The 53,607-nt window shown below is 68.7% G+C and carries 61 protein-coding genes (2 of these 61 only partly in view); 33 read left to right on the top strand and 28 right to left on the bottom strand.

Features of this window, described 5'->3' with window-relative positions:
- The 3 genes from ACMGFH_RS18185 to ACMGFH_RS18195 all read right to left on the bottom strand — a co-directional run.
- Positions 1-83, bottom strand: partial view of a cupin domain-containing protein gene (locus tag ACMGFH_RS18185; protein WP_415379897.1) — the beginning only. The gene continues 304 nt to the left of window position 1, outside the view; the window shows 83 of its 387 coding nt (coding positions 1-83); it begins with the start codon at positions 81-83; its stop codon lies off the left edge, out of view.
- A 59-nt stretch (positions 84-142) separates the two neighbouring features.
- Complete coding sequence (locus ACMGFH_RS18190; protein ID WP_415379898.1) at positions 143-1,051, bottom strand: AEC family transporter; 909 nt, start codon at positions 1,049-1,051, stop codon at positions 143-145.
- A 96-nt stretch (positions 1,052-1,147) separates the two neighbouring features.
- Positions 1,148-2,143 carry a hypothetical protein gene (locus ACMGFH_RS18195; RefSeq protein ID WP_415379899.1) on the bottom strand — a complete coding sequence of 332 codons (996 nt, stop codon included), beginning with the start codon at positions 2,141-2,143 and terminating at the stop codon, positions 1,148-1,150.
- Positions 2,144-2,279: 136 nt separating this feature from the next.
- Between ACMGFH_RS18195 and ACMGFH_RS18200 the strand changes: the two genes are divergently transcribed.
- From ACMGFH_RS18200 to ACMGFH_RS18215, 4 genes are all read left to right on the top strand, one after another.
- Positions 2,280-2,990, top strand: a complete 711-nt coding sequence (locus tag ACMGFH_RS18200) for a hypothetical protein (RefSeq protein ID WP_415379900.1) — start codon at positions 2,280-2,282, stop codon at positions 2,988-2,990.
- A 185-nt stretch (positions 2,991-3,175) separates the two neighbouring features.
- Positions 3,176-5,005: a spermidine synthase gene (locus ACMGFH_RS18205; protein WP_415383279.1), complete on the top strand. Its 1,830-nt coding sequence runs from the start codon at positions 3,176-3,178 to the stop codon at positions 5,003-5,005.
- Complete coding sequence (locus tag ACMGFH_RS18210) at positions 5,002-5,589, top strand: hypothetical protein (protein WP_415379901.1); 588 nt, start codon at positions 5,002-5,004, stop codon at positions 5,587-5,589. The genes ACMGFH_RS18205 and ACMGFH_RS18210 overlap by 4 nt, the downstream gene beginning before the upstream one ends.
- Before the next feature lie 73 nt (positions 5,590-5,662).
- Complete coding sequence (locus ACMGFH_RS18215) at positions 5,663-7,885, top strand: pentapeptide repeat-containing protein (protein WP_415379902.1); 2,223 nt, start codon at positions 5,663-5,665, stop codon at positions 7,883-7,885.
- 33 nt (positions 7,886-7,918) lie between these two features.
- Here the strand turns inward: ACMGFH_RS18215 and ACMGFH_RS18220 are convergent, their stop codons facing one another.
- From ACMGFH_RS18220 to ACMGFH_RS18230, 3 genes are all read right to left on the bottom strand, one after another.
- The gene (locus ACMGFH_RS18220; protein ID WP_415379903.1) at positions 7,919-8,986 is read right to left on the bottom strand and encodes a phosphotransferase family protein; all 1,068 of its coding nucleotides are present in this window, start codon (positions 8,984-8,986) and stop codon (positions 7,919-7,921) included.
- Positions 8,987-9,053: 67 nt separating this feature from the next.
- The gene (locus ACMGFH_RS18225) at positions 9,054-10,733 is read right to left on the bottom strand and encodes a Coenzyme F420 hydrogenase/dehydrogenase, beta subunit C-terminal domain (RefSeq protein WP_415379904.1); all 1,680 of its coding nucleotides are present in this window, start codon (positions 10,731-10,733) and stop codon (positions 9,054-9,056) included.
- Complete coding sequence (locus ACMGFH_RS18230; RefSeq protein ID WP_415379905.1) at positions 10,723-12,429, bottom strand: nitrite/sulfite reductase; 1,707 nt, start codon at positions 12,427-12,429, stop codon at positions 10,723-10,725. The genes ACMGFH_RS18225 and ACMGFH_RS18230 overlap by 11 nt, the downstream gene beginning before the upstream one ends.
- A gap of 430 nt (positions 12,430-12,859) precedes the next feature.
- Between ACMGFH_RS18230 and ACMGFH_RS18235 the strand changes: the two genes are divergently transcribed.
- From ACMGFH_RS18235 to ACMGFH_RS18245, 3 genes are all read left to right on the top strand, one after another.
- The gene (locus ACMGFH_RS18235) at positions 12,860-13,015 is read left to right on the top strand and encodes a hypothetical protein (protein ID WP_415379907.1); all 156 of its coding nucleotides are present in this window, start codon (positions 12,860-12,862) and stop codon (positions 13,013-13,015) included.
- Between the two features lie 46 nt (positions 13,016-13,061).
- Positions 13,062-13,727, top strand: a complete 666-nt coding sequence (locus tag ACMGFH_RS18240) for a bacterio-opsin activator domain-containing protein (RefSeq protein ID WP_415379908.1) — start codon at positions 13,062-13,064, stop codon at positions 13,725-13,727.
- 155 nt (positions 13,728-13,882) lie between these two features.
- Positions 13,883-14,155 carry a HalOD1 output domain-containing protein gene (locus tag ACMGFH_RS18245; protein WP_415379909.1) on the top strand — a complete coding sequence of 91 codons (273 nt, stop codon included), beginning with the start codon at positions 13,883-13,885 and terminating at the stop codon, positions 14,153-14,155.
- 39 nt (positions 14,156-14,194) lie between these two features.
- On the opposite strand, the gene ftsY is transcribed toward ACMGFH_RS18245, so the two are convergent.
- From ftsY to rpl18a, 3 genes are read right to left on the bottom strand one after another with little or no spacing between them, the layout of a single operon-like run.
- Positions 14,195-15,454, bottom strand: coding sequence for a signal recognition particle-docking protein FtsY (gene ftsY, locus ACMGFH_RS18250; protein WP_415379910.1), 1,260 nt, complete (start codon positions 15,452-15,454; stop codon positions 14,195-14,197).
- 6 nt (positions 15,455-15,460) lie between these two features.
- Positions 15,461-15,925, bottom strand: coding sequence for a prefoldin subunit alpha (pfdA, locus tag ACMGFH_RS18255; RefSeq protein ID WP_415379911.1), 465 nt, complete (start codon positions 15,923-15,925; stop codon positions 15,461-15,463).
- Positions 15,922-16,095 carry a 50S ribosomal protein L18Ae gene (gene rpl18a, locus ACMGFH_RS18260; RefSeq protein WP_415379912.1) on the bottom strand — a complete coding sequence of 58 codons (174 nt, stop codon included), beginning with the start codon at positions 16,093-16,095 and terminating at the stop codon, positions 15,922-15,924. Before rpl18a ends, pfdA begins: the two co-directional genes overlap by 4 nt.
- A gap of 179 nt (positions 16,096-16,274) precedes the next feature.
- On the opposite strand from rpl18a, the gene ACMGFH_RS18265 reads away from it, so the two are divergent.
- Positions 16,275-16,625: a hypothetical protein gene (locus tag ACMGFH_RS18265; protein WP_415379913.1), complete on the top strand. Its 351-nt coding sequence runs from the start codon at positions 16,275-16,277 to the stop codon at positions 16,623-16,625.
- Between the two features lie 16 nt (positions 16,626-16,641).
- Here the strand turns inward: ACMGFH_RS18265 and ACMGFH_RS18270 are convergent, their stop codons facing one another.
- The 3 genes from ACMGFH_RS18270 to ACMGFH_RS18280 are packed head-to-tail and all read right to left on the bottom strand — an operon-like array spanning position 16,642 to position 17,737.
- Positions 16,642-17,307 (bottom strand): translation initiation factor IF-6, encoded by a 666-nt coding sequence (locus tag ACMGFH_RS18270; RefSeq protein ID WP_415379914.1) that lies wholly within the window; start codon positions 17,305-17,307, stop codon positions 16,642-16,644.
- 2 nt (positions 17,308-17,309) lie between these two features.
- Positions 17,310-17,588: a 50S ribosomal protein L31e gene (locus ACMGFH_RS18275; RefSeq protein ID WP_415379915.1), complete on the bottom strand. Its 279-nt coding sequence runs from the start codon at positions 17,586-17,588 to the stop codon at positions 17,310-17,312.
- The gene (locus ACMGFH_RS18280; protein WP_274325978.1) at positions 17,585-17,737 is read right to left on the bottom strand and encodes a 50S ribosomal protein L39e; all 153 of its coding nucleotides are present in this window, start codon (positions 17,735-17,737) and stop codon (positions 17,585-17,587) included. The genes ACMGFH_RS18275 and ACMGFH_RS18280 overlap by 4 nt, the downstream gene beginning before the upstream one ends.
- Positions 17,738-17,947: 210 nt before the next feature.
- On the opposite strand from ACMGFH_RS18280, the gene ACMGFH_RS18285 reads away from it, so the two are divergent.
- Entirely contained in the window at positions 17,948-18,454 is a 507-nt protein-coding gene (locus ACMGFH_RS18285; RefSeq protein ID WP_415379916.1) for a hypothetical protein, read from the top strand.
- 36 nt (positions 18,455-18,490) lie between these two features.
- On the opposite strand, the gene ACMGFH_RS18290 is transcribed toward ACMGFH_RS18285, so the two are convergent.
- Positions 18,491-19,318: a ZIP family metal transporter gene (locus tag ACMGFH_RS18290; RefSeq protein WP_415379917.1), complete on the bottom strand. Its 828-nt coding sequence runs from the start codon at positions 19,316-19,318 to the stop codon at positions 18,491-18,493.
- Between the two features lie 211 nt (positions 19,319-19,529).
- Between ACMGFH_RS18290 and ACMGFH_RS18295 the strand changes: the two genes are divergently transcribed.
- Positions 19,530-19,805 carry a hypothetical protein gene (locus tag ACMGFH_RS18295; protein ID WP_415379918.1) on the top strand — a complete coding sequence of 92 codons (276 nt, stop codon included), beginning with the start codon at positions 19,530-19,532 and terminating at the stop codon, positions 19,803-19,805.
- A 53-nt stretch (positions 19,806-19,858) separates the two neighbouring features.
- Here the strand turns inward: ACMGFH_RS18295 and thpR are convergent, their stop codons facing one another.
- Positions 19,859-20,416 (bottom strand): RNA 2',3'-cyclic phosphodiesterase, encoded by a 558-nt coding sequence (gene thpR / locus ACMGFH_RS18300; protein WP_415379920.1) that lies wholly within the window; start codon positions 20,414-20,416, stop codon positions 19,859-19,861.
- An 80-nt stretch (positions 20,417-20,496) separates the two neighbouring features.
- Between thpR and ACMGFH_RS18305 the strand changes: the two genes are divergently transcribed.
- The 10 genes from ACMGFH_RS18305 to ACMGFH_RS18350 all read left to right on the top strand — a co-directional run bounded on the left by ACMGFH_RS18305 (position 20,497) and on the right by ACMGFH_RS18350 (position 26,796).
- Entirely contained in the window at positions 20,497-20,745 is a 249-nt protein-coding gene (locus ACMGFH_RS18305; RefSeq protein ID WP_415379921.1) for a hypothetical protein, read from the top strand.
- A 68-nt stretch (positions 20,746-20,813) separates the two neighbouring features.
- Positions 20,814-21,107 (top strand): hypothetical protein, encoded by a 294-nt coding sequence (locus tag ACMGFH_RS18310; protein ID WP_415379922.1) that lies wholly within the window; start codon positions 20,814-20,816, stop codon positions 21,105-21,107.
- A gap of 37 nt (positions 21,108-21,144) precedes the next feature.
- Positions 21,145-21,873, top strand: coding sequence for a tetratricopeptide repeat protein (locus tag ACMGFH_RS18315; RefSeq protein ID WP_415379923.1), 729 nt, complete (start codon positions 21,145-21,147; stop codon positions 21,871-21,873).
- Between the two features lie 3 nt (positions 21,874-21,876).
- The gene (locus ACMGFH_RS18320; RefSeq protein WP_415379924.1) at positions 21,877-22,167 is read left to right on the top strand and encodes a DUF424 domain-containing protein; all 291 of its coding nucleotides are present in this window, start codon (positions 21,877-21,879) and stop codon (positions 22,165-22,167) included.
- Positions 22,168-22,218: 51 nt separating this feature from the next.
- Complete coding sequence (locus ACMGFH_RS18325) at positions 22,219-22,524, top strand: hypothetical protein (RefSeq protein WP_415379925.1); 306 nt, start codon at positions 22,219-22,221, stop codon at positions 22,522-22,524.
- Between the two features lie 97 nt (positions 22,525-22,621).
- Positions 22,622-23,857: an aminotransferase class V-fold PLP-dependent enzyme gene (locus tag ACMGFH_RS18330; protein WP_415383281.1), complete on the top strand. Its 1,236-nt coding sequence runs from the start codon at positions 22,622-22,624 to the stop codon at positions 23,855-23,857.
- A 133-nt stretch (positions 23,858-23,990) separates the two neighbouring features.
- Entirely contained in the window at positions 23,991-24,341 is a 351-nt protein-coding gene (locus ACMGFH_RS18335; protein ID WP_415379926.1) for a helix-turn-helix domain-containing protein, read from the top strand.
- Positions 24,338-24,670 (top strand): hypothetical protein, encoded by a 333-nt coding sequence (locus ACMGFH_RS18340; protein ID WP_415379927.1) that lies wholly within the window; start codon positions 24,338-24,340, stop codon positions 24,668-24,670. Before ACMGFH_RS18335 ends, ACMGFH_RS18340 begins: the two co-directional genes overlap by 4 nt.
- 607 nt (positions 24,671-25,277) lie before the next feature.
- On the top strand, positions 25,278-25,967 hold the full coding sequence (fer, locus tag ACMGFH_RS18345) for a ferredoxin Fer (RefSeq protein WP_415379928.1): 690 nt from the start codon (positions 25,278-25,280) through the stop codon (positions 25,965-25,967).
- A gap of 61 nt (positions 25,968-26,028) precedes the next feature.
- Positions 26,029-26,796, top strand: coding sequence for a class I SAM-dependent methyltransferase (locus tag ACMGFH_RS18350; protein WP_415379929.1), 768 nt, complete (start codon positions 26,029-26,031; stop codon positions 26,794-26,796).
- A 58-nt stretch (positions 26,797-26,854) separates the two neighbouring features.
- Here the strand turns inward: ACMGFH_RS18350 and ACMGFH_RS18355 are convergent, their stop codons facing one another.
- Entirely contained in the window at positions 26,855-28,030 is a 1,176-nt protein-coding gene (locus ACMGFH_RS18355) for a hypothetical protein (protein WP_415379930.1), read from the bottom strand.
- A gap of 250 nt (positions 28,031-28,280) precedes the next feature.
- Here ACMGFH_RS18355 and sufU point away from each other — a divergent pair, with 250 nt between their 5' ends.
- On the top strand, positions 28,281-28,712 hold the full coding sequence (gene sufU, locus ACMGFH_RS18360) for a Fe-S cluster assembly sulfur transfer protein SufU (RefSeq protein WP_415379931.1): 432 nt from the start codon (positions 28,281-28,283) through the stop codon (positions 28,710-28,712).
- A 48-nt stretch (positions 28,713-28,760) separates the two neighbouring features.
- Here sufU and ACMGFH_RS18365 read toward each other — a convergent pair whose 3' ends face one another.
- A complete protein-coding gene (locus tag ACMGFH_RS18365) occupies positions 28,761-29,147 on the bottom strand; it encodes a hypothetical protein (protein ID WP_415379932.1) in 387 nt (128 codons plus the stop codon).
- 217 nt (positions 29,148-29,364) lie between these two features.
- Between ACMGFH_RS18365 and ACMGFH_RS18370 the strand changes: the two genes are divergently transcribed.
- The gene (locus tag ACMGFH_RS18370; protein ID WP_415379933.1) at positions 29,365-30,606 is read left to right on the top strand and encodes an MFS transporter; all 1,242 of its coding nucleotides are present in this window, start codon (positions 29,365-29,367) and stop codon (positions 30,604-30,606) included.
- Positions 30,607-30,609: 3 nt separating this feature from the next.
- On the opposite strand, the gene ACMGFH_RS18375 is transcribed toward ACMGFH_RS18370, so the two are convergent.
- From ACMGFH_RS18375 to pyrH, 6 genes are all read right to left on the bottom strand, one after another.
- A complete protein-coding gene (locus tag ACMGFH_RS18375; protein ID WP_415379934.1) occupies positions 30,610-31,431 on the bottom strand; it encodes an SDR family NAD(P)-dependent oxidoreductase in 822 nt (273 codons plus the stop codon).
- A gap of 42 nt (positions 31,432-31,473) precedes the next feature.
- Positions 31,474-31,830 (bottom strand): VOC family protein, encoded by a 357-nt coding sequence (locus tag ACMGFH_RS18380; protein ID WP_415379935.1) that lies wholly within the window; start codon positions 31,828-31,830, stop codon positions 31,474-31,476.
- Positions 31,831-31,941: 111 nt separating this feature from the next.
- Positions 31,942-33,945, bottom strand: coding sequence for a heme-binding protein (locus tag ACMGFH_RS18385; RefSeq protein WP_415379936.1), 2,004 nt, complete (start codon positions 33,943-33,945; stop codon positions 31,942-31,944).
- Positions 33,946-34,013: 68 nt separating this feature from the next.
- Positions 34,014-35,795 carry a site-2 protease family protein gene (locus ACMGFH_RS18390; RefSeq protein WP_415379938.1) on the bottom strand — a complete coding sequence of 594 codons (1,782 nt, stop codon included), beginning with the start codon at positions 35,793-35,795 and terminating at the stop codon, positions 34,014-34,016.
- 394 nt (positions 35,796-36,189) lie between these two features.
- The gene (gene lysS, locus ACMGFH_RS18395) at positions 36,190-38,061 is read right to left on the bottom strand and encodes a lysine--tRNA ligase (protein ID WP_415379939.1); all 1,872 of its coding nucleotides are present in this window, start codon (positions 38,059-38,061) and stop codon (positions 36,190-36,192) included.
- A gap of 22 nt (positions 38,062-38,083) precedes the next feature.
- Positions 38,084-38,803, bottom strand: a complete 720-nt coding sequence (gene pyrH, locus ACMGFH_RS18400) for a UMP kinase (RefSeq protein ID WP_415379940.1) — start codon at positions 38,801-38,803, stop codon at positions 38,084-38,086.
- A gap of 395 nt (positions 38,804-39,198) precedes the next feature.
- On the opposite strand from pyrH, the gene ACMGFH_RS18405 reads away from it, so the two are divergent.
- Positions 39,199-39,447, top strand: coding sequence for a hypothetical protein (locus tag ACMGFH_RS18405; protein ID WP_274325954.1), 249 nt, complete (start codon positions 39,199-39,201; stop codon positions 39,445-39,447).
- A gap of 416 nt (positions 39,448-39,863) precedes the next feature.
- Positions 39,864-41,042, top strand: a complete 1,179-nt coding sequence (locus ACMGFH_RS18410; protein ID WP_415379941.1) for a site-2 protease family protein — start codon at positions 39,864-39,866, stop codon at positions 41,040-41,042.
- Between the two features lie 61 nt (positions 41,043-41,103).
- On the opposite strand, the gene hepT is transcribed toward ACMGFH_RS18410, so the two are convergent.
- From hepT to thiL, 3 genes are all read right to left on the bottom strand, one after another.
- Positions 41,104-41,532 (bottom strand): type VII toxin-antitoxin system HepT family RNase toxin, encoded by a 429-nt coding sequence (hepT, locus tag ACMGFH_RS18415; RefSeq protein WP_415379942.1) that lies wholly within the window; start codon positions 41,530-41,532, stop codon positions 41,104-41,106.
- On the bottom strand, positions 41,533-41,967 hold the full coding sequence (gene mntA, locus ACMGFH_RS18420) for a type VII toxin-antitoxin system MntA family adenylyltransferase antitoxin (RefSeq protein ID WP_415379943.1): 435 nt from the start codon (positions 41,965-41,967) through the stop codon (positions 41,533-41,535).
- A 136-nt stretch (positions 41,968-42,103) separates the two neighbouring features.
- The gene (gene thiL / locus ACMGFH_RS18425; protein ID WP_415379944.1) at positions 42,104-43,015 is read right to left on the bottom strand and encodes a thiamine-phosphate kinase; all 912 of its coding nucleotides are present in this window, start codon (positions 43,013-43,015) and stop codon (positions 42,104-42,106) included.
- A gap of 147 nt (positions 43,016-43,162) precedes the next feature.
- Here thiL and ACMGFH_RS18430 point away from each other — a divergent pair, with 147 nt between their 5' ends.
- From ACMGFH_RS18430 to ACMGFH_RS18445, 4 genes are all read left to right on the top strand, one after another.
- Complete coding sequence (locus tag ACMGFH_RS18430) at positions 43,163-44,179, top strand: lysylphosphatidylglycerol synthase transmembrane domain-containing protein (protein ID WP_415379945.1); 1,017 nt, start codon at positions 43,163-43,165, stop codon at positions 44,177-44,179.
- Positions 44,180-44,296: 117 nt separating this feature from the next.
- A complete protein-coding gene (locus ACMGFH_RS18435; RefSeq protein ID WP_415379946.1) occupies positions 44,297-44,758 on the top strand; it encodes a 30S ribosomal protein S19e in 462 nt (153 codons plus the stop codon).
- Between the two features lie 222 nt (positions 44,759-44,980).
- On the top strand, positions 44,981-45,340 hold the full coding sequence (locus tag ACMGFH_RS18440; protein ID WP_415379947.1) for a DNA-binding protein: 360 nt from the start codon (positions 44,981-44,983) through the stop codon (positions 45,338-45,340).
- On the top strand, positions 45,340-45,969 hold the full coding sequence (locus ACMGFH_RS18445) for an alpha hydrolase (protein ID WP_415379949.1): 630 nt from the start codon (positions 45,340-45,342) through the stop codon (positions 45,967-45,969). The genes ACMGFH_RS18440 and ACMGFH_RS18445 overlap by 1 nt, the downstream gene beginning before the upstream one ends.
- Positions 45,970-46,014: 45 nt before the next feature.
- Here the strand turns inward: ACMGFH_RS18445 and galT are convergent, their stop codons facing one another.
- The 3 genes from galT to galK form a co-directional block, all read right to left on the bottom strand.
- The gene (gene galT, locus ACMGFH_RS18450) at positions 46,015-46,998 is read right to left on the bottom strand and encodes a galactose-1-phosphate uridylyltransferase (protein WP_415379950.1); all 984 of its coding nucleotides are present in this window, start codon (positions 46,996-46,998) and stop codon (positions 46,015-46,017) included.
- A complete protein-coding gene (locus ACMGFH_RS18455) occupies positions 46,991-47,143 on the bottom strand; it encodes a hypothetical protein (RefSeq protein WP_415379951.1) in 153 nt (50 codons plus the stop codon). The genes galT and ACMGFH_RS18455 overlap by 8 nt, the downstream gene beginning before the upstream one ends.
- 70 nt (positions 47,144-47,213) lie before the next feature.
- Positions 47,214-48,389: a galactokinase gene (gene galK / locus ACMGFH_RS18460; RefSeq protein WP_415379953.1), complete on the bottom strand. Its 1,176-nt coding sequence runs from the start codon at positions 48,387-48,389 to the stop codon at positions 47,214-47,216.
- Between the two features lie 335 nt (positions 48,390-48,724).
- Between galK and ACMGFH_RS18465 the strand changes: the two genes are divergently transcribed.
- The 5 genes from ACMGFH_RS18465 to truA form a co-directional block, all read left to right on the top strand.
- A complete protein-coding gene (locus ACMGFH_RS18465) occupies positions 48,725-49,489 on the top strand; it encodes an ABC transporter ATP-binding protein (RefSeq protein WP_415379955.1) in 765 nt (254 codons plus the stop codon).
- A complete protein-coding gene (locus ACMGFH_RS18470; RefSeq protein ID WP_415379956.1) occupies positions 49,486-51,153 on the top strand; it encodes a hypothetical protein in 1,668 nt (555 codons plus the stop codon). Before ACMGFH_RS18465 ends, ACMGFH_RS18470 begins: the two co-directional genes overlap by 4 nt.
- 93 nt (positions 51,154-51,246) lie before the next feature.
- Positions 51,247-52,557 (top strand): histidine--tRNA ligase, encoded by a 1,311-nt coding sequence (gene hisS / locus ACMGFH_RS18475; RefSeq protein WP_415379957.1) that lies wholly within the window; start codon positions 51,247-51,249, stop codon positions 52,555-52,557.
- Between the two features lie 40 nt (positions 52,558-52,597).
- Positions 52,598-53,005 carry an SHOCT domain-containing protein gene (locus tag ACMGFH_RS18480; RefSeq protein WP_415379958.1) on the top strand — a complete coding sequence of 136 codons (408 nt, stop codon included), beginning with the start codon at positions 52,598-52,600 and terminating at the stop codon, positions 53,003-53,005.
- A gap of 94 nt (positions 53,006-53,099) precedes the next feature.
- Positions 53,100-53,607, top strand: the 5' portion of a protein-coding gene (gene truA / locus ACMGFH_RS18485) for a tRNA pseudouridine(38-40) synthase TruA (protein WP_415379959.1). Its footprint extends 323 nt past the window's final position; the window shows 508 of its 831 coding nt (coding positions 1-508); it begins with the start codon at positions 53,100-53,102; its stop codon lies beyond the right edge, outside the window.

The following is a 53,607-nucleotide window of genomic DNA, read 5'->3' on the forward strand; positions in this document are numbered from 1 at the left end:
GCCGCGTCGGAGATACCGCGGCGGTCGCAGGGGTAGTCCGGCGTCGCGTCGAGGTCGTCGGGGTCGATCTGGTGGTAGCCCATGCCCGTGCGTGCGTGGTCGTGGCTGATAAAATCGGACGAGTCCAGCGAAGGGCGTCGGCCTACCCCATCACTTCGAGGATGAGCGCGACCGTCCCGAGGGAGGCGAGTGTCGTGGCGAAGACGTTGAGCGAGGCCAGTTGCGAGTCGCCACCGAGTTCGGTCGCGTAGACGTACGTCGAGACGGCCGAGGGCATCCCGAGCATGACGACGACGGCCGCGGCGGCGGTCGCGTCGACGGCAAGCAGCGTGAAGATGACCCACGCGAGCGCGGGCATCAACCCGATCTTCATCGCGACGACAGAGCCAGTCAGCCCGTAGTCCACGTCGGCGTCGACCACCTGGAGCGAGGCGCCGACGCAGAGCAGGGCGATCGGGAGGGCGAACTCCGAGACCCAGCCGAGCCCGGTCGCCACGGTGCCGGGGACGCCCAGCCCCGCGGTCGAGAACGAGAGCCCGGTGACGAGCGCGATCAGGACCGGGTTCGTGACGACGCCGCGCAGTTCCTGGGTGGCGTCGGCGTCGACGTCGTTGATCGCGATGAGTGCGAGGACGGTCAGCGGCGTCTGGACGAGCACGCCGATGCCGAGGACGACGGCGGCGGTCCCGCTGGCGGCGCCGCCGAGCGTCGCCTCGACCAGCGGCAGGCCGAGGAAGCCGAGGTTCGAGTGGTACGACTGGACCATCGCGACGCTGCGGCGTCCCCGCGAGGCGCGCCGGCGGTGGACCAGCCACGCGAGCCCGATGACCGTCGCGAACACGAGGAGCACGCCGCCGACAAGTGCCGGCGAGACGAGTTCGCCCAGCGCCCGGTCGTACGTCGAGGAGAACACGAGCGCCGGGAGCGCGACGTAGAACGCGGCGTCGTTGAGCCAGCCCGTGCGCCGCTCGTTGAGGACGTCGGCCCGCCGGGCGGCGACGCCGACGCCCAGCAGCACGAGCAGATAGCCCAGCCGCACGAACACCTCCATGTCCTGTCCGAACCGATCTGTCCCTTTGAGCGTTCGGGTTCGAGCGCGTTTCGCCGGCAGCGGTCGCGTGCTATGCGGTATCGTCCACCGGCCAGTTCACCGGAGGGCGTCTTTGCGCTCCTGCTCGGAGAGGTCGACCCCGCCGGCGACGTGGCGGCTGCACCGCTCGCACTCGTAGGAGACGCCACCGCTGTCGTAGGTCCGGATCGCAGACCCGAACAGGAAGAAGGCGTCTTTCTGCCGGCGGGTGATGACGGCGTCGGCGCCCTCGCCGCAGTTGGGACACCAGTCCTTGTCAGGCGCGGGCTCCTGCCAGGTGATCCGGTGGCGTCCGAAGGTGGTCCCGCTGTGGGCCTCCTCCTTCGAGGTCTGGATCACCGCCTCGGGCGGGAGCGGGTCGGCGTCGAGGGCGTTGTCGAAGCCGCTCTCGGACGCGGTCGTCGCGGAGACGTACGGGCCGACGCTGACGCGGTTGTCCCGGCCGACGAAGAAGACCGTGACGTCGAGCCCGCGGCCCTCGATGCGGACCTCGTTCTCCCAGCCGACGACGTACACCGTCAGGTCGTGTTTCGCGTCGGTGACGGTGACCTCGTTTTTCGCGCCGCGGACTGCCACGCCGTCTCGTGGGTCGACGGCGTCGCGCGAGTGGTTCCAGCCCGTCACCGTCGCGTCGTAGCCGTCGGGCGAACCGGTCGGCGCGGCGGCGTCGTCGTGGAAGACCTGCTCGGCGCCCGCCGGGTCGAGCGTCTCCGCGGCGTCGTGGGCCACGAACACGTCGTCGACGCCGCTGACGACGACGTCGCCGTCGACGTCCTCGACGTACCCGTCCTCCAGGTCGCCGGTCACCTCGGTTGCCACGCGGGCCTTCTCGCTCACGCCGTCGCCATCTCCCTGGCTCGCGCCGTCGCTGTCGCCGTCCGGGACGTCGGTGAATACGTACTCGACGTCGGCCAGCCGGAGGGTCCCCGCGACCGCGTCCGGGCCGACGAAGACGTCCTCGGCGCCCCGGAGGCCGACCGGTGTCGCGTGACTCCCGGCGAGTCGCACGTCGCCGGAGTACTCCTCGGTCCGCGCGTCCCATGTGTCGCTCACGTGTGATGAACTCCGTTACCCCGCCCCTACCGGGGGTCGGTACTTGAAAGCCTCCCAACGCGACCGCCGCGAACGAGCCACTCGGCTGAAACGATAATATAAAGATACTTGTCGAGGGCGATCCGCGCTACAGGGTATGCAGCGCCGACGCTTCGTACAGGGGAGTGCGGGATTGCTGGCCGGACTGGGACTCGCCGGATGTCTCGGGGGGAACAACTCGCCGCCGCCCCGACGAGCCGACGTCTTCGAAGACGTCTCTCTCCAGGAGACGACGTTGCAGATCCAGCTGCTCCCCGACGTGGAAGTCGAGTCGCGCCAGGAGAACCAGGGAAACCTCGACGCGGGCGGCGCGGCCGCGTCGCTCGCGCCGATCGGCGTCGCCAGCGCGGCCAAGGGCGCGGGCGGCCGCGGGACCGGCGGCTACTCGTCGGCGCCCAAGCACTCGCGCCACGGCTGGGCGATCTGGCACGGCGGCTCCTACTCGGACGACTGGCGCGACGACCACCGCGACGAGATCCGAATGTACGACGCCACCGTCGCCACGCTCGGCGTCTCGTACCTGGGCAGCGACGACAGCTACGAGAACGACGCACCTGGCCCGGGCCCGGGGGACGTTTCGTGGGACAAGACGTGGGAGAACCCGGAGAACGGGGCGGAGACGACCGTCGACATCGGTTCGATCTCGCCCGGGAGCAGTCCCAGAGAGGGGTGGTACCGCGTCGGGACGGAACTCGTCTCCCGGGACGGGTCCACGGACTTCGGGTGGCAGGCCGTCGACTTCGAGATCGACAACGACCTCGGCGGCTGGCGGACCGACAAGGCCTGGTACGTCAAGCCCCGAGTGTGAGGGTCTGACCGCCGATGGCCCGTGACAGCGACGACGCCCGCGGTGACGGCGCGACGCCGGAGGCGAGCCCGGACGGTTCGTCCGGCCGCGCTCCAGGGACGTGCCGCCCGCAGACCCGAGACTCGGCCGCGGAGCCGTCGCTGTCGTCGTCCGGGAGCGGCGGAACGCCGTCAGGGCCAGTGGCGATGGCCGACGGGGGATCCGCCTCCGCCGCCCCGGCCTCCGCGACGGCGGTCGTCACCGACCGGCGCGTGCTGCTCGGGCTGACCTTCGTCGTCGCCTTTTGCTCGATCGCCTACGAACTCGTCTACTCGGAGCTGCTGACGGTCTTCTACGGCGGGACCGTCCTCCGCTACTCGATCACCATCGGCCTCTACCTCTTCTCCATGGGCGTCGGCGCGTTCCTGTCGGCGCACCTCGACGACCCCGACGCGAACTTCCTGCGGACGGAGGTGTACCTCGCGTTCGCGGGGCCGGCGGGCGCGGCCTTCGTGATAGCCCTGAACTCGTTCCCGGACGTCGCCTTCCCGCTGAAGGGACCGGTCACGCTCGCGCTCTCGCACGGGCCGATCCTGCTCGTCGGGCTGCTCTCGGGGTTCGAGATCCCGCTGCTCAACGACCTCGTCGAGCACCGCGAGGAGACGCTGTTCGCCACGCTCGGCGGCGTCTACCCGAGAAAAGTCGTCCGGGGCGTGCTCAGCGCGTTCTTCTCGGTCTCGGAGGCCGAGGGGCGGTCGTTCTCGGAGGTGCTGGGCGTCGACTACCTCGGCAGCCTCGCGGGGACGGTCGTCTACGCGCTCGTCCTCTACCCGCGCTACGGGCTCGTCGTGACCGTGCTCGTCCTCGGTCTGCTGAACGCGCTCGCGGCGCTCGCGTTCGCGGTGTGGTCGGCTCGCGCACCGATCTCCCGCGGCGCCGACCGGTCGCTCTCGCTCGCTCGCTGGCGCGGCGTCGTCCTCGCCGGCCTGTTGCTGACGGGCACCTACGGCGGGCTGGTCGCCAACGCCGGCGCCGTGGACCAGGCGGTCACCGGGGCCTACATGGGCGACCGCATCGAGAGCGAGTACCAGCCCGGGAAGGCCGAGGTCACGGTTACCGGGTTCGAGCGGACCGCCTACCAGCGGATCACCACCTACCAGCGCGACGTGGCGGGCAACGCCGGCACCGAGACCTGTCTCCGCCTCGACCAGGCGATCCAGCTCTGCGACGGCTGGGTCGACTCCTACCACAGCGGCCTCGTCGACGTGCCGATGTCGGCGTATCTGGACGGGTCGGGCGCCGTCTCGGGCGGTGACGAGTCGAGTATCGCGCCGGCGGGTACCGAGTCGAGCGCCGCACCGGCCGGCAACGCCTCGTTCGACGTGCTGCTCGTCGGCGGCGGCGACTACATCGCCGTCGACCGGCTGCGCGACTACAACGTGAGCGTCGACCAGGTCGACATCGACGGGGAGTTCCTCGATTACTCGAAAAACGAGTCGGCGTTCGCCCGGTACCACGACGACGCCTACGAGTACGACCGCCTGAACACGACCGTCGGCGACGCCTACCGGTACCTGCGCCACACCGACGAGCGCTACGACCTGATCCTGCTCGACGTGCCGGGCGCCCGCAGCGACGACTCGCTGGCGCTGTACTCGACGGAGTTCTACCAGCTCCTGCGCCAGCGCCTGAGCGACCGGGGCGTCGTGGCGACGTGGGTGTACTCGCGGTACTACCACTCCCAGCACCGCGCGGTGTACGTCAACACCCTCCGCGAGGCGGGTTTCGACCGCTATCTCCCCTACTCTGTGTACGAGGACCCCGACGGCGACGACGAGCTGGAGCGCGGCGAGCGTTTCTGGCTCCTCTCTGACGGCCCGCAGCCGGTCCCGAACGTCTCGCGAGCGCGCAGCGACTACCTCGGCGCCGTGGCCGAGCGCTACGAGCGCTGGGAGTGGCGGGCGCTGCCCTCCTATCGCAACGTCGAGCCGAACAGCGTCTTCGACCCCAACTACGGCGTGATCGTCGACCCATGACCGAGAACACCCTCCACTTCGTCCACAGTACCGGCCCGCCGACCAGCGACGTCCGCGTCTTCGACTCGCTCACGCGCCGCTTCCTCGGCACCGAGTTCACCTTCCGCGTGATCGGGAGCTCGCACTACGTCAGCGCGCCCGCTTACGACTTCCACGAGCTGTCCTCGTGCGAACCCGTCGACTGCGACGGCACGACGACCCTCCGACTCGACGGCGCGACGACCGCCGACGAGCGCGCGGACGCGGCGTCGGCCGCCGACACGGGGCCGCGGCGGCGGATCGAGTACGCGACCGACGGACTGGCCTGCGCGACGGTGGTCGAGCGCCGACCGCTCGCGGCCTTCCCGGCGGAGGCGACGTTCGATCTGGTCTACTGGTTCGGCGACGACGCCGTCACGACCGTCGACGTCCGAGCGGACGGCTACGAGACCTACCACACCTACCCCGAGTTCGACCTCGCGCTGTACACGCGGACCGTCTTCGAGACCGTCCCCGGTGGCGCCGTCGCCGGTGACGGCGTCGATCACGGGGCCGACGGCCGGACCGACGACGGCGCCGATCGGCCGGGACAACCGACAGACTGACCGATTTCCGGCGACGGGCCCGCCCCGTCGCACAGCAGTACCTTTTTACTCGGGGGTTCCCCTGTGAGGAGATATGACAGAGAGGCGGCATGGGGGTGCCGACGAGACGAGCGGCGGCGATGCGGGTCCCGACGATGCGGACGCCGGAAGTGCGAGCACCGCGGCCGAGGTGATACGGGCCGATCGGGCGGCAACGGAGGGCGTCGACGCGTCCGTCCTGCACCTCTCGCCGGCGGAGCGCGAGGAGCGGGGGATCACCGACGACGAGGTTCGCGACGCGTTCCTCGCCGTCGCCCGCAACGGGGACGCCGACCAGAAGGACCTGCGCGGCGTGACGTTGCCGGCGCTCGACCTCGACCGGCAGACCGTCGAGGGGACCGACCGGCATCCGATCGACCTGCGCGACGCCACGATCGAGTCGCTCTCGGCGACGTTCGCGACGATCCGGCTCCCGATCCGGCTGGAGGGCGCGACCGTCGGCGACCTGACCTTCGACGAGTCCCACGTCGAGGAAGCGCTGCTCGCCGACGGGGCGACCGTGACGGGTGACGTCTCGGCGTTCGAGACGGAGTTCGCAGGCGACGTGGAGTTCGCGGACGCGACCTTCGAGGGGCGTTTCGACGTCGACGAGTCGACGTTCGCGAACGACGTGAGCTTCGACGGCGCGACGTTCGCGGGCGAGGTGGAGGCGCGGGCCGCCGAGTTCTACGGCGACTCGAACCTGCTCGACGACAACACGAGCTTCACGGGCGCCGCCTTCGAGGCGCGAGCGGACTTCCGGCAGGCCGAGTTCGGTTTCACCCACTTCGAGCGGGCGACCTTCGCCGCCGAGGCGGACTTCCAGGAGGCGGCGTTCGACGGCGACGCCGAGTTCGACGAGGTCGTCTTCGAGGGGTTCGCGGACTTCGACGAGGCCCGGTTCGACGGCGACACCGGCTTCGCCGACGTGGACTTCCGCGGCGACGCCGACTTCCGGGGCGCCTCCTTCTCGGGCCGCGAACGCGCGCTCGACGAGGACGCGACCTTCGCCCGGTCGACCTTCGCTGGCGAGGCCGACTTCCAGCACGCCCGGTTCCGGTACGTCACCTTCGAGGCGGTGATGTTCTCGGGGCAGGTCCACTTCGAGGAAGCGCGGTTCACCGCCGACGCGGACTTCCCCGACACTCGATTCGCGGGCGAGGCCGACTTCGACGAGTCCCGGTTCCACGAGGACGCGGACTTCTCGGCCGCCGAGTTCGCGGACCGCTGCGTCTTCCGCGGGGCCGAGTTCACCGGCGGCGCCAACTTCCTGGAGGACGACCTGTCCTTCGAGGGCGCGCACTTCGGCGACGACGCGGACTTCCACAACGCCGAGATCACGTCGGCGAACTTCGAGGACACCTCCTTCGGCGGGCAGATCGACTTCAGCGGCGCCGTCTTCACCGACCGCATCGACTTCGAGGCGACGCAGGTCGCCGAGGACGCCTTCGTCGACTTCACCCGCGCGAAGATCAAGAGCGGCCGCATCGCCCAGCCGGCGGAGAAGTGGGTGCGCTACGATCTGACCCTCGCCAGCCTCGGCGACGTCGAACTGGTCGCGGCGGCCGACGGGGACTACCGGCGGCTGCTCGATTTCTTCCGCTTCTGCCGGACGGAGTTCACGGAGTTCGACGGCCACGAGTTCGACTTCAGCGGCCACCGCCAGTACCTCGACCGCAACGCCTGGGCCATCCACGAGTTCCACGAACCGCCCGGCGCCGACCCCGACTACGCCCTGGAGATGACGCCCGAGGTGATCGAGACGACCTATCTCAAGGCCAAACAGAGCGCCGCGGCCGTCGGCGACATGAAGGTCGCCGGCGAGTTCCGCGTCAAGCGCCAGCAGTTCAGCCGGAAGGAGAACCTCTCGGTCGTCCGGGACTCGTCGGCGCCGCTGTGGACCCGTGTGAAGAACCTCGGCCGGGCGACCGAGAACTACTTCCTCGGGATCACCTGCGGCCACGGGATGCGCCCCATCCGGATCGGGTTCGCGTTCGTCCTCGCGCCGCTGCTGTACGTTCCCTTCTACGCCTTCGGCGGCGGTCCCTTCCGGACGGCCGCCGGCCAGCTCTCCGTCGGAGCGGCGCTCACCCCGGAAGGGCTGGCGACGCTCTTCGACGTGGCCCGCTTCAGCTACGTCTCCTACACGACCATCGGCTACGGCTTCCTCGGGCCGGAGGGCCGCGCGGCCGAGGTGTTCGCCGCCAGCGAGGCGTACCTCAGCGTCGTCCTCTCGGCGCTGCTCGTCTACGCCCTCGTCAAGCGTTCGGAGATGTAACGCCGCCCGCTCGTCGACGGTGTCGTCCCGCCGTCACAGCAGTTCGGCGACGAACTCCCGGTAGTCCCGCTCGACCTTGTCCTCGATATTCGGCGTGACCCAGCGGGACACCCAGGTCATGTTCGACGCGAGGAACACCAGCCGATGGAGCCGGCGCCGCTCCGCGAAGCCGTCGGCGGACGGGAGTTCGGCGGTCTCGTCGTACCCCTCGTACAGCGCGGTCCGGATGCGCTCGCGCCGCTCCGAGTCGAACGAGTCCGTCCCGCAGAAGCCCTGCTCGGCGCAGACGAGTTCGTACTCGGGATGGGTCGTCCGGGCGAGCCCCCAGTCGAGCAGTCCCGTTACCGTCCGCGACTCGCGGTCGACCGCCAGGTTCCCCGGATGGTGGTCGATGCGAGCGATCACCGGCGTCCCCGAGAGGTCGAGACCAGGGCGCCGTCGGTCGATCGCCTCCCGGAGTTCCGGCACGAGGTCGCCGAACCGGGTGGATTCGAGTCGATCCAGCATCCACTCCGCGGTCGCCGGGAGCCGGGACGCCCAGGTGTCGTGCGGGTCGTCGAGCGCCAGCCCGTACTCGCGGGCGAGTAGTCGCGCCCCGCCCACGTCGGCCGGGTCGACCCGCTCGGCGTCGACGACCGGACCGTAGCCGTCGAAGGCGTCGAGTCCGTGGACCTCGCCGAGCGAGCGGCCGACCTGTCGGACGTACGCGACCATCTCCTCGTCCGGGACCGCCGACGCGTCCGTCGGCAGCGCTTTCCCGTCGATCCGCTCCATCAGGAACAGCGGCGTCGGTAGGTCCGGGTGGTCGTCGACGACGCCGTACACCTCGGGGACTGGCACGGACGTCTCGGCGCCGAGCAGTCGGAGGAGCTTCGCCTCGGCGGCGAGGTTCCCGCCACCGTCCTCCTCGTCGGTCGCCTTGAGGACGCACTCGCGGACGCCGTTGTCCGTCTCGACCGTCACCGCGACCGTCTCGTTGCCGCCGTCGTCGATCGCGATCGCTTCCCCGACTCGCCAGCCCTCGTCGACGGCGGCGACCATCCGCTCGACCGCGGCGTCGCCGGTCTCGTCCCCCTTCGAAACCTGTTCGTCTGCAGTCACATCTCCGTGGACTCAGTCCCGCCGGATAGGTCTTCGGACGGGACCAGCCCGTCCGTGACCTCGCGTCTCAGTGCCCGCGGTCGTGGGGGTTCAGCTCGGTCCCGTAGTTCTCGGCGTGGTCGGTGTAGTCGATGAACCGCGGCGCGTCGGGGTCGAACGGCCGTTTTAGCGAGTCGAAGGCCTTCTTCTTGTCCCAGGACTGCAGGCCGCCGATGGCCGACCGGTCCTCCAGGTCGTGGTAGTCCAGGTCGTCCTTCGTCAGGTTCCAGGCGTCCAGGCCCTGCTCGGTCCGGACGATCACTGAGGAGTACTCGTCGCTGGAGCCCACGGAACCGACGGTCAGGTCGGCGCAGTAGCCGGTGAAGTCGGCACACTCGTCACAGCCCTTGAGCGCGGCGTCGTGGAACTCCTCGACGTCCTCGTCGACGATGAGTTCGCCCTCGTGGTCGTAGGCCATCATCCGGCCGTCGAGGACGTCCATCTTGCCCACGTCGGCGAGGTCGATGTCGCGCTCTTCCTCCAGTTTCTCGCCCATGAGCTTCTGGTAGTTGAAGTTCTTCGTGCACATCAGGGCGATGGCGTAGTCGATGGCGCGGACGCCGTCTTCCTGGCTGGCGTAGTCCCACTCGAAGTCCTGCAGGGCGCGGATGCCCTCGATCTCGCAGGGCGTCCCGACGAGGGCCAGCGAGGCCTCATCGACGGGCACGTCGAGTTTGTGCTCCCACTGGCCCAGGTCGAGATTGCCGAGCGCCATCGTCTGGTTGTAGAAGCTCCCGGCGTTCTCGATGCACTCCTCGGGGGTGGTGGCGAGGAACGACTCGGCCTTCCAGGGCTCGTCGTCGCTCTCGGTGGCGATGAGCGCGCCGTCGATCTCGCCCTCCTCGAGGAGTTTGCAGAGGACGGCGGTGACGAGGCCGCCGTCCTGGGCGTTCTCGCGCCAGTCCTCGTCGACCTTCGCGGAGAACTCGGTGATGGGGTCGCCGGCGCCGGAGACGTTGTCGTCGCCGCCGGTGATCTTCCACTGGCGCTCGTAGCGCAGGCCGCCGCGGGGGCAGAAGTCCCAGCACATCGAACAGCCGGTGCACATCTTGACGAGTTCCGGCAGGCCGTCGTCGCCGATGCCGATGGAGTCCGAGGGGCAAGAAGCGACGCAGGTGCCACACTGGATGCAGCGGTCTGCGTCGATGACGCCCTCGTCGAGCTCCATGAACCACGTCTTGTCGTCCGGCGTCTCGATGTCGTTCATCCGCGAGCGGATCTCGTACGAGGGCGTGTCGAGGGCCAGCTCCTCCTCGCCGGGCCGCTGGACGCGTCGGTCGGCCGGAGTGTCGTAGACGTCCTGGCTCTTGCCCTCCGCGGGCTTGGTGAACTCGACGTTCCGGAGCTTGCCGTTCTCGTCGACGTTCGCCGGCGTGGCTCCGCCGTCCGGTACCGCCGTCGATCGACCGGTGGCGTCGCCGTGCGAGTGACCGCGCTCGGCGTGGCCGCCGCAGCCGCAGGAACTCCCGCAGCCGCAGTCGTCCGCGTCGTCGCTGCGACCAACGTCGGGGACGCCGGGCATCGGCTGGTCCCGCCCGCCGTCGGTGAGCAGGCGGTCCGAGTCCAGTTCGACGTCGTCGCTGCCGTCTCCCCGGTTGCGCCCTCCTTCCGCCAGTTCCGGTGCCACGTCCGCCGGCACGACTTGACTGCACTCGTTGTCGCGTCGCCTCTCGTCCTGAGGGCGCTCCCACGGGCGCTCAGTCGCCATGCGCGACACCTCCCGAGACGTTGGCGTCGGCCCGCTGCATGATCTTCCGCAGGCGGTTGTTGCCGACCCTGCGGCTCCACTCGTAGAACCGCTCGCCCTCCTCGCGCTCGTCGACGTAGGCCTCGAACAGCTCTTCGATGGCGGGGATGACCGCTTGGGCGGGCACGGCGTTCTCGACCCAGTCGAGGAACTCGTTGTCCGCCCCCAGCGAGCCGCCGAGGCCGAAGTCCATGCCCTCGACGATGTTGTCGCCCTCCTCGTTGGTCGTCGTCTCCGGGTCGTCGACGTTGACCGTCTCGCCGCGGAAGCCGATGTCGGCGATCTGCGGCTGGGCACAGGAGGCCGAGCAGCCGGACATGTGCATTCGGACGACGTCGAGGTCCTCCGGCGTGTCGATGCGCCGGTCGAGCGCCTTCGCCCAGCGGTACACCCGATTTTTCGTCTCGATGATGCCGTAGTTGCAGAACTCGGAGCCCGTGCAGCCGACGGCGCCCCGCGAGAACGGCCCGGGGTCGTGTTCGTACTTGCGGGCGAACGGCTCGTTCAGCAGATCGCCGAGGTTCTCCTCCGGGATGTGGGTGATGAGGAAGTTCTGGTCGGTCGCGAGGCGGATGGATGCATCTTCGGTGCCGTACTGCTTCGCCGCGCGGGCGGCCTCGGCGAACTCGTCGCCGCCCATGCGACCGGTGATGACGTTGAAGCCGACGTACTTCAGCCCCTCGCCCTTCTGGTCGTGGACGCCGACGTGGTCGCCGGTGTACCCCTCGGTGAGGTCGACGCCCGCGTCGGGCAGGTCGACCTCGCAGCGCCGGCGGACGGCCTGTTCGAACTCCTCGGTGCCCAGCTGTTCGACGAGGTAGCGCATCCGGCAGACGCCGCGGTTGTTGCGGTCGCCCAGTTCCTTGAACGTCTGGGCGATGGCGCGGCAGAACTCCACGGCGTCGCCCGGCGGGACGAACACGTCCATCTGGGTGGCCATCCGCGGGCCGTCCGAGAGACCGCCGCCGACCTTGCAGTGGAAGCCGTAGATCTCCTCGCCGTCCACTTCCCTCCGGGCGGGCGTCATGCCCACGTCGTTGATCTGCGACTGGCCGCAGTCGTGTTTGCAGCCGGTGATGGTCATCTTGAACTTCCGGGGCAGGTTGGCGTACTCGCGGTTGCCCGTGAAGTAGTCGGAGACGGCGTCGATGACCGGTTGCGCGTCGAAGCACTCGTGGCCGTCCAGCCCGGCGGCGGGGCAGCCGAGGACGTTCCGGGCGCCGTCGCCGCAGCCCTGGATCGTCGTGAGCCCGACCTCGTCGTAGGTGTCCCATATCTCGGGCACGTCCTCGACCCGGATCCAGTGTTTCTGGATGTCCTGGCGGGTCGTGATGTCCATGAACGCGTCGCCCCAGATGTCGTTTTGCTCCTCGCCGCCGTACTCCTCGGGGGCGACGGCGTACTCCTCGGCGACCTCGCCGATGACCTCGGCCTGCTCGGGCGACAGATAGCCGCCCGGCACCTTGGTCCGCATCATGAAGTAGCCCTGCTTGCGGCCGTGGGAGTACATCCCGGCCCACTTGAGCCGCTCCCACTCGCCGCTGCCGGCCCGCTCCTCGATCTCCTCGAACGAGAGACCCTCTTCGGCGTACTCCTTGACGTCCTCGACGACATCCAGCGGGTGTTTCTCCTGTTTGTGCTGCTCGACCGTGTTCACAGCGGATCCCCCCGAGTTACCGAGGCGCGTGTGTCTGTCCCGTTCATGAGTGAAAGTTCACGCGACGATCGCGTGGGTGTGTATCACACTGTCCCCCATTTCCCTGTAACTCCCCGTCACGGACAGGTCTGCCACGACTGCGGGAAAGCCCCCATCGGTTGCCGCTATCTGTGATGATCGGCCCGGGCGACTGTCGCTCCTGCTTCACCTGCAACGGCCCGGCGGCTCCGGTTCCCGAGGGGGCTCCCGCGGATGCGGCGTCATTTGCCGACGATCGCGCGAATCCCCCTCGTTTCGGCCTTCCGTTCCGGATCTGACGGTTTGGCGGGATCCGTGATCCGGAGATATTTGTCGCCTTCCGGCAGTGACGGCGAGGGGTGCGTGCATGGGGGCCTTTATACCGAGTCGGGCCTTGGAACTGAACAACCAAATGACCGACACGGCAAACGTGCAGGCAGGAGAGACGGCGCAGGTCGAATCGGACGACGAAGAGCGCGAGGTCGACACCTCGCACCTGGACGACGTCGAGGACGGATGCGGCTGCGCCGAGGTGTGGGAGCACCTCTCCGACGAACGCGACGAGTGACGCACGCCAGGCGGGGCTTTATTCTCCGGCGAACCAAAGCGACGGTATGACCGTCATCGGCGAGTTCACCGTTCCAGCGACGGCGTTTCTGCTCGGCGACGCGCTCGGTGCTGTCGGCGGAACCGTCACCCTCGAACGGATGGTCGTCGACGGCGAGCAGGCGGTGACCCCGTACGTCTGGGTCGCGTCGGCCGACTTCGAGGCGTTCGAGACGGCGCTCCGCAGTGATGCCTCGGTCAGCGAGTTCGCCGTCGTGGAGGACCACGACGACGAGCGCCTCTACCGGGTGGAGTGGGAAAGCGACGGGACCGACCTGCTCGCCGCCCTCGACGACGTGGCCGCGACGGTGTTGCACGCCGAGGGCGGGGACGGCGTCTGGACCCTCCGCGCCCTGTTCTCCGACCAGGCGTCGGTCTCGTCGTTCGACGACCGATTTTGCGCCGCGCGCGAGGGCGTCGAACTCGACCGACTATACCGCAGCGACGACCCCTCGTCGTACGGGAAGTACGAGGTGACCGAGAAGCAGCGCGCGGCGCTGACGGCGGCCCGCGAGGCCGGCTACTTCTCGGTCCCGCGGGAGTGTTCGCTCCAGGACGTCGCCGACGAACTCGGCGTCTCGCGCAACGCGGCGTCGGCGCGTCTCCGCCGCGGACAGGAGGCGCTCGTCGGGCACACGCTGGATCACGATCATCGCGACCGGCCTCCCTCCTGACGGGGCTCGACCGCGTTCCCGCTCGACCCGGCACTTAATACCCGTTACCTGTCACACCGAGGGATGACGGTCGTCCCGGCCCTACGCGGTATCGGTGGAACTCTTCGTGCAGCGACCGCGTCCGGCGCGACGGTCGCACCAGTGGAGGAGTGAGTATGAATCGTGAACAGCAGTCCAGCGACGGGGGCGCACGCGGACCGCCCGGCGGGACGGACGCCGTCTCCGTCGCCGTCGTCGAGCGACTCGCGACGGCGAATGAGTGCGAGCCAGACGCGATACCGCCGCTGTATCGCTCTGTCGACCCCGACGCGCTCGAACGGCTCGTCGGTGACACGGGCGGTGGCGGCGGACTCGCCCGCATCTCGTTTTCGCACGCCGGTTACGACGTGACGGTCTCCGGCGATGGCCGCGTGACGGTCACCGAGTGAACAGCCGCTGACGGCGCGAACCCAGCGGACAGGACCGACTCACTCCTCGCCGAGGAGTCGGTCGACGATCTCCTCGGGGTCGAACCGTTCGAGGTCGCCGTAGTCCTGCCCGGTGCCGAGAAAGAGGATCGGCTTGCCGGTGACGTGCGCGATCGAGATGGCCGCGCCGCCCTGCGGATCGGCGTCGGCTTTCGTCAGCACCGCGCCGTCGATCGCCGCCGCGTCGTCGAACTCGCGCGCGCGGTTGACGGCGTCCTGTCCGGCGACCGCCTCGTCGACGAACAGCGTCAGGTCCGGATCCGTCACGCGGTCGATCTTCGAGAGCTGGTCCATCAGCCCGTCGGAGGTGTGGAGCCGACCGGCGGTGTCGCCCAGCACCACGTCCACGTCGTGGGCGTCCGCGTACTCGATGGCGTCGTAGATGACCGCCGCCGGGTCCGAGCCCTGCTCGTGGGAGATGACCTCCCTGTCGAGGGCGTCGGCGTGTTGCTGCAGTTGCTCGTTGGCGCCCGCGCGGTAGGTGTCGCCGTTGGCGAGCACCGACGAGAGCCCCCGTTCCTCGAAGTACCGCGAGAGCTTCGCGATGGTCGTCGTCTTCCCGACGCCGTTGACGCCGGTGAAGACGATCACGACGGGCTTGTCGGCCTCGGCGACCCGCTCGTCGAAGTCGAACTGCCCGACGCTGATGACGTCGTACAGCGCCTCGCGGAGCGCGTCGCGGACGAGATTGCCTGTCGAGGACAGCCGCCGGCGGGTCTCGCCGACGAGGTTCTCCTCGACGCCGTCGAGAATCTCCTGGGCGACGCCCATCTCCACGTCGCTCTGGAGCAGGGCGATCTCCAGGTCGTCGAGGTGGTTCTCCAGGTCGTCCTCGTCGATGACGGTCTTCCCGGTCGCGAGGAGCTTCGCCCGCTCACCGAGACTCCGACCGTCGTCGTCGGAGTCAGGCTCGTCGTCGTCGGAGTCGGAGTCAGGCTCGTCGTCATCCGCGGACTCGTTGCCGTCCGCGGACTCCTCGTCCGTCGCTTCGCCGCCTTCGGCGTCGTCGGCCGTCGGCTCGGCTTCGGCCTCGTCTTCTTCGACCGCGGGTTCGTCAGTGTCCGGGGCGGTGTCGGCGTCTGGCTCGGCGGACGCGTCGCTCGCTTCGGCGTCGACCGGTTCGGCCCCGGCGTCAGCTGTTTCTGCCTCCGCGTCGGCCGCCTCGGTGTCTTCCGGCGCTTCCTCGACCGCTTCCTCGTCGACGTCCTCCTCGACGTCGTCGCTGAAGCGGCCGAGTTTCTCTTTCAGTCCGTCGAACATTGGGCCTTACTCGTCGTCCTGCTGCTGTTGCATCTGCTGCATCTGCTGCATCTGCTGCTGTTGCATCTGCTGGGCCTGCTGTTCGAGCTCCTGGCTCTCGGTCTCCAGCTCGGCGATGTCCGAGCGGATCTCCTCGATGCGCTCGTCGAGCGTGTCCTGCTTGTTCTCGAGGATGTCGATGGCGTCGTTCTGCTCCTGCTCGGCCGCGTAGCCGGCGCCGAACTCGACGATGACCTCGTCGATGTCCTGGACCTCGGCGCGGACGTACGCGTCGCCGCCCAGCGGGACCTGAACCGTCGAACCGGATTCGAGCGCTTCGATGGCCTCGATGGCCTCGTTCATCTCCTGTTTCTCTTCCTGCAGTCCGCTGATCTCGCCTTCGAGGGCCTCGATCTGCTCCTCGATCTGCTCGATCTCCTGTGCGAGCTGCTGCATCTGCTGCTGGGCGCCGCCGCCGCCACCGAGGCTCATGCGTCGACCCCCTCAATCTCGACCTGCGTGCGCTTGAGCCCGTGCTTCGAGCCGAACTCGGCGAGGACGTGCTCGCGCGCGACGTTCTCGTTCTCGGCCTCGATCTCCTTCTCGAAGGGCTGCCAGCCGTCGCGGGCGCTCCACTGCCCGGTGACTGTGAATTCACTCATGTGTCCCGCTGGGAGAGCGAGCGGGAAGTACCTTCCGCAACGGAGTCTCCGCCCACCGCGACCCGGCCGCTCCCGGCGTCTCCCGACCGGCACACCGCCCCGTTCGAGCGCGCTGTCCGGTCGGTCCCCGATCTGATGCCGAGATAACAGTTATGTGCGGGCCGCGTGAACACGTGGGTATGATCGGGGCCTCGACGATATTCGGATTGCTGGCGAACGACGCCCGGCGGCGACTGCTGTTGCTGCTGCGCGAACACGAGACGGTACAGGTGCCCGACGCGGTACTGGAGCGCAACCGGGAGTCGCCGGAGGCCGAGTCGGGTACCGGCGGGCCCGGAGGGCCGGACTCGCGGCGTCTCACGGAGGTCCGGCTGCATCACGTCCACCTCCCGAAACTCGCGGAGGCCGACGTCGTGGAGTGGCACCGCGACCGCGACGTCGTCACGCGCGGCGCGCGGTTCGACGACGTCGAACCGACGCTGGCCGTGCTCGCCGAGAACGCGTCGAGACTGCCGCAGAACGTGTTCTGACGCCGGCCGGCCGACGTCAGTCGATGTACCCGAGGGCGGACTCGATGCGCCCCAGTTCCGGGCCGGTGGTGTCCTGGCCGACGACGTAGCCGTAGTCGTTGGCGACGAGGCCGGAGCCGACCAGCGGCGCGCCGTAGTTCACGGTGCCGATGTCGGCGGGCACGTCCAGCAGGTCCTCGAGGAAGTCCAGTTCCGCATCGGTGGCGTCCGGGTGGCAGAGGACGCCCGCGTTCGTGGCGACCGCGGCCGTTCCGACGGTTCGCGAGCCCGCGAGCACGCCCTGCTCGACGGGGACGCCGAGGGCGTCCTCGACGGCGCGGACCGCCTCCGCGGAGAGGTCCGGGTGGACGTAGGCGCCGTTGTCGTTCGCGAGGACGACGTTCCCGGCGGCGTTGATCCGGCCGGGGAGTTCCCCGATGGAACTACCGGTCGCCTCGGCGATCCGGTCGCGCTCGCGCTCGCGGACGCGGCTGCTCACGAGGAGGCCGTTGCCGTTGCCGGTCGCGAGGGCGCCGACGGTCCCCGACCCGCCGACGGTCGTGGGGACGACGGGGACGTCGAGCTCCTCGCCGAGGTCCTCCAGGAGGTCCTCGTCGACGTCGGGTCGCACGAGGAGACAGTCGTCTGTCGCCCGTGCGAAGACACCGACGTACGCCGAACCGGAGAAAGCCGCGCGGAGCAAGTCTACTCTGCCGTCTCGGCTTCGACGATGCTCTCGCCGTCTTCCTCGAAGCGGGCGGCGCGAACCCGGAGCTTGCGCGGCGGGTTCTGCCGACCGTTCGCCCAGACCGCCTCGTTGATCGAGGGGTCGAGCCTGATGGCGTCCGCGTCGACGGCGAAGTGCTTGGCGAGGTGCTCGCGGACGATGGACATGGCCTTGTCGGCCTCCTCCTGTTTCGGCGCGGCCTTCGTGTCGCGGAGCGGGACGGTGACGACCCGTTCCTCGAAGTCGCCGGCGCTCATTCGTCCGTGTCGCTACGGCGCCAGTGGCGCCGCTTCGGGTTGCGTTCGACGTTGCGGTCGGTCTTGAGCATGACCCACGGCGGGACGCGCGTGTTCTGGCGCTCGAGTTTCCCCAGGCGCTTCTTCTTGGCTTTCGATTTCTTACCCATAGTGTCACCCCCTTCCGCGCCGGCGCTTAAATTCCTGTTCCTTTCGCCCGGGGTCGGTTTCGCCCCGGTTCCCGCCCGTCTGAACTCGTTCGTCGCGCGATACGGATCAGTCGCGCGACACGGGCCACCATCGTCGCGGGAGCGACGGGTGCTATCAGGATTGATTCTCCGGTAGGTGCCTCTATATAGGAAAATTCGCCATCTACCGCTATGGAGCGGCGAGCGCTACTGTCGGCGGCCGCACTGGGAGTCGCGGGCGGAGTCGCCGGCTGTATCGGCGGCGGTGGCGAGGTCGTGACGACCGTCCAGCGAACGGTGTCGGTCCAGCCCGGCCAGGGCTGGATCAAGGAGATCCCGGACGTGTCCGACCCTGGCGGCGCGATCAGGTATCGCGCGAAGGCCGACCGTCCCTTCGACGTCTACCTCTTCTCCTCCGAGGAGTCGTTCATGTTCTACGACACCTACACGGACGGCGACGAGCCGGCGCTGACGCCCGCCGGCAACACCGACGTGAGCGCGACTGCGGAGAAGGTCGCGAAGGACGCCTACGAGGCCGAGACGCAGAAGGGCGGCGCCCGACAGCCCATCGACGACTCCGGCCCGTACTACTTCGTCGTCGACCACTCCGACTACCGCGACGAGGCCGGGCCCGGCGACGAGCCGTCACCGCTCGACGTGTTCGTCGACCTCACCGTGACCCAGCGGAAGTTACTCTAAGCGGACGGCGAACCCGCGCGGCGGACGGCCGGCCGCTCACGCGAACGCGAGCGGAACCATCACGAGCACGCCGGTCGCGACGCCGCCGACGAGTTCGCGCCGGCCGCCACCGGGCAGGTCTTCCCCGCGGTCGAGCGCCTCGGGGACGAACTCGGTCGCGACGAGGTACACCATCGCGCCGGCGGCGAAGCCGAAGCCGAAGGGGAGGAACCGCTCGGCCAGCGTGACGAAGTAGTAGGCGATCACCGCGCCGACGGGCTGGGGGAGGCTGGAGAACACCGCCCACCAGACCATCCGCCACTCGCTGACGCCCATCGCGCGCAGGGGGATGGAGATGGCGACGCCCTCGGGGACGTTGTGTATGGAGATGGCGACGGTCATGAACACCGCCAGCACCGGGAGGGTCAGGCCCGCCAGCGAGACGGTCGCGAGGCTCGGCTGGTCGATGCCCAGCTCGGCGAAGGAGACGCCGACGGCGACCCCCTCCGGGAAGCTGTGGACGGTCAGGATGCCGAGGATGAGGACGAGCTTCCGGAAGTCGGCCTCCTCGTATTCCTTCGCGTCGAACTCGGCGTCTTCGAGCACCTCGTGACCGACGACGACGAGAGCGACGCCGACGAGGACGCCCGGCCCGATGGCGAGCGCCGCGTCGACCGCGCCACCGTCGACCACTGCAAGTCCCTCGCGGACCAGTCCGAAAAGCGACGCGGCGACCATGATCCCCGACGCGAGCCCCCACAGCACCACGTTCCAGCGGTCGGAGATGTCCTCGACCAGGAAGAAGGGGACCGCGCCCAGGCCGGTCGCCAGCGCCGTCACCAGCCCGGCGACGAACACCAGCGTCAGGTTCGTGACTGCGACCATGTCCGTGCTAGTGGACGCTCTGGTCTCCTAAGTATTATCACGAATCTGATTGTTTTTGGCAGCCCTAAAGGCCGCGGAGCGCGCTGGTCGGCTGGCGCGCACCGGAACGGCCGCACCGTGCCAACGCGTGGTTAATGAACCTTATATGCATTATGAATGTTCCCTCTCCTATGCGGTGAAATATAAATACTCGTCTGCTGAATAAAACAGTATGTCAACCACGACGCGCACGACCGAGGCGGATGCGGCGGAGACCGGGGCGCTCCCGCACAGGATTGTCGACCCGCTGGACGGGTCGGGCCGGATGACCGTCGAGACGGCCGACGGCGAGAAACGGACGGTCGTCGACTGTCTGGACGGGCTCGTCGCGGAACGGCTCGCCGACCGCGCAGCCGGTTCGACGGTCCGCATGGAGCTCTCGCCGACGCCCGCCGGCGACGGCTACGTCGCCGCGCGGGTCCTGCCCGGCGGCCTGCCCGCGCTGTAAGCCGACCGAGAGGGGGGACGCAGCCCGACTGTGTGAGGGGGGACGCGGCGCCGTTACAGCGGGAACCGCTCGACGGTCTCGTAGCTCGGTCCGTCGGGCCCGAGCGCGCTCTCTTTCAGTCTGATCTCTTCGACCGCGAGCGTCCCGACGTCCGGGTCGCGCTCGCGGACCGTCTCCTGGACCTGTTCCTTCCCGCCGGCGTGTTCCATCCGCGCGAGCGTGACGTGGGGCGTGAACTCGTGGTCTTCCGCGTCGAAGCCCATCGCCGTCGTCCGCTCCTCGACGGTCTCGTGGATCCTCGTCAGTTCCTCGCCGCCCGTGCGCGTGCCGATCCAGACGACACTGATGTAGTCGAGGCTCGGAAAGACACCGAGCCCGCCGAATTCGACCTCGAACGGGTCGACGCCCGCGTCGGCCTCCGCCGCGTCGAGTTCGTCGACGAGGTCGTCGAGTCTGTCGGGGTCGGTATCGCCGAGGAACTTCACGGTGACGTGGGCCTGCTCGGGATCGACGAAGTTGAGACCCGACGCGCCCGCGAACCGCTCCTGCGCGGCCGCGACCTCCTCGGCCAGCCCGTCGAGGTCGACGCTGACGAACAGTCGCTTGCCCATACCCGCCAGTCGGACCGCCTCGCTCTTCTGTGCTGTGTTCGTCCAGCAGACATACACCGCGCGGACGCGGACGGTGCGATATGTCGTTCGACGCCCTCCAGCGGACGGTTCGGCGGTGTACGGCCGTCGTGGTCGCTATCCTCGGGATCGGATTCGGCGAAGTCGCCTCCGGCTTCGGCGGGACGCCGCTCGTCGTCGCTGCGCTGATCTACCTCGTCGCGAGCGCGCTCTTCGGCGTCGCGCGACTGTACAACAAGCGCGCGGGCGTCGTCGACGTCGCGCCGCCGGGCGAGGGCGAGACCGAGGCGAACGACCCGCCGTCGTCTTGACGGGTCTGATCGGAGCGCGCTCGACGGACCGTCACCGTTAGTGTCCCGCCGGGATTCAGCAGACACACATGGACGACGGCCCAGCCCTCCGCCGGACCCTCCGCCGCTGTACGGCCGCCCTCATCGTGACGCTGACTCCGGCCCTCCGACCGATCAGCGACTACCAGTACGACGGAACGCTCGCCTTCGCTATCGCACTCGGCTATCTCGTCGTCAGTGCGACCGCCCAGTTCGACGTGCTCACCGGCAGATCAGAGGCGGGCGGGGGTCCGACGACCGACGACGCGTCCGACGCCGGGAAGGACGGGGAGACGGACGCCGACTCGGACACCGCGCCGGAGGCGGACGGGGAACGACTGTGACGTAGCCCTTAACCATCTTCCTCGCATATCAGGTGGTATGACCGACGACCGGGACGACCACGAGTTCTCCTCCGGACAGGGATTCGGCGACCCGTACGAGGGGTTCGACATCGATCCGCCGGAGTTCGAGGTCGACCCAGACCAGATCGACCCCGTCGACTCGCGCGTCCTCGCGGACGAACTCGACGAGCGAAACATCGCCGCCAGCGAGGTCGACGCCGAGGAACTCCTCGACGTGGGCCTGAGCTACATCGGCATCAACCGCTACGAGCAGGCCACCGACGCCCTCGAACGGGCCGCTCGCTTCGCCGACGACGACCGGATCGAACAGGAGGCCTGGACGAACAAGGGCGCCGCCCACGCCGAACTGGAGGAGTGGGACGCCGCTATCGGCGCCTACCGCGAGGCGCTTTCTATCGACGACGACTCCGAGCACGCCGCGACGGCCGAGACCAACCTCGCCTTCGCGTTCTGGAACTCCGGCCGGACCGAACAGGCGCTCGAACACGCCGAGCGCGCCGTCGAGATCGACTCCCGGTTCGCCGAGGGCTGGTACAACCGCGGCTTCTTCCTGCTCGAACGCGGCCTCGCCGAGGACGCCCGCAACGCCTTCGACAACGCCATCCGCCTCGGCTTCCGCAACGCCGAGATCATCGAGGAGAAGGCCCGCGCCCTCGAAGAACTCGGCGAGGACGAGCGCGCCGAGGAACTGGCCGAAGAGGCCGACGAACTCCGCCAGCAGGCCGAAGCGGAGATGATGGAGTAGGCGATGCTCCTCAACGAACGCGACACCGACGAGGGGTTGCTCGTCTCGGTCTGTGACCCGGAGGACCTGGGCGAGACATACGAGAACGGCACCGTCTCGCTGACCGTCGAGCCGGACTTTTACGACGGCGACGAGGCGACCGAGGAAGAGGTCGTCGACAGCCTCTCGCGCTGCTCCACGGCGAACATCGTTGGCGAGGAGTCCGTCGCGCTGGCCATCGAACACGGGTTCGTCGACGAGGAGAACGTCCTCGACCTCGACGGCACCCGCCACGCGCAACTGCTCTGGATGTAGGTCGCCCGAGCTACCAGAACGCTTCTGTCCGTTCGGTTGGTTGACGAAACTATGACTGATCGCGACACACCGAACGAGTCCGACGAGCGGGCTTCGGACGGTGGGATAGCCACCGGTATCGACGAGGAACGGCTCTACGAGATCGTCTACGACGCCGTCGAGGACGCGATCCTCGGCGCGGTCGGGACGCTACTGCTGACCGGGATCGGGGTCCTTTTTCTCGTGGCCGGCGTGACCGCGCTGGGCCGAGCGGAGGGTAGCGCGGCGATCGCGATCGGACTGGGGGTAGCGCTGCTCGGTGGCGGTCTCGTAGTCACGACACTGACGGACGTATTGCCGGCCGATCGGTGGTTCTGAGAACACGGTTCGCCGGAGGGATTCTCCGAGTGCGAACTGAGTTTTGGGGAAACCGAAGGAATGTTAGCCGTCGAGTGCGTCCGTTTCCCTAATGGGACTGTCAGAATCGGAGCCGCTCGACGTCGAGCGCATACGGGAGGACTTTCCGATCCTCGAACGGGAGTTCAGGGGCGAGCAGCTGGTCTACCTCGACAACGCCGCGACGAGCCAGACGCCCGACCAGGTCGTCGACGCCATCTCGCACTACTACCGCAACACGAACGCCAACGTTCACCGCGGCCTGCACCATCTCAGCCAGGAGGCCTCCATCGCCTACGAGGAGGCCCACGACCGCGTCGCCGAGTTCATCGGCGCCGAGGGGCGCGAGGAGGTCGTCTTCACCAAGAACACGACGGAGGCGGTCAACACCGTCGCCTACGCGTGGGGCCTGGCCGAACTCGGCCCCGGCGACGAGGTCGTCCTCACCGAGATGGACCACCACGCGACGCTGGTCACCTGGCAGCAACTCGCCAAGAAGACCGGCGCCGACGTGAAGTTCATCCGGGTGGACGAGGAGGGCTACCTCGACGTGGACCACGCCCGCGAGCTGATCACCGACGACACCGCGATGGTCAGCATGATCCACGTCTCGAACACGCTCGGCACGATCAATCCGGTCGAAGAGATCGGCGAGATCGCCCACGACCACGACGCGCTGTACTTCGTCGACGGCGCCCAGTCGGTCCCGCACATGCCCGTCGACGTCCAGACGATGGACGCCGACTTTTTCGCGTTCTCGGGGCACAAGATGTGCGGTCCGACGGGTATCGGCGTCCTCTACGGGAAAGAGCACCTCCTCGAAGCGATGCAGCCGTACCTCTACGGCGGGATGATGATCGAGAAGGTGACTTACGAGGACTCGACGTGGCACGACCTCCCCTGGAAGTTCGAGGCCGGGACGCCCGTCATCGCGCAGGGCATCGCCCTCGCGGAGGCCTGCGACTACCTCGACGACATCGGGATGGAGAACGTCCAGCGCCACGGCGAGGAACTCGCCGAGTACGCCTACGAACGCCTCTCGGAGTTCGAGGACATCCAGATCCTCGGCCCGCCGGGCGACGACCGCGCCGCGCTCGTCTCGTTCAACCTCGACGGCGTCCACGCCCACGACGCCTCGGAGATCCTCAACGAGTACGCCGTCGCGGTGCGGGCGGGCGACCACTGCACCCAGCCGCTCCACGACAAGCTCGGTATCCCCTCCTCGACTCGCGCCAGCTTCTACATCTACAATACGAAGGAGGAAGTGGACAAGCTGGTCGAAGCGCTGGACGAGGCGCGCCAACTGTTCGCCTAGCGTTCGAGCGTTCGGTGCCGACGGCACCGATTCACCGGAGCCAAATGGACCGAACGGAGTGATCGAGGGCGGGGTAATTTGCGAGCCGCGAACTGCGGTGAGGGCTTATTTATCAGGGGGAGAAACGGCCGGTGTGAGCGACGCGCCGCCACCGGAGGAGACGTTCGCGCTGTTGGGCGACGCCTACGCCCGAGCGATCCTCGTCGCCACACGGAGTGACCCCATGACAGCAGACGCGCTCACGGAGGCGCTCGACGCCGCGCCCTCCACAGTCTACGACCGCATCGACGACCTGACCGACGCGGGCTTTCTCTCGGAGGTGACCCGCACCGACGACCGCGGCAACCACTACGCGGAGTACCGCGCCCGCCTCGACCGCCTCGGGGTCGACCTGACCGACGAGGGGTTCGAACTCGCGGTGAGCCACAGGGACCGCGACGAGACCGCCGCGCGCCTGCACGCCCTCTGGAGTGACCTGCGATGATCGGGACGCTCGCGATGCTCACGTCGCTGGTCCAGGGGCTCGTCGTCGTCGGGACGCTCGTCGTCGTCGCCAAGGCCGCGATCGCCTACCGCCAGCACGACAGCCGCCCGATGGCCCTGCTTTCGGTCGGTCTGTTCCTGTTGCTGGTCGCGCCGCCGGCGTTCGAACTGCTGGTCGGCGCACTGCTCGACGGGACGCCGATGACCGGTCCCGTCGGTGGCGGTCGGCAGCCGACGACGGCGACGCTGTGGGCGCTGTTCCTCACCGAGGAACTCATCCGCCTCGTTGGCGTCGCCGCCCTGCTCGGATCGCTGTACGTCCGAGAGTGACTGCAAGTGAGATCGCATCGCGGGATTTCGGACTCCTGTTTCGTTCGTGTCGCCTGTTGAGCAGTGGTTTCAGATGCCATGTCGCGAAGAGAAGCCGGGCCGAAATGACCGCAGTCGACGGTGAGCGCTGAAAGCCCTCGGCGCGCTCGCGGTCGCTGAGTCGGATATCCTCGCTTCGCTCACGGGTCGCTTCGCTCCCCGTTCGCATTCGAGGTCTCCCTACGGTCGACCTCGCACCGCTCGGATAGTGCCCGCTCAGGCGACTACATGAACGCGAGCCCGACTCGCCCTTTCAGTCCACCAGGGACCGCACAGCACCGCGCCTCACGCCTCCCCAGCCGATTCGCTCAGTCGCTCCGCTCCTTCGCTCATCCCTCGCACGGTGCTGTCGCGCGATGAAACGCGCGACAGCGCGCGCCACCGCAATTGTTCACGCTGCGGGCTGTACTGAGCGTACGCCGAGCGAAGCGAGGCGTTTCCCCGAATCCGAGCGGAGCGAGGATTCGGCCTTTTTCACCCATGTTTTTGGCTGGGGGGTCGCGCGTAGCGCGACCCCCCAGCGAAAAAGATGGTGGGGTTTAAGCAGCCCTTGCCGCTAGACAGGCGCGTGGAATCGCCGTTCGACGTTCTCTCGGTGGCCCCCGACGCCGACGAGGAGGAGATAAAGGAGGCCTACCGGGAGCGGATCAAGGAGGCCCACCCCGACCACGGCGGGTCGGCGCGCGAGTTCCAGCTCGTGAGGGCCGCCTACGAGGAGATCAAGAACGGCGACGCCGCGGTGGAGGGGGAAGCGAGCGGCGGTGACGAGGGGAGCACCGCCGAAGCCGTGGCCGGAGATACCCCCGAACCGGAGCGAGAGGAGCCGCAACGGACGCAACGCTGCCGGGTCGAGTATCTGAACTACGAGGTGCTGGACGACCACGGGTGGGACGTCGACGACGAGGACCTCTTCGAGGTGGCGGCGGACGGAGGGCTGGACCGGGAAGACTACGGCCAGTTCTGGGTGCGGCCGCGCGAGTCGCTGCTCGAAGCGGCCGAGCGCCACGGCTTCGCGTGGCCGTTCGCCTGCCGCGGGGGCGCCTGCGCCAACTGCGCCATCATCATCCTCGAAGGGGAGATGCGGACCCGCGTCGACCACGTGCTCCCGCCGGAGATGCTCGAAAAAGGCTTCCAGCTCTCGTGCAACGGGATGCCGGTCTCCGACGAGCTGCAGGTCCTCTACAACGTCAAGTCGATGCCGGAACTGGAGGAGCTGTTGCTCCCGCCGCGTCCCTGGGAGCAGGCCCACGACGACTGACCGTGGCACCGCCACCCACGCCACCACGGAATTTTTGTGCCGGTGCGGCGACGCGCCGAACGTGACTCACTGGGCAGACCGGCTCTTTCGGGAGCAAGCGGACCTGTTCGCGGAGAGCTTCGAGGGCATGTTCGAAGCGGCCGACGAAGAGATCGGCACGCTGATCGACCTGCTGGACGAGGAGTTCGACTGCCGGCCCGAGCGCTCGCTGGATATCGCCTGCGGCGTCGGTCGGCACGTCCTCGCGCTCGCCGACCGCGGCGTCGACGCGGAGGGACTCGACTTCTCTGCAGAGTTCGTCGGGCGAGCGCGCGACCGGGCGAGCGACCGCGGGCTGGACGACCGGACCGTGTTCCACGAGGCCGACATGCGCGACCTGGGCGAGCGCTCGGGCTCGTACGACCTGATAACCGTCTTCTGGAACTCGTTGGGGTACTACGACCGGGAGACGGACGTGCAGGTCCTGGCCGACGCTCGCGAGCTGCTCGCCGAGGAGGGGGTGCTCGTCGTCGAGCAGTCGAACCGGGACTTCTTCCTGCGGAACTTCGACGCGGCGACCGTCAGCGAGGACGACGGCCGCTTCTCGGTGTACCGCCAGACGTTCGACGTCGAGACAGGCCGGTTCTCGACGCGCATCGACGTCTTCGACGCGACCGGCGAGGGGTACGACTACGTCGACCGGATGGAGTGGGAGAACAGGCTCTACGCGCCGCCGGTGCTTCGAGAGCTCTGCGAGGACGCGGGCTTCGAGGACGTGTCGCTGTTCGGCGGGTTCGACGGGGACGACCTGACGCTGGAGTCGGAGACCGTCGCGACGATAGCGCGGTGAACGGTCGCGGTGGCGCAGCGGCTGGTTCCGCCGGGTTTGAGCGACGAAATCCGCCTGTTCACCCGCCGAACTCCCAGCCGGCGCTCTCGAGGCGCTTCTCCTCGACGCGGTCGCGCGCCTGTTCGTACTGGTCGGCCTCGTGGTGCGGGCGGTCGGCGGCGAGGTCGCGGGCGCGCTCGAACCAGGCTTCGGCGTCCTCGTAGCGGTCGCCGGCCTCGTCGTCGTCGGCGCTGTCGTCGCCCTCGCGTTCGAGCGCCGTCGCGTGGGCGCTCATCGCTTCGAGCAGCCCCGCGGTGACCCAGGTGAGCTGGTATTCGAGGGCGTCCTCGGAGACGGGGGCGTGCCCGTTCCAGCCGGCGTCGGTCGCGGCGCGGTAACGGTCGAACGCTTCCTCCCAGGCGTCGACGGCGACCGTGGCCTCCTCCGCGGAGAGCGCGGTCTCGCAGCGGCCGGCAGCGTCGTCGAGGAACGCCTCGCCGGCCGCGCGGAGGTCGGATTCGAGCGAATCCAGTCGGTCCGCCGCGCCCTCCGGCGGATGGTCGACGTCGTCGAGGGACTCGCGGGCCTCGTCGATGGCTTCGGCGGCGTCGACGTACGCCTCGCAGGCCTCGCCGTACTCCCCGTCTTCGAGCGCCGTCTGGACCGTCTCGTACGCGGACACGGCGCGGTCGAGCCAGGCGGTGACGCGGGTGTGTTCGAGTTCCTCGACGACGGCGTCGACCTCCGCGCGGATCTTCTGCTCGGGCGCGCGCTCCTCGCGGGTGGCACAGCGGCGCGCCTGCGAGAACTGCGACCGCGCCGAGAGCGCGTGTTGGTTCGGGTCCTCGCCGCGCTTGCAGGCGTCCTCGTAGGCGGCGATGCCGTCGCGGGCGTGCGCGAGCGCCGCGGCCATGTCGGACCACGACGAGCCGACGGCGTCGATGTAGTCCTCCGCCTCCTCGACGTCCCCTTCGTCGGGGTCGAAGACGACCGTCTCGTCGTCTGTCTGGACCTCGATCTTGCTGTTGAGCAGCCCCTTCCGGACGTGGCTCGTCTCGAGGTCGGTCAGCTCGAAGGCGATCTCCGGCTCGTCCGGTTTGTCGCCGAGGATCCACAGCACGCGCTCGTCGGTGGCGAGCATATAGGCGCCGTGGTCGCCGCTCGATTCGATCGTCGTCGTTCGACCGTCCTGCGTGTGTTCTATCGTCCCGTCGTTAGCGAGCGCGTGCGCTAACGCTTCGCCCTCTCGCAACATGTCTCCCAGATGCTCCGCGTCGGCGTCTCCCGACCCGGACCCACCGGATATGGCGTCGTTGACTCGGTCGAACATTGCCCTGTTTCCGTTGCCCCTATTTCTGGGAGGGTAGGTAATAAACTTCGGTGTAGGTTCACGACGTGAAACAACCGTCTGACGGACCGCGCCGGGCGCCCTCGGCGGGGGTGCGGCCGTGCGAAGCGCTCCCTCGGAATCCTTTTCCGCCGATGGAGCGTACCGGAGACCAACAATGGGCATCGGCGGATCGGACATGTACCGACAGCAGATCCTCGACCACTACAAGAACCCCCGTAACTTCGGGGAGATCGAGGACGCCACGTTCACCCACGTCGGCGAGAACCCGATGTGCGGCGACACCATCGAGATGGACGTCGTGCTCGACGACGACGAGGAAGTCATCGAGCGCGTCGCCTTCCGCGGCGACGGCTGCGCCATCTCGCAGGCGTCCGCCTCGATGCTCTCGGAGAAGCTCGCGGGGATGGCGGTCGAGGATCTGGAAGCGATGGATAGAGACGACGTGATCGACATGCTCGGCGTCGACATCTCGCCGATGCGCGTCAAGTGCGCCGTGCTCGCCGAGAAGGTCGCACAGGACGGCGCGGAGATCTACTTCGGCGAGACGGACGTCGACAGAACGACGACCGAAGACGACGAGGAGTGAGGCTCGGCGGCGTCAGCGATTTTCCGCGTTTCTCCCGTCGGATAGCGCTCAGCTCACGTCGTCGGGTTCGATCACGGTCGTCTCGTCGTCGATGCCGTGGTCGATTTCGACCGAATGGCGGGTGTGTCGGGCGTGGATCGTCGCCCAGCGCTCGGCGGCGTGGCGGACGAGGTGTTCGGAGCCTTCCGGACAGCGGCGGCACTCGGCGAGCCAGGTGGTCACGTCGTCCGGGAAGTGACCCGTGTGACGCTTGTGGTCGAGCGCGAACTGTTCGACCGCCTGGTTGCCGACGCCCAGGTCGTCGAGTTCGTAGGCGAGGTCCCACTCGCGGTCGCAGCGCGAGCAACTGACCGTCGGCGTGTCGTCGAGTTCGGCCGACGGTATGTCGCTCCCGTCGCCGGGATCGTCGCGTCCCTCGTGAGTGTCGTCTGGCACGCCCTTCGGTTCTCCCGCGATGGCCTTGTCTCTGTTGGGCCGCGAGCCTCGGCGCCGTTCGACCGGCGGGCCGAAACCGGGACGTATTTCCCCGCGAACGCGCCTCCACCGACAACGACGCGATGGAGTCGACGCCCGCACCGAGCGACGAGCGCGCGCCCCGCGACCGCGGAGCGACGGGTCCGGCCCGACGAGCGACCGGTGCTGGAGGGCGACCGTGGTAGTCCCGGACCGCCTCGCGCGGTTCGACGCGCTCGCGCTGACCGCGCTGGTGTGGTTCCTCGGGAAGTTCCTCCGCTACGCCTTCCCGCCGCTGTTCGGCACGCTCGGCACGACGTACGGCGTCTCGCGGACCGTCCTCGGGAGCGCGTTCACCGGGCTGATGCTCGTCTACGCGGCGATGCAGTTCCCCTCGGGACTGTTGGCCGACCGGCTCGGATCTGTCCGGGTGATCACCGCGGGGGCGCTGGTCGCGGCGGTCGCCGCGCTCGCGCTGGCCGTCGACGCGCCGCTGTGGGTGTTGATCGGCGCGATGGCGCTCGTCGGCGCGGGGACGGGGACGTACAAGACGGTCGGCGTCAGCCTGCTCTCGCGGGCCTACCCCGCGCGGACGGGCCGCGCGCTCGGCATTTTCGACACGTTCGGCACGTTCGGCGGCGTCGCCGCGCCCGCGGCGGTCGTCGTCGCCTCGGGACTCCCCGCGGCGTTCGGCGCCCCCTGGCGCTCGCTGTTCCTCGCGGCCGGTATCGTCGGCGTCGGCCTCGCCGTCGCGTTCGCGCGGCGCGTCCCGAAGCGGCTCCCCGACGAGCCGGCGAGCGCCGCCTCGAACGGTTCCGGAGCAGCTGACGACGGGTCCGGAGACAGCGACGGCGTCCCGCTTCGCGCCTACGTCGCCCTCTTCCGGGATCGTCGGTTCGCGCTGTTCGTCGTCGTCACCATCTGCTTCTCGTTCGCGTACAACGGCGCCGTCGCCTTCCTCCCCCTCTATCTCACCGAGGCGACCGCCGTCTCGGAGGCGACGGCGAACCTGCTGTTCAGCGTGCTCTTCGTCGTCAGTCTCGTCCAACTGGTCACCGGCGAGGCGAGCGACCGGGTCGGCGCCGAGGCCATCCTCGCGCTGACGCTCGGCGTCGCCACCACCGGGCTGCTGGCCGTGCTGGCGCTCTCGGCGACCGGCGGTCCCGTCGTCCTCGGCGGCGCGGTCGTCCTGCTCGGACTGGGCGCCCACGGCTACCGGCCGGTCCGCGGCGCGTACATGATGTCTGTCATGCCCGAGTCGGTCGCCGGCGGGAGCCTCGGCGTCGTCCGGACGCTCCTGATGGCGGCCGGCGCGGTTTCGCCCGCCATCGTCGGCTACCTCTCCGAGACAGCCGGGTTCGGCGCGGCGTTCCGGTTGCTCGCGGCCGGGCTCGTCGCCGCGACGGCGCTGTCGCTCGTCCTCTGGGCGCTCGACCGGTAGCCGCTACTCGTAGTCGTCCCACTCCAGGCCCGTCCCGACCGCCGAGACGCCGCCGTCGACGCGCAGGGTCGTCCCCGTCACGAACGACGCCTCGTCTGAGGCCAGAAAGGCGATGGCGCCTGCGACTTCCCGCGGTTCGCCCGCGCGCTTGAGGATCCCCGGGCCCTCGGCGTGGGGCGCCGTCTTCTCCGCCAGGAACGCGTCGGCCTCGCGCTCGTCGTCCGGGAGGTGGTAGTCGGTGATCACCCAGCCGGGCGAGACGGCGTTGACGCGGATCCCCTCCGACGCGTGGTCGCAGGCCATGTCCTTCGTCATCGCGACGACGGCCCCCTTCGTCGAGTCGTACTGCGCCCAGTCGGGGCGGCCGACCTCGGCGCCCATCGACGCGACGTTGACGACGGATCCGCCTTCGCGGCCACTGCCGTCGGCCATCAGCGGGATCAGGTGCTTCGCGCAGACGGCGACGCCCTTCTGGTTCACGTCGACGATCCGGTCCCAGCTGTCCTCGCCGGCCTCGGTGACTGGACGGGGCTCGACGCGGACGCCCGCGTTGTTGACGAGTACGTCCACCTGGCCGAACTCGTCCGCGACGCGGTCGGCCATCCGCTCGACTGCCGCCTCGTCGCCCACGTCGGTTTCGACGGCGAACGTCTCCCCTCCCGTCTCCGTCGCGATCTCGTCGGCGACGGATTCGGCTTCGTCGCCGAGCACGTCGACGACGACCACGTCCGCGCCGTCTTGGGCCAGTCGCCGGCAGGTCGCCTCGCCGATGCCGCGCGCGCCGCCGGTGACGACGGCGACCCGGTCCGCCAGTCGGTCGGTCATGGCTCGCGGTTCGGCTGTCCGGGTGTTGTAGCTACCGGCGCCTCACTCGTACTCGGTCACACAGAACCCGTTGCCTTCCGGGTCCTCCAGCACGGTCCACGTCGCGGTGTAGCCCTCGCCGGATTCTGTCTTCGTCTCGCGAACGGACGCCCCCAACTCGGTGAGGCGCTCGACGGCCGTCGCCCGGTCCGCGGCGGCGAAGTCGAGGTGGATCGGCAGGTCCCGCTCGGTGCCTTTCGGCATCTCCTTGAACAGGAGCGCGGGACCGCGCTCCCGGTCGACGATCTCCGAATCGAACGACGGGAGGTCGCGCCGCTCGCCGTCGACCGCCCGCTGCCAGAACGTCGCGAGTTCCGCCGGGTCCTCACAAGCAAAGGTAATATGTTCTAACTCGATCATGCAGGACACTCATCACTCGGCCGTGGAAAACGGCTGTCGATACCGGCGAATAGTGCAATTCAGGTATCAGAAACGGACGACATCGGACGGGTACAGGAGGGGAATCGACCGTCAGGCCAGGAAGACGTGTCGCGGGCGGTCGGCGAGGACCTCGCGGCCCCAGGCGACGGTCTCGCGGAACTCGTCGGAGCGGAAGAAGGCCATCGCGTCTTCCTTCGCGTCCCAGCGGCTGGCGATGAACATGTCGGTGTCGTCCTCGCGGTTCGCCAGCAGGACCGTCTCGCGGTGGCCGTCCATCTCCGCGAGCGCCTCGCCGACGTCCGCGAAGGTGTCGACGAACTCCTCACGGTAGTCGGGCTTGACCGTGTAGAACATTCCCATCGTGCCGAAGCCGTCGCGGTCCTGCGGGCGACCGACGATGTCCGGCAGGTCCGTCAGGAAGTCCGCGGCGGTGTCGGCGGCGCTCTCGGTGTCCCAGAGGCTGACGACGGCCGTCGTCCCCGAGTCGTCGTCGGTGTAGACCGCCGTCTTGACGTGCGTGTCGTAGCGGTCGAAGCCGTCGCGAAGGTCCGAGACCTCCGCGTCGAGGGTCTCGGGATCGGCCTCGGAGTAGAGGACGAGCGCGTAGACGTCCTCGCCGTGGGGCTGGCCGGCGTAGACGCCCTCGGTCGCGAGTTCCTCGCGGATGTCGGCGGCGGTAGTATCGTCGCTCGCCTGCGTCTCCGTGCCGCCGGTGTCGTCGTCGCTCGCCCCGGAGTCGCCGGCCGCGTCGCCGTCGCCGAGCGGACCGCGAGCGCTGTGGGTCACGGCGTCGATGTCGGTCAGGAAGCCGAGCGCGGTGTCGGCGGCGCGCTCGTTCGCCCAGACGCTGACGATGGCTGTCTGGCCCTGGTTGGCGCGGACGCTCGTCAGGACGTGCGTGTCGTAGTGATCGAAGTTCCCGCGGAGGCCGTCGACCTCGTCGACGAGCGCCTCGGCGTCCGCGTCGGCGTAGCAGACCAGCCCGTAGTCGCTGTCGTCGTACTCCTCGGGATAGACGCCGAAGTTCGCCAGCGTCTGCCCCATCTCGTCGGCGTCGAGCCCGTCGACGCTCTCGTCGTCGGTCTCCTGCTGGACGGCCGCGGGCGGTCCGCCGCTCGCGTCGCTGTCGTCGTCGCTCGATTCGGTGACGGCCTCAGGGGGCGCGGCCGCGTCGGTCGACGACGCCGCTTCGCTGTCGCCGTGCGCGCTCTGCCCGGTGTCGCCGCCGTGCCCGTTGGCGTGGCTGGCGGTCGACGCGCTGGCGTGTGCCGGCCGCTCGCCGTCGGATTCCTCGGCGGTGTCGGTCGTCGGGACGTGCTCGCCTGCGAGGTAGGCGCCCAGGTCCGCCGGCGGGAACTTGCGGCCGACGTAGAAGGGGCCGAACTCGGCGAACTTCGACGAGGAGGGGTCGAAGCGCATCTCGTACAGCAGCTCCTTCACGTCGGTCATGTCGTCGGCCCAGAGCGTGACGCCCCACTCCCAGTCGTCGATGCCGACCGAACCGGTGATCATCTGTGAGACCCGACCGGCGTAGTCGCGGCCGATGTCGCCGTGGCTCGCCATGTGCTCGGCGCGCTCCTCGAAGGGCAGGTCGTACCAGTTCTGCTGGGGCTGCCGACGTTTCGACATCGGGTAGAAGGAGACGTGCTCGCTGTCCGGGATCTCCGGGTGGAGCCGCGACTTGATGTACTGGGCGAGCCCCGAGTCGTCGTCGACCTCGCCGTCGAAGTACTCGCGGGCGCGCTCGCTGTAGCCCGACGCCTCCGTGACGGAGACGTACGAGTAGGTCTGCTCGGTGAACTGTGCGAACTCGGTGCGCTCGAACTGGCGTTCGAGGCGTTCGACGTCTGCCAGCGTCGGGCGGAGGTGGACGATCAGGAGGTCGGCCTTGTGTCCGACGACCGCGTAGAGGGCAGAGTCGCCCTCCTCGGCGTCGGCGACGGCCTCGGCGGACTGGAGGTGGGAGACGGCCTCGTCCAGCGCCCGTTCGCGGACGCGCTCGGGGGCGTCCTGCCAGGCCTCCCAGTCGACCGTCCGGAGGTCGTGGAGTGCGTACCAGCCCTCCTCCGTCTGCGGCGGCTCGCGTCTGACCATACCCGGACGTAGCGAGTCGCAGTTTAGGAAGCTTGCCTTTCCGGAATCGGGGACGGGGCCGGCCCCGCTCAGTTGAGCAGCTGCGGCCCGAACAGCATCAGGAACAGCCCGGCGAGCATCAGCAGGCTGATCGACGCGGTGACCGCGGTGGTCGCCCGGCGGCCGTCCTCGACCGGGAGCCGGGCGACGACTGACTCGGCGGACGAGCGGAGGATGTGGCCGCCGTCGAGCGGGAAGGTGGGCACGCAGTTGAACACGCCGAGGTTCAGGTTGACCCAGGCCGTCCAGAAGAGGACGTTAGCGATCATGAAGACGCCGCCGCCGAGTCCGGAGAGCGGGCCGGTGGCGGTGTAGAAGTTCGCCACGTCGGGGACGAACCCGGCGAAGTCGTAGCCGATGCCGGGCGCGATGGTGCTGAGGAACGGGACCAGGAGGACGACGAACATCTGCTGGAGGAACTGCCCGCTGAACAGGCCGCCCCACGCCCCGCTGTTCCCGCCGAGGACGGCGAGGAAGTAGCTCGCGGGGTAGACGTCGATCCCGGCGTCGGCCACCGCGATGCCGCTGAAGCCCTGCTGGGTGCGGAGCCCGAGCGCGTCGCCGGGACCGTCACCGGTGCCGACCGTCACGGCGTAGGTGTCGCGCTCGCCGCCCACGGAGGCGCGCACGTCGACCGTCGAGCCCGGTTCGAGCCCGCTGACGACGCTGCTGTAGACGGAGGCGTTGGGGGTTCGCTCGCCCGCGACGTGGGTGACGATCACGTCCGTACCGTTCGTCGGGACGGAGGCGTTGGCGAGCGGGCCGTCCTCGACGGCGAGGCCGTAGGCGCCGACGGGGAAGGTCGCGCTTCCGCGGTTCGTCTGGATGGTGACCGTCTCGCGGCCGGCCATCGCGCGGGCGAACCCGCGCTCGGTGTAGACCTCGGTCCCGTTTACCGCCTCGACGATAGTCGCGTTCCGCTGGTTGGGTTCGATCCCGTCGGTGACAGAGGGGACCGACCGCATCAGCACGAGCTTCCGTTCGAGCGTCGTCGTCTCGCCGCTCTTCAGCGTGAGTTCGACGGAGCGGTCATCGATCCGGCCGAGCGTCGCCTCGAACTCCGAGACGTTGGCGACGGGTTGGCCCTCGACCTCGGTGACGACGTCGCCGTAGCCGAGCCCGGCGTCCTCGGCGGCCGAACCCGAGGCGACGTTCCCGATAGGGACGCCCGCCGCTACCGAGATGGCGCCGGAGACGGGGCCGAACAGGAGCAGGAAGCCGACGAAGGCGACGAGGAAGTTGTTCGTCACGCCGGCGGCGAACATCCGGGTCTGGCTGCCGCGGTCAGCCCTGAGTCGGCTCTCCTCGTCTGGTTCGACGAACGCGCCGACGGGGATGAACGCGAAGAACGCCAGCCCCATCGAGTCGATGTCGATGTCCTCGACGCGACAGAGGAGGCCGTGACCGCCCTCGTGGACCACGAGACCGATGAGGAGGCCGAGGACGATCTCGGGGGCGGCTGCGGGCGGGAGGAAATCGTTGACGCCGGGGATGACCAGCACGTTCTGCGGGTTCTGGACGGGCTGGGCCTCGGGCTGTTGCATCGCCTGCCAGCCGGCGTTGAAGACGGCGGCGAACATGCCGACCATCGTGACCAGCGCCATCCCGACGCCGAAGTTGCCCCAGGCGCGCCACAGCCGCTTCGGCGCGGCGAGCTTCGTGAGGAATGCGCGACCGCGGCCGGTGTGCAACGTCGTGATCGGTCCGGAGACCCGGACGGACTCGGGGAGATACCCCCTCGCCTGCAACGCCATCGCCCCCGCCGTGTAGACGGCGATCCCGGCGAGTACCCAGTACAGCGGGCGTACCATTACCCGGAGTGATGGGCCTGGCCGTCAAGAGGGTTTGGTTACCATCTTTTTCCCGGAGGGGTTTCCTCGGTCGCTGCGCTCCCTGCGGGAACCCCTCCGGCAAAAACATGGGTGAAAAAGGCCGGAACCTCGCTCCGCTCGGTTCCGGTGAACCGGCGCCGGAGGCGCCGGATGCTCAGTGCAGGGGAAGGACTGAACACCACTGCATCCGCCGAGCGAAGCGAGGCGGTTCACCGACGACGAGGCCGAAGGCCGAGTCGTCGGCCATTTTCACCCATGTTTTTGCGCCGAGTGGTTCCCACAGCGAAGGGAGTGAGCGAGGAAACCCGAGGCGGAAAAAGATGGTCCGCATACCCACTGAACACCGCCGGGCCTCGGAAAACTGACGACCGGGCTACCGCTCGCGACGCAACCGATCGACGACGAACTCCCGATCGAGATCGCCGAGGAAGTGGCCCAGTTGCGGGCCCTCGTCGACGCCGAAGAACAGCTGGTAGCCGACGGCGAAGAACTCGCCGACCTCTAGATCGTGGCGCCGCGCGGTCTCGTAGATCTCGCCCTGGATGGCCTCGCCGCCGTGGCCCTCCGCGACGAAGTCGGCCAGGTCGTCGAGCGCCGCGGCGGTCTCGTCGTCGACGCTCACCTCGGGCATCTCGGCGCGAGAGACGGTGTAGTTGTACTCGTTGTCGGTGCGGTCGGCCCACTCGCTCGCGAGTTCGACGCGGCCGAAGGCGTCCTCGACGGCCCACGCGGGGTCGTCGTCGGCGACGTGGCCCTCCTTGCGGGCCGTCTCCGCGCGCGCCGCTTCGTCGTCGAACATCCCCAGTACCGCGGCGAACGTGTAGGGGAGGCGCACCCGGTTCGCGAACTCGCCGTCGACGAACTCGCGGCGGCGCTCCCGGTCTTGCGTGTCGTTGTGGTCGAACGCGACGGCGTGGGCGTCCTCGCCGTCCGCGACTGCATCGAACCGCTCGCTCGCGGCCAGCGCCTCCGGCGGCACGTCGCCGAGCGAGTGAACGAACGGATACACGCGCTCGGCGCGGCGGGTCTCCTTCCCGGTGCCCGACTCCTCGCCGAAGTAGAGGCGCTCGACCCGGTCGAACTCGTCGACGAGCAGGTCGAGGCGCTCGATGCTGAAGTCCCGTGCCTTGTTCGGGTCCTTGGCGAAGAAGTACCGGAGGACCTCCGGTTCGAGCATTTCCAGCACGTCGTGGACGAGGACGATGTTGCCCTCCGAGGAGGAGAACGGTTCGCCGTCGAGCGTGAACCACTCGTAGACCATCGGTTCGGGCGGGTCGATGTCGAGGACGTTCTCGGCGATGTCGACGCCGGAGGGCCACGACCCCTCGGCGTGGTCCTTGCCGAACGGCTCGAAGTCGACGCCCAGCACCTGCCACTGGGCGGGCCACTCGAAGCGCCAGGGGAGCTTGCCCTCGCGGAAGGTGGCTGTGCCCTCGTGGCCGCAGCCCTCGATGGTGCGGTTGCCGGCCTCGATGTCGGTACAGCGGTACTCGACTTCGCGGTTCTCGACGTCGACGTCCGTCACCGTCTCGGTCACCTTCCCGCAGTTCGAGCAGAAGGGGTTGAACGGGACGTAGTCCTCGTCGACCTTGTCCTGATACTCGGAGAGGACCTCGCGGGCCTGTTCGCGGTTTCGCAGGACGTGTTCGACCACTTCGTCCATCCGGCCGGACTCGTACAGTTCGGTGGTCGAGACGACGTCGATGGGGACGTCGAGCAGTTCTGCGGACTCCGCGATGAGCGTCGAGAAGTGCGCGCCGTAGGAGTCACAGCAGCCGAACGGATCGGGGATGTCCGTGTACGCGTATCCGAGGTTCTTGCCGAGGGCGCCCGCGTTCACGTCGCCCAGGTCGACGATGTTGCCGTCCAGGTCGGCGAGCTTCCGGGGGAGTTTCCGCAGGGGGTCGCGGTCGTCGGTGGTGAACACCTGCCGGACTTCCCAGCCGCGGTCGCGCAGGACCTCGGCGACGAAGTAGCCGCGCATGATCTCGTTGACGTTGCCCAGGTGGGGTACGCCCGAGGGAGAGATACCGCCCTTGATCACGATCGGCTCCACGGGGTCGCGCGCCTCGACGGCGTCGGCGACCTCGTCGGCCCAGAAGGCGTAGTGGGTCTCGTCGTCGGTCTCGTCGGTTCTGGTGTCGTCCGCCGATTCGGTCTCGCCGGGCGCGTCGGTCTGGTCGGCGTTCGCGGTCTGATCGGCGCTCGCGCTCGCGCCAGTGTCGTCGGGTTCGCTCTCGCTCATGCTGTCACCGTCGGGGTCTCCGTCATCGGTCGGTCCACTCGGCGGGCGGTTCGCCCACGCCCTGGGGGACGACGTCGGTGCCGTCGTGCTCGCCGGTGCGGATCGCTCGCTCGACGCGCTCGGGGTCGTCGCCGTCGAGAACGATGGTCCTGATGCCGGACCGCTGGACGATCTTCGCGGCGAGGAGGTCCACGGGGGCGTTGCTCCCCGCGTCCATCTCCAGGTCGGCGATGAGGTCGACCAGTTCGTCGGCGCTGATCTCCGAGAACTTCGTCGCGTCGCCGTTCTCGCTGGGGTCGGCGTCGTAGACGCCGTCGACGCTCGTGGCGTAGACGAGCAGGTCTGCGTTGACGTACTCGGCGAAGGCCGCGCTGACGGCGTCGGTCGTCTGGCCGGCGACGGTGCCCCCCATCACGGGGATGTCGCCGCGTCGGATGGCCTTGCGGCCGGTGTCGTAGTCCTCGGGGGGCGTGGGTGCGGCACGCTCGTCCAGCGCGGCGATGAGCAGGCGACCGTTCAGGCGCGTCACGGAGATGCCGATCTGGTCGAGTTCGATCTCGTTGGCGCCCAGGTCGCGCGCCGCGGTGATGTACTCGCGCGCCGTGGGGCCGCCGCCGACGACCGTCCCGAGGGTATACCCGTCCGCGTCCAGCGATTCGAGCGCGTCGGCGTAGGCCCGGACCCGCTCCGGACTCACCGACGGGACGAGGACGCTCCCGCCGATAGAGACGACTACTTTCATTGGCACGGCGTAACCGCGATGCCGTCTTAAGGGTTGTCAAGCCGCGACGGCCCCGGTCCGAGGACCCCTGTCGAACGCCCACCGGATACCGGCCGACGTCGCACTCGCAAGCCCGCACCCCAGCGGGCACTCCGGCCGAAACCAGCAATTATTGCCTCAATCTCCGGCTGAACCGCTGTTCAGATCGCGGCTCTCGCCGCGTTCGTGCGGTCCACTCACAAAAACGTCTGGCTAGCTCAGAAACAGTTATAAAATGTCTAACGCCGATAGAAAACGTCCTGAAGGTTCGACTTCGACCCGTTTTTCCCGGAAAGTCTGTGAAACGACACGAAGCGAACCGAAGCTTCCCGCCTTTATATGGATACACGGGTCACAGAATGGAGCGAGGTGTCAACATGAGCTCGATACTACAGCCCTCCACCGAAGACGAGCCGTCGAAGGAAGAGCGACTCAAGGCCTATCTCGCGCAGAAGGCCGAGGACGGCGAAATGTACTTCAAGAGCAAGTTCATCGCGGACGAAGTCGGCCTGTCGCCCAAAGAGATCGGCGCGCTGATGGTGAAGATCCGCGACTCCGCGACGGAGCTCGAGGTCGAGAAGTGGTCCTACACGAGCGCGACCACGTGGCGCGTCGAACGCGCATAACGATCCGACACCGTGTACTCGCGGCTTCCCGGCGGAAACCCCACCACGACTCCCCGCGGCTACCGCCCAAGCACACGCGGCTACCGGCAGCCAATCCCCACCACGACTCCATTCCGACACACCACACCGAACCCGCCATATCGTCCCGTCACACCGACCCAACGACACGGAATTCACACGATTCCGGGTCCCTGACCGTCACACGGCTCAACCGACCGCACAGGACTCGCCCCTGACACTCGAACACGCTCCCTGATACACGCGACGCGGTGGCTCGTTGCCGCGGCGTCGCGGTTCCCCACTTCTCCGGCGTTCCGTCGCGGTCGGGGCTCGCCGCAGTCACAGGGCGGGCCCCGCGCTCGATTCCGTTCGTTTCTTCCCGGGATTTATACCCGGGTGCGCCCAACCTCGGAGCGATGGACGAGCGTCGCGAACCGGTGGCAGGGCCGCCGGTCGATGCCGTGCAGTCGGTCTTCCAGGTGGCCGACGTCCGCGTCGGTGACGACGACACGATATACTACCTGGGCACGCCGCTGGCGTCCGCGAAGGCGCTGGAGCGCGAGCTCTGGGAGCTGTTCCGCGAGGAGGGCTACGACGTGTCGCTGACGACGCGCGCCCAGTCGGAGGCGCCCTTCGACGAGACGACGCTCGTCGAGGACCGCTTCGGGCCGTCGCGGCCGCAGTACGTCCTCGTCGCGGAGCCCCGATCGCCTCACATCGACGGAGTCCCCTGGACGAACATCGTCTTCTTCGTGCTGACGGTGCTCTCGACGCTCCTCGTCGGCACGCAGTGGTACTACGTCGAGATCGAAAGCCCGCTCTCCCTGCTGGAGGCGTGGCCGTTCACGGCGGCGATCCTCGGCGTCCTCGCGGTCCACGAGTTCGGCCACTACGTCATGATCCGCTACCACGACGTCGACGCGAGTCTGCCCTACTTCATCCCGTTCCCGTCGCTCATCGGGACGATGGGCGCGGTCATCCGGATGCGCGGGCGGATCCCGAACCGCAAGGCGCTGTTCGACATCGGCGTCTCGGGTCCGCTGGCGGGGCTGGTCGCGACGGTCGTGGTCACGGTGATCGGTCTCTACCTCGACCCGATCACCGTCCCCGAGCGCGTGATCGAGGGGTCGTCGACCTCGCTGCGGTTCAACGACCCGCTCTTGCTGGTCATCCTCGCCGAGCTGACCGGCCAGCAGTTGTCGTACGCGGACCCGACGCTGGCGGCCAACCCCGTCATCTTTGGCGGCTGGGTCGGCATGTTCGTCACCTTCCTGAACCTGCTCCCCGTGGGGCAGTTCGACGGGGGCCACATCGTCCGCGCGATCCTCGGCCCCCGCCAGGAGACGGTCGCCGCGGCGGTCCCTGCCGCACTCTTCGGCCTCGCCGGCTACCTCTACTTCTCCCAGGAAGCGACGAACGCGGTCGTCCTCTGGGCGTTCTGGGGACTGATAGCCGGCGGCCTGGCCTACGCCGGCCCGGCGACGCCGATCCGCGACGAGCCGATCGGCCGCCGTCGCCAGGCCGTCGGCGTCCTGACGCTCGTGCTCGGCCTCCTCTGTTTCACGCCGGTTCCGTTCGAGATTCTGGCGGCGTGAAGGGTTCTGACGGGGTGAAACTGGCACTTTCCGAGCCGGTCGGATTGGAAAATCGGCCGATTCACTGATGGTGCTGCTGGAACCACTGTGCGACCTCTCGCTGGAACCGTTCGAACCAGTGGAGATCGGTGTGCAACACGTCGTAGACGACGTCGTGATCCACGTCGCCGTAGCGATGAGCGAGGACGTTCCGAAACCCGACTGCCTCTTCCAGTCTCTCTTGTGTTTCGGTCGAAATGATATCCGCGGTTCCGATCGCCTCGATTTCCTGTTTCGCCGTCCCGCTCGGTTCGAGATCTTCCGCCGCTCGGACGTGTTGTGCGAGGTCGATACACGCCTGAATCAGGTTCATCAACGTCCGCTCGACCGCTCGCTGTATCACGACGTCCTCCACGTATTCCGCTTTCGATAGCCCCCGCATCTCCTCCAGATCGCGGGTGTATTCGTTGATGTGGCGGAGTTTGTCCGCAACGATCGCTTCGTCGACCATTTACACGTCGCCTCGCGCGAGACGATCGATGAACGACCGTCGCTCCCGCTCGCGCTCACCGGCGGTTTCCTCGTATTCCGCCTTGATCTGTTCGTAATAGGACTCCGCGGCCTGCCGGTCTCCTGCGAGGAGTACCCCGTCTCGAAGCGCGGCGTACGCGACCGGAGTCGGGAGCGATTCGATGTCGCTCACGTCGACGAAGTCTGCTGCGTACTCCTGAACTGCGGCGTCGATCCGGTTCCGTCGCCGGAACCGCTCGTGGTCATCCAGGGCCGCAGGGAACCGAAGCGCGAGATCGAAATCGGACGACTCCCTCGCGGTCCCGCGCGCGCGTGAGCCGAACAGGATCGCGAAGACGACATCGGTCTGAGCGAGATAGTCGCGTAGCGACTCCGTATCCACACCCTCAACGGTCCGCTCGCCCGATGGCTCCATACGTGACCGTTAGATCCCCCTGGGTAATAATGTTGTAGCGGTCTCGATCGCTCGCTTCGATTGTCTGGGTTGGGTCCGGCTGCAAAGCGAGGTGGACAGACGCCACTGCGCTATGGCGGAGTTCGAAAGAGATGGATCAATGCGTGTATCCGCGGTCCGGGAGCGCCTCGCCGTCCAGCGTGACGCGATTCTCCGCGGCTTCCCCGCTCCGGTCCGAGGCGCTCCGCGCCTCGCGCTCGACGACGGTGCCGATCCGCGTCAGGTCGACGGGTGCGTCCTCGCGGACGGCCGCGAGTTCGTCCTCGGGGACGGTACAGACTAGTTCGAAGTCCTCGCCGAAGAACGCGCCCAGTTCCAGCCGCTCGTCGCCGCTTTGGGCGACCGCGTCGACGGCCTCGTCGATCGGGAGCGGCGATTCGACGGCCATCCCGCAGTCGCTGGCCTCGGCGAGCTGGTGGAGCGAGCGGGCGAGCCCGTCGCTGGAGTCCATCATCGCCGTCGCGCGGCCGACGAGCGCGCGACCGGCGGCGATTCGGGGAGAGAAGCGAAAGAGGTCGTTCGCGCGTTCGGTCTCGCCGCGCTCGAACAGGCGGAGGGCGGCCGCGCTCCGTCCCAGCGTGCCGGTCACGCAGACGGCGTCGCCGGGCTGGGCGCCCGAGCGCAGGACGGGGTCGTCGGTCCGACCGAGGGCCGTGGTCGCGACCGTGAACTCGACGTGGTCGTCGAGGTCGCCGCCGACGTACTCGGCGTCGACGGACTCGCAGACGTCGGCGGCGCCGTCGACAAAATCGACGAGTTCGGCCTCGTCGAAGGACGGCGCGGCGTAGACGGCGACAGCGGCGGTGGCCGCGGCGCCCATCGCGGCCACGTCGGAGAGGGAGGCGCCGACCGCGCGCCAGCCGGCGGTGTAGCGGGTCGTCCCGTCGGGGAAATCCGTCCGGTCGTGGAGCATGTCGGTGGTGACGACCTGCCCGTCGACGACGGCGGCGTCGTCGCCCGCCGACGGCAAGCGGTCGGCGAGCAGTCCCAGCGCGGTCCGTTCGTCCATACCTCGCGTTCGCCTGCCCCGTCAAAACCCCCTGTGATTCGGAGCGCACGAATGTGGTTCGGGGTGGTGGCACGTGCGGTCGGCCCCGGATCGCCCGTTCGGCCCCACTCCGGTGGGTTCAAACCGTGCAGGCCCTTCGTCGTGGACATGAACGGGGACAGGTGGGCGACGGTCGTCGGGTTCGTCGGTGCGGTGGTCGTCCTCGCGGTGCTCGTGTGGGTCGTCGGGATCGGTGACATCCTGACGCAACTCCGCGGGATCGACACCCGGTACCTGCTCGTGATCCTCGGCGTCGCCGTCTGCTGGCTGGTCTGCTGGGGGATGGCCCTCCGGACCGTCCTCGGTGCGCTTGACGCCCCGATCTCCGTCGTGATGGGCGCGCTCGTCTTCGCCGGCGCGGTCTTCTCGAACAACGTGACCCCCTTCGGCCAGGCCGGCGGCGAGCCCGTCAGCGGCTACCTCATCTCGCGGGCGACCGACCGGGAGTACGAGACCGGGCTCGCGGCCATCGCCTCGGTCGACGCCATCCACTTCGTCCCCTCCATCGCCTACGCCATCGTCGGCCTGACGTTCGTCGTCGCGGGCGCGGCGCAGTTCGGTCGCAACCTCGTCTTCGCGACGACCGCGCTGGTCGTCCTCGCGGTGGGGATGCCGGCGGCCGCGTACTTCGGCTGGCAGTACCGCTACGAACTGGAAGCGGCCGTCGTGCGCGCGCTGACGCCGGTCGTTCGATTCCTCGGGCGCGTGATCCCGCGCAAGTCCCCACCGACGGCGGCGGCCATCGAACGACGTATCGAGGGGTTTTTCGCCGCTATCGACCGCGTCGCCGGCAGTCGGTCCACGCTGGTCGAGGCCATCGGCTTCTCGGCGCTCGGCTGGCTGGCGATGTGCGCCTCGCTGTGGCTCTCGCTGTTCGCGCTCGGCCACCCCGTCGAGTTCTCGGCCGTCCTGCTCGTCGTCCCCATGGGCGCCGTCGCCGGGATGACACCGCTGCCCGGAGGACTGGGTGGGGTCGACGCGGTCCTGATCGCCCTGCTCGTCTCGACGACCGGCGTCGCCGGCGGCGTCGCGGGCGCCGCCGTCCTCGTCCACCGCGGCGCGACGTACGTCTTCCCGACCGTCGTCGGCGGCGGCGTCGCCTTCGCGCTCGGCGTCGGCGACTGAGCGCCTGTCTCGGGCTGACACGGGCGGCTCGCCGCGCGGTCTCGTCCCCTGTGTCGCCCTGACGTGGCCGACCGGCGAACGATGCCCTTAAATGAGCCGCTCCGGAAGAACGTGGCAATGACGACACTCTACGACGTGCCCGCGGAAGCCCTGAACGAGGCGGTCGCGGACCGTCTCGTCGAGGAAGACGCAGTGGAAGAGCCCGACTGGTTCAACTTCGCGAAGACCGGCGTCGGCCGCGAGCTCCCGCCCGAGCAGGAGGACTTCTGGCAGCTGCGCGCCGCCAGCCTCCTCCGGAAGGTCGCCATCAACGGGCCCGTCGGCGTCGGCGCACTCCGCACCGCCTACGGCGATTCCAAGCAGGGCTCGAACCGCTACCAGGTCCGCCCGGACCAGACGACCGACGGGAGTGGCAAGGTCGTCCGCACCGCGCTCCAGCAGCTCGAAGACGCCGACTACGTCCAGGTCGCCGAGGGCGAGGGTCGCCGCATCACCGCCGACGGGCAGGCGCTGCTCGACGAGGTCGCCGGCGAGGTCCTCGAAGGCCTCGACCGCCCGGACCTCGAACGCTACGCGTAACCCGTTTCTCGACGCTTCTCCGTCTCCTGCGACCGGTAGCTGTCGGTACGGAAGTGCGCTCGCGATGCGTTTGACTCGGCTTTCGGCCGCGTAAGCCGACCGTTCGTCTGCGGTCCGGTCCTTACTCCGCACGTTTCGGTCGCGGTTCCGACCGGCGAGCCGTACGGACGCGGTTTTCGTCGCTCCGAAATCGTTTTCCCCGCGACTCGACAAGGGACGCCTATGAGTGGCGAACCGAACGACGAGGAGTTAGAGAAGCTCCGCCAGGAGAAGATGGAGCAGTTGCAGGAACAGGACGGCCAGGGCGGTCAGGGCGTCGACGAGGAGGCCATGGAGGCCCAGCGCGAGCAGCGCGAGGCCCAGAAGAAGGCCATGCTGCGCAAGCACCTCACCGACGGCGCGCGCAAGCGCCTCAACACCGTGAAGATGTCCAAGCCGGAGTTCGGCGAGCAGGTCGAACAGCAGGTGCTCGCCCTGGCCCAGAGCGGCCGCATTCAGGGCAAGATCGACGAGGAGAAGATGAAGGCGCTCCTCAAGGAGCTCCAGCCCGACCAGCAGAGCTTCGACATCCAGCGGCGGTAATGCCGACCGTCGCGACGCTGTTCTCCGCCGGCAAGGACTCGACACTCGCCGCCGCGCTCCTCGACCCGTTCTACGACGTGACGCTCTGTAGCTGCACGTTGGAGCCGGATCTGGACGTGGAGGCGTCGGCGGCCGAGACCGCTCGCGAAGCGGGAGGGCGGGTGGGATTTCCGGTCGAGACAGTGCGACTGGACGAGTCGGTGGCCCGCGAGGCTGTCTCGCGGATGGTCGACGACGGCTATCCGCGCGAGGGCATCCAGTTGGTCCACGAGCACGCGCTGGAGACCGTCGCGAGCCGTGCCGAGGTCGGCGGGCGCGAGTTCGAAGCGGTCGCGGACGGAACCCGCCGCGACGACCGCGCCCCGGTCATCGACCGCCCGTTCGCCCAGAGCCTCGAAGACCGCCACGAGATCGACTACCTGCGGCCACTTGCCGGGTACGGCCGAAGCGCCATCGACGAACTGGCCGAGCGGCTGTTCGACGTCGAGACGGGACCGAGCGAGGAGATTCCGACCGGTGACTACGAGACGGAACTCCGCGCGCTGATGGTCGCGGAGTACGGCGAGGGCGCCGTCTCTGAGGTGTTCCCCGAGCACGTCCAGTCGCGAGTCGTCGGCCGACGTTCCTGACACCTCGGTCGCCGAGCGTTCACTCGACCGACCGAGGCCGTGCCGTCACTCGACCCGTTCGGGAACGAGTTCGCCGAGTTCCGACGCCGCTTCCTCGGGGAGTTTGTTGTTGATGTACGTGCCGGCGCCGAGTTCGCTCCCCGCGAGGTACTTCAGTTTCTCGGCGGTCCGGTACGGCGGGTAGAACTCCAGATGGAAGTGCGCGTAGTCCTCGCCGGTCCCGTCGGTCGGCTGCTGGTGGGTCGCCATGACGAACGGCATCTCGAAGCCGAACAGCGAGTCGTAGGCGACCAGGAGCCGCTTGAGCAGCGACCCCAGGTCGTCGCACTCGGCGTCCGAGCAGTCGTCGAGCGAGGGTCGGTGGTCCTTGGCGTAGACGTGCACTTCGTAGGCGTACCGCGCCGAGAAGGGGACGACGGCGGCGAACGAATCGTTCTCCGCGACGACCCGCTCGTCCTCGGCGACCTCCGAAGCGACGAGGTCGCAGAACAGACACGTCCCCTCTTCTTCGTGGTACTCTCGGCTGGAATCGAGTTCCCGCTCGATGGTGGGCGGCACGAAGGGGTAGGCGTAGATCTGGCCGTGGGGGTGCTGGAGGGTGACGCCCATCTCCTCGCCCTTGTTCTCGAAGAGGTATACGTAGTCGACCTCTTCGCGCGAGCCCAGGTCGCGGTAGCGGTCTCGCCAGACGCGAACGAGCTTCTGGAACTTGGAAGCCGGGAGCTCCGAACTGACGGCCTCGTGGTCCGACGTGTAGAGGACTACCTCGCAGACCCCGTTCGCGGGCTCGACGGGGCGGAGGTCGTCGCCGTCGACCGCCGGTTCCGGCGGGTTCTCCTGGAGCGAGGGGAAGCCGTTCTCGACGACGGCGATATCGAAGTCCGACTCGGTGACCGCGGTCGGGACGCCGTCGTCGCGCGGCGGGCAGAACGGGCAGTAGTCTTTCGGTGGCTTGAACGTCCGGTCCTGGCGGTGGGTGGCCGTGATGACCCACTCGCGCCCGACCGGGTCCCATCGCAGTTCAGACATCGTCTCCGTCGCTCCCGGAGTCGCCGTGCTCGGACTCGCCGCGGTCGAGCTCGGTGGCCTCGGCCCCGTCTCCGCTGGCCTCGTCGTCGAACTCGTAGTAGATCAATCGATTGCCGTTCTCGTTTTCGACGTCTCGCCGGCGCATCGTATGCCACCGCTGTCGGGCCAGCGAAATAACCCTCCCGACTCCGCGACCGGCCGTCGCTGCGCGTGCGCTACTCGTCGTGTCGCCGGACGCCGCCGTCCGGATTGCACACGTAGACGTCGGGCTCGATACCGGTCCGCTCGCGGTATCGCTCGTCGATAGCGCTCGTCACCGCCTCGGCGGCGTCCGGGCGGACGAGCGTGACCACGCACCCGCCGAACCCGGCGCCGGTCATCCGCGATCCGAAGACCCCGTCGAGGTCGCCGGCGATCGACGCGACGGCGTCGAGTTCGTCGACGCTTACCTCGTAGTCGTCCCGGAGGCTCGCGTGGGACTCGTCGAGGAGCGTCCCGACGCGGTCGAGTCGGCCCTCGCGTAGGGCGGCCGCCGCGTCGCGGACCCGTTCGTTCTCGGTGACGACGTGGCGGACCCGCTTGCGTACGGTCTTCGGCAGTTCCGACTCGTGGGTCTCGAACGCCTCGACCGAGACGTCCCTGAGCGACTCGACTGGTTCGTCGAGCGCGTCGTCGAAGAACTCGACCCCTCGCTGGCACGTCGCCACGCGGTCGTTGTACGCGGAGTCGACGAGTTCGCGCTGAACGTTCGTGTTCGTCGCGACGACGGTCACCTCGTCGGACGGCAGCGGGACGACATCGTGGGACTCGTCACGGCAGTCGAGGAACAGGGCGCTCTCCCGTTCGGCGTGGACCGCGGCGTACTGGTCCATGATGCCGCAACTCAGTCCGACGAACTCGGTCTCGGCCTCCCAGCAGACGGTCACGAGTTCGTCGTCGTCGACCGAGAGGTCGTGGACCGCGGCCAGCGCCGCGGCGACGGCGACCTCGAAGGCCGCCGACGAGGACAGTCCGGCGCCCATCGGCACGTCGCCGACGACGGCCAGTTCCGCCCCGCCGACGTCGTGGCCCCGGTCGAGGAGCCGTTCGGCGACGCCACCCACGTAATTGCTCCACGGAGCGTCGTCTTCAGGGCTGATAGCTGCGAGGTCGAAGGAGACGGTCTGGTCGAAATTTGTCGAAGTGACGCCGATCGTTCTATCGTCCCGCGGGCGGGCCGCGACGACGGTCCGGCGATCGATCCCTGCGGGGAGGACGAACCCCTCGTTGTAGTCGGTGTGGCCGCCGATCAGGTTGACTCGACCGGGCGCCGAGACGACAGAGACCGGATCGTCCGACTCCCCGAACGCCTCGTCGAGTGTCCCACGAGCGCGCGCTGACTGGTCGTTCATCACGGATACTTCGGACGTCGACTGCCAGGGCTATAAACGCTCACTGGTTGTCTCTGGTGACCGAGTGTGAATGGGGGTAACTCGGGAGCGACCGCAGGTGACAGCAAGCGGTGAAAGCCCTCGGCGTGGTCGTGGCGCCACGGCGACGCAAGCCCGCGAGCGAAGTGGTTCTTCATCACCCACTGTCGAGTGCGGTCGCTCCCCTCCCTTTCGGAACTACCCACCAGAGACACCTACTCGACACGCGATCACACTGATCGGCTGATCTATTTCCGATCGGGAGAATCCCCAGGCATCCCAACATTTTCAACGGGATTAGCCGACAGTCTTAGTCGATGAACGAGCCCTCCACCGCGCTTTCCACGAGCGCACTGACGAAGCGATACGGATCGACGGTCGCCGTCGACTCGCTCGACCTGCAGATCGATCGCGGCGTAGTCTACGGGTTTCTCGGCCCCAACGGTGCGGGGAAGACGACGACGATGCGCGTCCTGACCGGTCTGGTCGAGCCGACCAGCGGCGAGGCGACGGTCGCCGGCGTCCCCAGTGCCGACCGACGGCGACTCGTCGACCGTATCGGCTTGCTTCCGGAGGAGCCGCCGCTGTACGACGAGCTCACCGGTCGCGAACAGTTGCAGTTCGCCGCTGACCTGCGGGCCGTGCCGTGGGATGCGGTCGCCGACCGCGCCCTCGACCTGTGTGACGCCCTCGACCTGAAAGCGGACCTCGACCGCCGGATCGAGGGGTACTCGAAGGGCATGCGCCAGAAGGTGGCGTTCGTCCAGGCGGTCCAGCACGAACCGAACGTGGTCTTTCTCGACGAACCCACGTCGGGGTTGGACCCGCGCGCGGCCCGGACGCTCCGCGAGGAGGTGCTGGACCTGACTGCGGACGACACCACCGTCTTCCTCTCGACGCACATCCTCCCCGTCGTCGAGGAGATCGCCGACGCCGTGGGCGTCCTCCACGACGGGCGACTCGTGGCCGAGGGCCCGCCGGACGAACTCGTCTCGGGCGCCGAGAGCGAGGACGGCGACGCCGACCTCGAAGACGCGTTCCTCGCGCTGACCAGCGATCCCGAGGCGGCCTGGCAGCGATGACCGGGTCGATCGAACCGAGCCCGACCGACTCGCCGACCGCGTCTGACTCGAAGGGGAGCGACCTGCGTGCGGACGTCCGCGACGCCGGCGTGCTCGTCCGAACGGAACTCCGGGCACGCGTCCGGCACGTCCGGAGCGAGCCCCGACAGTTCCTCGCGATCGCGTTTCTGGCCGTCGTGTTCGGCGTCGGGCTCCCGCTGGTCGTCTTCGAGTCGACGTTCGACTACGGTGGCGCCCTGGCGGGCACTCCCGTCCCGGTGGGACAGACGGGCGCCGTCTTCGCGGCCGTCGGCGGTGCCGGACTGTATCTCGGCGGTGCGAGCGGACTCTCGCAGAACCGGCTGGGGACCGTCGGCCCGCTCGTTCGCGCGTCGATCCCGCCGCGAGCGGTCGTGATCGGTCGATTCGCCGCCGAGACCCTCCAGGGCACGGCGACGATCGTCCCGACTGCGCTCGCCCTGCTGGCGATAGTCGCCGTCGGGGCCGGAAACCCGCTCGTCCCGCTCGTCTTCGCGGTGGTGGCGCTCCCGGTGTTTCTCGCCGCGACCCTCGCGGGTCGCGTGTTCGGGGACCTGCTCCGGGTGGCGAATCGCCGCCTCGGAGTCTCCCTGTGGACGAAGGCGATACTGTTCCTCGTGGTCACGGTCGCCGCGTACGTCGGTTCGCAGGTGTTCGTTCGGTCCCGTCTCGACGGGGCTGACGGATTCGGGTCGTTCGCGATCCCCGCCCTCTTGCCGGGAACGCCGCTGCAGGCCTACGCGAGCGCCGCGTTCGATCCCCTCGGTTCCGCACGGCAGCCCGTCGGCGTCCTCACCGCGCTCGCGCTCCTGGCAGCGGTCCCCATCGGGTTCGCTGTGGTCGTCCGGCTGGAGCGACGATTGCTCCTCGGCGAGTTCGAGCGCGGCGCCGGCAACGAGACGACTAGTCGGGAAAGTCACGGCGTCCCGCGACCGTTCACCGCGTCGCCGTCGGCGCGCGTGGCCTGGCGACACCTGCTCCGGACGCGGCGGGACCCGCGGACCCTCGCTCATCTCGGACCGCTCCTGTTCGGCGCGCTGGGGATGGCCGGGTCGGTGTTCACCGACCCGCAGTCGCTCCGGGTGCTCGGCCCTGCCGGTGCGATCATCCTCGGCGTCACGCTCGCCGGCGCGGCCTACTGCCTGAATCCGCTCGGCGACGACCGCGACCAGTTGCCGCTCCTGCTGACGAGCACGCCGTCGACCGCCGTCCTGCTTCGAGGGCGCGCGCTCGCCGGTGCGATCCCGGGGCTGGCGATCGCGCTCGGGGCCGGCGTCTCCGCTGCACTGGTCGTCTACGACCCCCCGACGGCGGTCGGACTGGCGCTGCTGTCGCTGCTCTTGGCCGCGGCGGGCGCGGGGACCGCGCTGGGCGCCGGCGCGCTGATACCGAAGTTCGAGCGCCGGGAGTACATGAGCGTCGAGCGCGCCCACCCGTCGATGATCGCCGTTCTGGGCTTTTTCTTCGGGAGTGTCGCCGTCGGCGCGGTCGGCGTCCTCCTCGTCTGGTACACCGTCCACGGGGGGAACGTCGCCCCAATAGCCGTCGCCTGGACCGTGTACGTGGCCCTCGTCGGCGCGTCGGGCGGCGGTGGCTACGTCTACGCCGTCCGAAAGTTCGACGCGTTCTCGCTCGACGACGCCTGAACGGGCCACTACAGCGGAATTCGGTTCGCACGCAACGCCGCCGTCCAGCCGCCGAAAGACACTTTCAAGCGACCCCTCCCCGAACGACGTGATATGTACGAGGGACTCAAGGGCTTCACTGATTTCTACCCCGACGAGATGGCCCCGCGCCGGGAGGTCATCGACACGATCGAGGACACCGCCCGGGCCTACGGCTTCCGCGAGACGTCGACGCCGGCGCTGGAGCCGGCGGAGATGTGGACCGACAAGAGCGGCGAGGACATCGTCGACGAACTCTACGATTTCGAGGACAAAGGGGGCCGTCACGTCACGCTGACGCCCGAACTCACGCCGACGGTCGCGCGGATGGTCGTCGCCAAACAGCAGGCCCTGTCGAAGCCGATCAAGTGGTTCTCGACGCGGCCGTTCTGGCGCTACGAGCAGGTCCAGCAGGGCCGCTACCGCGAGCTCTACCAGACCAACGCCGACATCTTCGGGTCGAGCGAGCCCGAAGCGGACGCCGAGGTGCTCGCGTTCGCGGCCGACTCCCTCACCAATCTCGGCCTCGACGGCTCGGAGTTCGAGTTCCGCGTCTCCCACCGGGACATCCTCGGGGAACTCCTGCGGTCGTTCGACGCCGACGTGGACGTGCCCGACGCTATTCGCGCCGTGGACAAGCGCGCCAAGGTCGAGAACGAGGAGTATCTGGGCCTGCTCTCCGATGCGGGGCTCTCCTACGACCAGGCCCGCGAGTTCGACGACCTCCTGATCGCGGGCGACGACGACCTCTCCGCGCTGACGGACTTCGCCGACAGCGACGATCTGGCTGCTGCGGTCGAGAACCTGGAGGACGTCCTCGCCGCGGCCGAGGACTTCGGCGTCCGGCAGTACTGCGACGTGAGCCTGACGACCGCACGCGGGCTGGACTACTACACCGGCGTCGTCTTCGAGTGCTTCGACGCCTCGGGCGAGGTCTCCCGCTCTATCTTCGGCGGCGGCCGCTACGACCACCTCATCGAGGAGTTCGGCGGCCAGTCGACACCCGCGGTCGGGGTCGGCATCGGCGTCATGAACTCGACGCTCCCCCTGCTCCTGCAGGTCCACGACGCCTGGCCCGGCGAGGGCATCTCGACCGACTACTACGTCCTCCAGGTCGGGGACGTCCGCCCGGTGGCCTCACGCATCGCCCGCGAGTTGCGCGAGCGCGGCCACGTCGTCGAGACGGACGTGAGCGACCGGTCGTTCGGCGCGCAGATGAACTACGCCGACTCCATCGACGCAGACACCGTCGTCATCGTCGGCGAGCGCGACCTGGAGAACGACGAGGTGACGGTCAAGGACATGGAGAGCGGCGACCAGACGAACGTCCCCGTCGACGAGTTCCCCGGCGAGAGCGAGCGGCCGACGTTCGACGACTTCGCCTGACCCGGTGACACTTTTAGGTGTCGCGGTCGTCGGTTCAGGTATGGCCCGCTCTCGCTCCCCCTCCCGCCTCGAACTGGCGAAGCGGGAGGCGTTCGGAATCGCCCTCTTCCTGACTATCGCGGTCGTCGCCATCAGCGATACGCTGGGCGCCGAGATCCTGCCGGAAGTCGCCGCGATCAGTGGTTTTCTCCTCGTGCTCCCGCTGATCGCTATCCTCGGCGAACGGCTCCCACTCGTCGGTTCCGATGACGGAGCGTCGGCGTCGGCGACCGCGACGGAGATCGCAGCGGACGACGAGGACGACCCGGTGGCGAAACTCCGCGACCGATACGCCCGCGGCGAACTCACCGACGACGAGTTCGAACGGAAACTCGACCGATTGCTCGAAACGGAGGACCTCGACGTCGAGTCAGGCCGGTCGCGCGACCACGTGACTGAACTGGAGTGAGGCGGCGAAACGTATCACGAGAACTGGGACCGAGTGATCTGCGGGGTGGTTCCCGCCCGAAACCGACAAGGCGCGGTCTCGCGAAGCCGGACTGATGCCAGCGATGCGCGCCTACCGGGTCGCCTACGACGGCCGGCCGTTCCACGGGTTCCAGCGCCAGCCCGACGTGCCGACCGTCGAGGACGCCGTCTTCGACGCGCTCCGGGAACTCGACGCGCTGGACGACGAGGCGTCCAAGCCCGACGGCTACGCCGCGGCCGGTCGGACGGACGCCGGGGTTTCGGCGCGGGCGCAGACCGTCGCGTTCGAGGCGCCCGACTGGCTCTCGCCGCGGGCGTTCAACAGCGAGTTGCCCGCGTCCGTTCGCGCGTGGGCCAGTGCGGACGTGGATTCGGGATTCCACGCGACCCACGACGCCGAGTCGCGGACCTACCGCTATCACCTGTACGCACCTCGTGACAGTGATGCCGCGGCAGTCGACGAGCGCATGATCCGGGACGCACTCGACCGACTCTCGGGCGAGCACGACTTCCACAACCTCACGCCCGACGACGAGGGGACGATCCGAGACCTCTCCGTGGCGGTCGAGCGCGACGCCGATT

Source organism: Halosimplex rarum (assembly GCF_047715405.1).
GTDB classification, from domain to species: Archaea; Halobacteriota; Halobacteria; order Halobacteriales; family Haloarculaceae; genus Halosimplex; species Halosimplex rarum.

Bases quoted from the DNA above. Each gene is read 5' to 3' on its own strand.
- ACMGFH_RS18190 (WP_415379898.1), bottom strand. From the start codon at position 1,051: ATGGAGGTGTTCGTGCGGCTGGGCTATCTGCTCGTGCTGCTGGGCGTC.
- ACMGFH_RS18200 (WP_415379900.1), top strand. From the start codon at position 2,280: ATGCAGCGCCGACGCTTCGTACAGGGGAGTGCGGGATTGCTGGCCGGA.
- ACMGFH_RS18205 (WP_415383279.1), top strand. From the start codon at position 3,176: ATGGCCGACGGGGGATCCGCCTCCGCCGCCCCGGCCTCCGCGACGGCG.
- ACMGFH_RS18210 (WP_415379901.1), top strand. From the start codon at position 5,002: ATGACCGAGAACACCCTCCACTTCGTCCACAGTACCGGCCCGCCGACC.
- ACMGFH_RS18215 (WP_415379902.1), top strand. From the start codon at position 5,663: ATGACAGAGAGGCGGCATGGGGGTGCCGACGAGACGAGCGGCGGCGAT.
- ACMGFH_RS18225 (WP_415379904.1), bottom strand. From the start codon at position 10,733: ATGGCGACTGAGCGCCCGTGGGAGCGCCCTCAGGACGAGAGGCGACGC.
- ACMGFH_RS18235 (WP_415379907.1), top strand. From the start codon at position 12,860: ATGACCGACACGGCAAACGTGCAGGCAGGAGAGACGGCGCAGGTCGAA.
- ACMGFH_RS18240 (WP_415379908.1), top strand. From the start codon at position 13,062: ATGACCGTCATCGGCGAGTTCACCGTTCCAGCGACGGCGTTTCTGCTC.
- ACMGFH_RS18245 (WP_415379909.1), top strand. From the start codon at position 13,883: ATGAATCGTGAACAGCAGTCCAGCGACGGGGGCGCACGCGGACCGCCC.
- ftsY (WP_415379910.1), bottom strand. From the start codon at position 15,454: ATGTTCGACGGACTGAAAGAGAAACTCGGCCGCTTCAGCGACGACGTC.
- pfdA (WP_415379911.1), bottom strand. From the start codon at position 15,925: ATGAGCCTCGGTGGCGGCGGCGGCGCCCAGCAGCAGATGCAGCAGCTC.
- rpl18a (WP_415379912.1), bottom strand. From the start codon at position 16,095: ATGAGTGAATTCACAGTCACCGGGCAGTGGAGCGCCCGCGACGGCTGG.
- ACMGFH_RS18265 (WP_415379913.1), top strand. From the start codon at position 16,275: ATGATCGGGGCCTCGACGATATTCGGATTGCTGGCGAACGACGCCCGG.
- ACMGFH_RS18275 (WP_415379915.1), bottom strand. From the start codon at position 17,588: ATGAGCGCCGGCGACTTCGAGGAACGGGTCGTCACCGTCCCGCTCCGC.
- ACMGFH_RS18280 (WP_274325978.1), bottom strand. From the start codon at position 17,737: ATGGGTAAGAAATCGAAAGCCAAGAAGAAGCGCCTGGGGAAACTCGAG.
- ACMGFH_RS18285 (WP_415379916.1), top strand. From the start codon at position 17,948: ATGGAGCGGCGAGCGCTACTGTCGGCGGCCGCACTGGGAGTCGCGGGC.
- ACMGFH_RS18290 (WP_415379917.1), bottom strand. From the start codon at position 19,318: ATGGTCGCAGTCACGAACCTGACGCTGGTGTTCGTCGCCGGGCTGGTG.
- ACMGFH_RS18295 (WP_415379918.1), top strand. From the start codon at position 19,530: ATGTCAACCACGACGCGCACGACCGAGGCGGATGCGGCGGAGACCGGG.
- thpR (WP_415379920.1), bottom strand. From the start codon at position 20,416: ATGGGCAAGCGACTGTTCGTCAGCGTCGACCTCGACGGGCTGGCCGAG.
- ACMGFH_RS18305 (WP_415379921.1), top strand. From the start codon at position 20,497: ATGTCGTTCGACGCCCTCCAGCGGACGGTTCGGCGGTGTACGGCCGTC.
- ACMGFH_RS18310 (WP_415379922.1), top strand. From the start codon at position 20,814: ATGGACGACGGCCCAGCCCTCCGCCGGACCCTCCGCCGCTGTACGGCC.
- ACMGFH_RS18315 (WP_415379923.1), top strand. From the start codon at position 21,145: ATGACCGACGACCGGGACGACCACGAGTTCTCCTCCGGACAGGGATTC.
- ACMGFH_RS18320 (WP_415379924.1), top strand. From the start codon at position 21,877: ATGCTCCTCAACGAACGCGACACCGACGAGGGGTTGCTCGTCTCGGTC.
- ACMGFH_RS18325 (WP_415379925.1), top strand. From the start codon at position 22,219: ATGACTGATCGCGACACACCGAACGAGTCCGACGAGCGGGCTTCGGAC.
- ACMGFH_RS18340 (WP_415379927.1), top strand. From the start codon at position 24,338: ATGATCGGGACGCTCGCGATGCTCACGTCGCTGGTCCAGGGGCTCGTC.
- ACMGFH_RS18355 (WP_415379930.1), bottom strand. From the start codon at position 28,030: ATGTTGCGAGAGGGCGAAGCGTTAGCGCACGCGCTCGCTAACGACGGG.
- sufU (WP_415379931.1), top strand. From the start codon at position 28,281: ATGGGCATCGGCGGATCGGACATGTACCGACAGCAGATCCTCGACCAC.
- ACMGFH_RS18375 (WP_415379934.1), bottom strand. From the start codon at position 31,431: ATGACCGACCGACTGGCGGACCGGGTCGCCGTCGTCACCGGCGGCGCG.
- ACMGFH_RS18380 (WP_415379935.1), bottom strand. From the start codon at position 31,830: ATGATCGAGTTAGAACATATTACCTTTGCTTGTGAGGACCCGGCGGAA.
- ACMGFH_RS18385 (WP_415379936.1), bottom strand. From the start codon at position 33,945: ATGGTCAGACGCGAGCCGCCGCAGACGGAGGAGGGCTGGTACGCACTC.
- ACMGFH_RS18390 (WP_415379938.1), bottom strand. From the start codon at position 35,795: ATGGTACGCCCGCTGTACTGGGTACTCGCCGGGATCGCCGTCTACACG.
- lysS (WP_415379939.1), bottom strand. From the start codon at position 38,061: ATGAGCGAGAGCGAACCCGACGACACTGGCGCGAGCGCGAGCGCCGAT.
- pyrH (WP_415379940.1), bottom strand. From the start codon at position 38,803: ATGAAAGTAGTCGTCTCTATCGGCGGGAGCGTCCTCGTCCCGTCGGTG.
- ACMGFH_RS18405 (WP_274325954.1), top strand. From the start codon at position 39,199: ATGAGCTCGATACTACAGCCCTCCACCGAAGACGAGCCGTCGAAGGAA.
- ACMGFH_RS18410 (WP_415379941.1), top strand. From the start codon at position 39,864: ATGGACGAGCGTCGCGAACCGGTGGCAGGGCCGCCGGTCGATGCCGTG.
- hepT (WP_415379942.1), bottom strand. From the start codon at position 41,532: ATGGTCGACGAAGCGATCGTTGCGGACAAACTCCGCCACATCAACGAA.
- mntA (WP_415379943.1), bottom strand. From the start codon at position 41,967: ATGGAGCCATCGGGCGAGCGGACCGTTGAGGGTGTGGATACGGAGTCG.
- thiL (WP_415379944.1), bottom strand. From the start codon at position 43,015: ATGGACGAACGGACCGCGCTGGGACTGCTCGCCGACCGCTTGCCGTCG.
- ACMGFH_RS18430 (WP_415379945.1), top strand. From the start codon at position 43,163: ATGAACGGGGACAGGTGGGCGACGGTCGTCGGGTTCGTCGGTGCGGTG.
- ACMGFH_RS18435 (WP_415379946.1), top strand. From the start codon at position 44,297: ATGACGACACTCTACGACGTGCCCGCGGAAGCCCTGAACGAGGCGGTC.
- ACMGFH_RS18440 (WP_415379947.1), top strand. From the start codon at position 44,981: ATGAGTGGCGAACCGAACGACGAGGAGTTAGAGAAGCTCCGCCAGGAG.
- ACMGFH_RS18445 (WP_415379949.1), top strand. From the start codon at position 45,340: ATGCCGACCGTCGCGACGCTGTTCTCCGCCGGCAAGGACTCGACACTC.
- galT (WP_415379950.1), bottom strand. From the start codon at position 46,998: ATGTCTGAACTGCGATGGGACCCGGTCGGGCGCGAGTGGGTCATCACG.
- ACMGFH_RS18455 (WP_415379951.1), bottom strand. From the start codon at position 47,143: ATGCGCCGGCGAGACGTCGAAAACGAGAACGGCAATCGATTGATCTAC.
- galK (WP_415379953.1), bottom strand. From the start codon at position 48,389: ATGAACGACCAGTCAGCGCGCGCTCGTGGGACACTCGACGAGGCGTTC.
- ACMGFH_RS18465 (WP_415379955.1), top strand. From the start codon at position 48,725: ATGAACGAGCCCTCCACCGCGCTTTCCACGAGCGCACTGACGAAGCGA.
- ACMGFH_RS18470 (WP_415379956.1), top strand. From the start codon at position 49,486: ATGACCGGGTCGATCGAACCGAGCCCGACCGACTCGCCGACCGCGTCT.
- hisS (WP_415379957.1), top strand. From the start codon at position 51,247: ATGTACGAGGGACTCAAGGGCTTCACTGATTTCTACCCCGACGAGATG.
- ACMGFH_RS18480 (WP_415379958.1), top strand. From the start codon at position 52,598: ATGGCCCGCTCTCGCTCCCCCTCCCGCCTCGAACTGGCGAAGCGGGAG.